At 42.5% G+C, this 57,671-nt stretch carries 44 protein-coding genes (1 of these 44 running past the window's edge); 19 read left to right on the top strand and 25 right to left on the bottom strand.

Going from position 1 to position 57,671, the window contains the following annotated elements:
• Nucleotides 1-500, top strand: partial view of a pentapeptide repeat-containing protein gene (locus AABK37_RS07285; RefSeq protein ID WP_432550918.1) — the 3' portion only. The gene continues 2,413 nt to the left of window position 1, outside the view; the window shows 500 of its 2,913 coding nt (coding positions 2,414-2,913); the start codon falls outside the window, past its left edge; its stop codon occupies nt 498-500.
• Here AABK37_RS07285 and AABK37_RS07280 read toward each other — a convergent pair.
• The 9 genes from AABK37_RS07280 to AABK37_RS07240 all read right to left on the bottom strand — a co-directional run bounded on the left by AABK37_RS07280 (nt 478) and on the right by AABK37_RS07240 (nt 11,603).
• Nucleotides 478-1,230, bottom strand: coding sequence for a sterol desaturase family protein (locus AABK37_RS07280; protein ID WP_432550917.1), 753 nt, complete (start codon nt 1,228-1,230; stop codon nt 478-480). The two genes, AABK37_RS07285 and AABK37_RS07280, sit on opposite strands and share 23 nt — an antisense overlap.
• A gap of 215 nt (nt 1,231-1,445) precedes the next feature.
• Nucleotides 1,446-2,468 carry a Rieske 2Fe-2S domain-containing protein gene (locus AABK37_RS07275; protein WP_432550916.1) on the bottom strand — a complete coding sequence of 341 codons (1,023 nt, stop codon included), beginning with the start codon at nt 2,466-2,468 and terminating at the stop codon, nt 1,446-1,448.
• A 2-nt stretch (nt 2,469-2,470) separates the two neighbouring features.
• Nucleotides 2,471-2,758, bottom strand: coding sequence for a 2Fe-2S iron-sulfur cluster-binding protein (locus AABK37_RS07270; protein ID WP_432550951.1), 288 nt, complete (start codon nt 2,756-2,758; stop codon nt 2,471-2,473).
• A gap of 159 nt (nt 2,759-2,917) precedes the next feature.
• Complete coding sequence (locus AABK37_RS07265) at nt 2,918-3,973, bottom strand: Rieske 2Fe-2S domain-containing protein (protein WP_432550915.1); 1,056 nt, start codon at nt 3,971-3,973, stop codon at nt 2,918-2,920.
• A complete protein-coding gene (locus AABK37_RS07260; protein ID WP_432550914.1) occupies nt 3,970-5,163 on the bottom strand; it encodes a P-aminobenzoate N-oxygenase AurF in 1,194 nt (397 codons plus the stop codon). Before AABK37_RS07260 ends, AABK37_RS07265 begins: the two co-directional genes overlap by 4 nt.
• 290 nt (nt 5,164-5,453) lie before the next feature.
• On the bottom strand, nt 5,454-6,455 hold the full coding sequence (locus AABK37_RS07255) for a ferritin-like domain-containing protein (RefSeq protein ID WP_432550913.1): 1,002 nt from the start codon (nt 6,453-6,455) through the stop codon (nt 5,454-5,456).
• A gap of 65 nt (nt 6,456-6,520) precedes the next feature.
• On the bottom strand, nt 6,521-7,606 hold the full coding sequence (locus AABK37_RS07250) for a Rieske 2Fe-2S domain-containing protein (RefSeq protein WP_432550912.1): 1,086 nt from the start codon (nt 7,604-7,606) through the stop codon (nt 6,521-6,523).
• Nucleotides 7,607-7,690: 84 nt separating this feature from the next.
• Complete coding sequence (locus AABK37_RS07245; RefSeq protein ID WP_432550911.1) at nt 7,691-8,479, bottom strand: hypothetical protein; 789 nt, start codon at nt 8,477-8,479, stop codon at nt 7,691-7,693.
• A 652-nt stretch (nt 8,480-9,131) separates the two neighbouring features.
• Nucleotides 9,132-11,603, bottom strand: a complete 2,472-nt coding sequence (locus AABK37_RS07240; RefSeq protein WP_432550910.1) for a heavy metal translocating P-type ATPase — start codon at nt 11,601-11,603, stop codon at nt 9,132-9,134.
• A 230-nt stretch (nt 11,604-11,833) separates the two neighbouring features.
• On the opposite strand from AABK37_RS07240, the gene AABK37_RS07235 reads away from it, so the two are divergent.
• Nucleotides 11,834-12,247 carry a heavy metal-responsive transcriptional regulator gene (locus tag AABK37_RS07235; RefSeq protein WP_432550909.1) on the top strand — a complete coding sequence of 138 codons (414 nt, stop codon included), beginning with the start codon at nt 11,834-11,836 and terminating at the stop codon, nt 12,245-12,247.
• A gap of 133 nt (nt 12,248-12,380) precedes the next feature.
• On the opposite strand, the gene AABK37_RS07230 is transcribed toward AABK37_RS07235, so the two are convergent.
• The gene (locus AABK37_RS07230; protein WP_432550908.1) at nt 12,381-13,133 is read right to left on the bottom strand and encodes a hypothetical protein; all 753 of its coding nucleotides are present in this window, start codon (nt 13,131-13,133) and stop codon (nt 12,381-12,383) included.
• A gap of 61 nt (nt 13,134-13,194) precedes the next feature.
• Complete coding sequence (locus tag AABK37_RS07225) at nt 13,195-13,953, bottom strand: hypothetical protein (protein ID WP_432550907.1); 759 nt, start codon at nt 13,951-13,953, stop codon at nt 13,195-13,197.
• Between the two features lie 490 nt (nt 13,954-14,443).
• Between AABK37_RS07225 and AABK37_RS07220 the strand changes: the two genes are divergently transcribed.
• Nucleotides 14,444-15,811, top strand: coding sequence for a DUF6745 domain-containing protein (locus AABK37_RS07220; protein ID WP_432550906.1), 1,368 nt, complete (start codon nt 14,444-14,446; stop codon nt 15,809-15,811).
• A 389-nt stretch (nt 15,812-16,200) separates the two neighbouring features.
• Here AABK37_RS07220 and AABK37_RS07215 read toward each other — a convergent pair whose 3' ends face one another.
• A complete protein-coding gene (locus tag AABK37_RS07215) occupies nt 16,201-17,367 on the bottom strand; it encodes a patatin-like phospholipase family protein (protein ID WP_432550905.1) in 1,167 nt (388 codons plus the stop codon).
• A 409-nt stretch (nt 17,368-17,776) separates the two neighbouring features.
• Here AABK37_RS07215 and dnaN point away from each other — a divergent pair, with 409 nt between their 5' ends.
• A complete protein-coding gene (gene dnaN / locus AABK37_RS07210) occupies nt 17,777-18,943 on the top strand; it encodes a DNA polymerase III subunit beta (RefSeq protein ID WP_432550950.1) in 1,167 nt (388 codons plus the stop codon).
• Here dnaN and AABK37_RS07205 read toward each other — a convergent pair.
• From AABK37_RS07205 to AABK37_RS07180, 6 genes are all read right to left on the bottom strand, one after another.
• Nucleotides 18,940-22,242 carry a GAF domain-containing protein gene (locus AABK37_RS07205; protein ID WP_432550904.1) on the bottom strand — a complete coding sequence of 1,101 codons (3,303 nt, stop codon included), beginning with the start codon at nt 22,240-22,242 and terminating at the stop codon, nt 18,940-18,942. The genes dnaN and AABK37_RS07205 overlap by 4 nt on opposite strands.
• A gap of 576 nt (nt 22,243-22,818) precedes the next feature.
• Nucleotides 22,819-24,009 (bottom strand): TRC40/GET3/ArsA family transport-energizing ATPase, encoded by a 1,191-nt coding sequence (locus tag AABK37_RS07200; protein ID WP_432550903.1) that lies wholly within the window; start codon nt 24,007-24,009, stop codon nt 22,819-22,821.
• A 42-nt stretch (nt 24,010-24,051) separates the two neighbouring features.
• Nucleotides 24,052-24,441: a DUF2358 domain-containing protein gene (locus AABK37_RS07195; protein ID WP_432550902.1), complete on the bottom strand. Its 390-nt coding sequence runs from the start codon at nt 24,439-24,441 to the stop codon at nt 24,052-24,054.
• A 53-nt stretch (nt 24,442-24,494) separates the two neighbouring features.
• Complete coding sequence (locus AABK37_RS07190) at nt 24,495-25,064, bottom strand: hypothetical protein (RefSeq protein ID WP_432550901.1); 570 nt, start codon at nt 25,062-25,064, stop codon at nt 24,495-24,497.
• A gap of 92 nt (nt 25,065-25,156) precedes the next feature.
• Entirely contained in the window at nt 25,157-25,345 is a 189-nt protein-coding gene (locus AABK37_RS07185; protein WP_432550900.1) for a hypothetical protein, read from the bottom strand.
• 83 nt (nt 25,346-25,428) lie between these two features.
• Complete coding sequence (locus AABK37_RS07180) at nt 25,429-25,812, bottom strand: Rpn family recombination-promoting nuclease/putative transposase (RefSeq protein ID WP_432550949.1); 384 nt, start codon at nt 25,810-25,812, stop codon at nt 25,429-25,431.
• Between the two features lie 96 nt (nt 25,813-25,908).
• On the opposite strand from AABK37_RS07180, the gene AABK37_RS07175 reads away from it, so the two are divergent.
• The 3 genes from AABK37_RS07175 to leuS all read left to right on the top strand — a co-directional run bounded on the left by AABK37_RS07175 (nt 25,909) and on the right by leuS (nt 29,275).
• Nucleotides 25,909-26,124 (top strand): hypothetical protein, encoded by a 216-nt coding sequence (locus AABK37_RS07175; protein ID WP_432550899.1) that lies wholly within the window; start codon nt 25,909-25,911, stop codon nt 26,122-26,124.
• Nucleotides 26,121-26,555: a type II toxin-antitoxin system VapC family toxin gene (locus AABK37_RS07170; protein WP_432550898.1), complete on the top strand. Its 435-nt coding sequence runs from the start codon at nt 26,121-26,123 to the stop codon at nt 26,553-26,555. Before AABK37_RS07175 ends, AABK37_RS07170 begins: the two co-directional genes overlap by 4 nt.
• Nucleotides 26,556-26,719: 164 nt before the next feature.
• On the top strand, nt 26,720-29,275 hold the full coding sequence (gene leuS / locus AABK37_RS07165) for a leucine--tRNA ligase (RefSeq protein WP_432550897.1): 2,556 nt from the start codon (nt 26,720-26,722) through the stop codon (nt 29,273-29,275).
• 543 nt (nt 29,276-29,818) lie between these two features.
• Here leuS and AABK37_RS07160 read toward each other — a convergent pair.
• Complete coding sequence (locus tag AABK37_RS07160; protein ID WP_432550896.1) at nt 29,819-30,694, bottom strand: GNAT family N-acetyltransferase; 876 nt, start codon at nt 30,692-30,694, stop codon at nt 29,819-29,821.
• Nucleotides 30,695-30,760: 66 nt separating this feature from the next.
• On the opposite strand from AABK37_RS07160, the gene AABK37_RS07155 reads away from it, so the two are divergent.
• On the top strand, nt 30,761-31,801 hold the full coding sequence (locus AABK37_RS07155; RefSeq protein ID WP_432550895.1) for a mevalonate kinase family protein: 1,041 nt from the start codon (nt 30,761-30,763) through the stop codon (nt 31,799-31,801).
• On the top strand, nt 31,782-32,666 hold the full coding sequence (locus AABK37_RS07150) for a sugar phosphate nucleotidyltransferase (protein ID WP_432550894.1): 885 nt from the start codon (nt 31,782-31,784) through the stop codon (nt 32,664-32,666). Before AABK37_RS07155 ends, AABK37_RS07150 begins: the two co-directional genes overlap by 20 nt.
• A 42-nt stretch (nt 32,667-32,708) precedes the next feature.
• Here AABK37_RS07150 and AABK37_RS07145 read toward each other — a convergent pair whose 3' ends face one another.
• The 3 genes from AABK37_RS07145 to AABK37_RS07135 form a co-directional block, all read right to left on the bottom strand.
• Entirely contained in the window at nt 32,709-33,395 is a 687-nt protein-coding gene (locus AABK37_RS07145) for a DevA family ABC transporter ATP-binding protein (RefSeq protein ID WP_432550893.1), read from the bottom strand.
• Between the two features lie 16 nt (nt 33,396-33,411).
• On the bottom strand, nt 33,412-34,581 hold the full coding sequence (gene devC, locus AABK37_RS07140) for an ABC transporter permease DevC (protein ID WP_432550892.1): 1,170 nt from the start codon (nt 34,579-34,581) through the stop codon (nt 33,412-33,414).
• Between the two features lie 190 nt (nt 34,582-34,771).
• A complete protein-coding gene (locus AABK37_RS07135; RefSeq protein WP_432550891.1) occupies nt 34,772-36,064 on the bottom strand; it encodes an HlyD family efflux transporter periplasmic adaptor subunit in 1,293 nt (430 codons plus the stop codon).
• A 618-nt stretch (nt 36,065-36,682) separates the two neighbouring features.
• On the opposite strand from AABK37_RS07135, the gene AABK37_RS07130 reads away from it, so the two are divergent.
• From AABK37_RS07130 to AABK37_RS07110, 5 genes are all read left to right on the top strand, one after another.
• Nucleotides 36,683-37,204: a hypothetical protein gene (locus AABK37_RS07130; RefSeq protein ID WP_432550890.1), complete on the top strand. Its 522-nt coding sequence runs from the start codon at nt 36,683-36,685 to the stop codon at nt 37,202-37,204.
• Between the two features lie 390 nt (nt 37,205-37,594).
• Nucleotides 37,595-39,376, top strand: coding sequence for an NAD(P)/FAD-dependent oxidoreductase (locus tag AABK37_RS07125; protein ID WP_432550889.1), 1,782 nt, complete (start codon nt 37,595-37,597; stop codon nt 39,374-39,376).
• Between the two features lie 75 nt (nt 39,377-39,451).
• Nucleotides 39,452-46,987, top strand: coding sequence for an SDR family NAD(P)-dependent oxidoreductase (locus AABK37_RS07120; protein ID WP_432550888.1), 7,536 nt, complete (start codon nt 39,452-39,454; stop codon nt 46,985-46,987).
• A gap of 185 nt (nt 46,988-47,172) precedes the next feature.
• Nucleotides 47,173-49,017 (top strand): NAD(P)/FAD-dependent oxidoreductase, encoded by a 1,845-nt coding sequence (locus tag AABK37_RS07115; RefSeq protein WP_432550887.1) that lies wholly within the window; start codon nt 47,173-47,175, stop codon nt 49,015-49,017.
• A 436-nt stretch (nt 49,018-49,453) separates the two neighbouring features.
• Nucleotides 49,454-50,386 (top strand): PEP-CTERM sorting domain-containing protein, encoded by a 933-nt coding sequence (locus AABK37_RS07110; protein WP_432550886.1) that lies wholly within the window; start codon nt 49,454-49,456, stop codon nt 50,384-50,386.
• Between the two features lie 110 nt (nt 50,387-50,496).
• Here AABK37_RS07110 and AABK37_RS07105 read toward each other — a convergent pair whose 3' ends face one another.
• Together AABK37_RS07105 and AABK37_RS07100 are read right to left on the bottom strand one after the other, a co-directional pair.
• Entirely contained in the window at nt 50,497-51,291 is a 795-nt protein-coding gene (locus AABK37_RS07105; RefSeq protein WP_432550885.1) for a metallophosphoesterase family protein, read from the bottom strand.
• A gap of 145 nt (nt 51,292-51,436) precedes the next feature.
• The gene (locus AABK37_RS07100) at nt 51,437-52,459 is read right to left on the bottom strand and encodes a S66 peptidase family protein (protein WP_432550948.1); all 1,023 of its coding nucleotides are present in this window, start codon (nt 52,457-52,459) and stop codon (nt 51,437-51,439) included.
• Nucleotides 52,460-52,744: 285 nt separating this feature from the next.
• On the opposite strand from AABK37_RS07100, the gene AABK37_RS07095 reads away from it, so the two are divergent.
• The 4 genes from AABK37_RS07095 to AABK37_RS07080 all read left to right on the top strand — a co-directional run bounded on the left by AABK37_RS07095 (nt 52,745) and on the right by AABK37_RS07080 (nt 55,632).
• A complete protein-coding gene (locus tag AABK37_RS07095) occupies nt 52,745-53,116 on the top strand; it encodes a Lin0512 family protein (protein ID WP_432550884.1) in 372 nt (123 codons plus the stop codon).
• Nucleotides 53,117-53,195: 79 nt separating this feature from the next.
• Entirely contained in the window at nt 53,196-53,954 is a 759-nt protein-coding gene (locus AABK37_RS07090; protein ID WP_432550883.1) for a DUF3598 family protein, read from the top strand.
• Between the two features lie 135 nt (nt 53,955-54,089).
• The gene (locus AABK37_RS07085) at nt 54,090-54,905 is read left to right on the top strand and encodes a DUF3598 family protein (protein WP_432550882.1); all 816 of its coding nucleotides are present in this window, start codon (nt 54,090-54,092) and stop codon (nt 54,903-54,905) included.
• Between the two features lie 388 nt (nt 54,906-55,293).
• A complete protein-coding gene (locus AABK37_RS07080) occupies nt 55,294-55,632 on the top strand; it encodes a hypothetical protein (protein WP_432550881.1) in 339 nt (112 codons plus the stop codon).
• Between the two features lie 266 nt (nt 55,633-55,898).
• On the opposite strand, the gene bcp is transcribed toward AABK37_RS07080, so the two are convergent.
• Nucleotides 55,899-56,405: a thioredoxin-dependent thiol peroxidase gene (gene bcp / locus AABK37_RS07075; RefSeq protein ID WP_432550880.1), complete on the bottom strand. Its 507-nt coding sequence runs from the start codon at nt 56,403-56,405 to the stop codon at nt 55,899-55,901.
• Between the two features lie 80 nt (nt 56,406-56,485).
• Here bcp and AABK37_RS07070 point away from each other — a divergent pair, with 80 nt between their 5' ends.
• On the top strand, nt 56,486-57,532 hold the full coding sequence (locus AABK37_RS07070) for a zinc-dependent dehydrogenase (protein WP_432550879.1): 1,047 nt from the start codon (nt 56,486-56,488) through the stop codon (nt 57,530-57,532).
• The last annotated feature ends 139 nt before the right edge of the window (nt 57,533-57,671 follow it).

Here is a 57,671-nt window from a genome sequence, read left to right as displayed (position 1 = left end):
GACAAGCCAAAATTAACGGTACGCGCTGGTTTGGTGCAAAGCGACTTAACCGCGCTTGCAGTGATAGTTATTTGCAGTCTCCTTTAGTACAACGGCTATTAGTTACTGGTAATGGACAAAATCAGAAGTTTGATAATTTAGATTTGCGGGGAATTAATTTGCGAGGAGCAAACCTTGTTGATGCTAGTTTTATAAATACAGATTTGAGTGAAGCAGACTTGCAAGGTGCTAACCTCTCACGCGCCAAACTGTTGCATACTAAATTGAAAGAAACAAATTTAGCGATCGCTCAACTCACAGGTGCTTACATTTATAACTGTGAACTGACACCAGAAACAAAATTAGTCGGAGTAGATTGTGATTATATCTACACGCAAATACCCACCAAGAACAACCCCGATCCAGGTCGCAAACCAGAGTTAAACGGTAGGATATTTAAACCAGGTGAATTAGCTAAGGTTTTGATAAGTTTGTATTCTACAACGACAAATCCCCCTTAGAATAATTAAAGGGTAAAAATAGCTTTTGATGTAAAGTTAATTTCGTTTCTACACCCAACGAATCCGGTGGTTTGTCACATTCAAAATAAGTATTGTGCATTTTATCCCAAAGCTTGAAATTTGCTCCATAATTTCCAACAATACCGCTGCTGGCGTGATGCCAAGCATGATCCTGGGGTAGAATTAGCCAAGGTGACAAACAGCGGTAAAATAAGGATGTTGGTTTGGGTGTAAAAACACTATGTCTCCACAAATCTAAAGCCGAACTTAAGCTGACACCCACCATATACCAGCTAGAATCTTGCAGCAAATAGATAAATAAAGCGTGAACCCACAAGTAAATAATTAGAAAACTTGTCCACAAAGTATTGCGAGAAGTTCCTAAAACATCCATTTGCGTAACTGTGTGATGCACCTGATGCACATACCACAACCAACGGGTATGAAATAGACGATGATTCCAGTAATATAGATAATCTACAAACACGAAGCTGAAGCAAAATGCAACGATAGGGTGGAGATTTAGAGAAGATTGAAAGTTAGGAAGCAAATGCTGATAAAGTTGATATATAACAGTTATTTGCAGGATGGGAATCAAAATTCCCTGAAAAAATAGATTAATTCCATCCACAAACCAGTCTTCACGCTTCTTTAAGCGAAATAAAGTAAGTTTGTTGTCATTAGCCACAGTCAGCGTCAGCAAAATCACGAAGGCAAAAAAAACTAACATTTCAAAAAACAGTGTCTCTTTACACCATTTGTAAGTTGAATTTTATTTATAATTTTTCTCAGGTTCTACCTGGGAATTATGAAGTGGCTTTATTTTGCCACTTCTTTTTATGAATAGGACTTAGGCAAAATTATGAAAAACGAACCACGAAGAGACGAAGGACACGAAGGAAGAAGGATGAGAGAGATTTTTGCGTAAGTCCTAATGAATATAGTTCATACCCAAAACTTGATTTCTACAGATTTTTCTGGTAAGTTTCTTGGATCTTCCCCTTGAGCGATTTTGTTGCGGATAGACTCGACAAAAACGTGGATGGTATCTGCGGGGGTGTTGGCAAAATTGCTGCCGTATTTTTCAATTACTTGCCATTGGATGTTTAAAGCTGCGACATCTTGGCGGATAATATATTGAGCAGTCCATTTGACAAAAGGTCGTGCTAACTTGTTCCAAATGCCGTAGTTGAAGGTTACGTCAGTGTAAACTAAAGTTGAATCCGCAGCTTCGGGAATCGATTGGCTGGTGATGAAAAGTTTTCTGTGCGTTCCCATATCATACTCAACGCTGGTGATATTCGGCATATGAAAGCTGTCGATATGACGAATTTCGTAACCTTGAGAGTTGAGGAAGCGTGTAAACCAACCGAGATTTGTTGTCTCGTTACGGTAGGATGCGAATACTGAACCGTTGCGTCTTTGGACTGTCATTTCTAGCTGTGAAGCGCAAGGTTTGCGGAAGACTCCCGGATGAACTGATGCGGTGTGGGGAATGTCGATGAAGTTTTCTGCACAGTTGGTGACGTTGTTGCGAAAGCGGTTGATGACACGTACTGTTTCCCATCCTGGTTGTTGGTAGCAAGGCATTTTGAAAGGCGCAAATTCTTGACTTGGATTTTGCGTCAGTCGCACGTAAACATATCCATCTTGCTCTTGTGTGTCATAAGATAACACGCGACGAGCATCGGTAACTTGAAAATTTTCACCTTCCGCAGGTACAGCTACAACTTTGCCGGTTTTATCGTAAACCCAACCGTGATAAGGACACTGGATTTTGCCTGCACAGATTTTACCATGAGACAGACGGCTGTTTCTGTGCATACAGCGATCGCGCAATACAACCGCTTTCCCATCATCCCCACGAAACACCACCAGCCATTCATCTAAAACTGTGCGTTGCAGTATCGTCTTCAATTTTAATTGCTTGCTTTCACAAACAACATACCAAAAATCCTCAAATCTCACTTTTACCCCGCATAACTTTTTATTTCTATATCGTTTGTTAAATCTATCTGACAAGCAAGTCTTGCTTGTTCATTTCCCGGTGCAAATATCTCTAAAATTTCCTTTTCTTCCTCGCTGGGTGGAGGAATATCCCCTTCTACAACTACCAGACAAGTTCCACAAATTCCCGTCCGACAGCCAAATAACACCGGAGAGTTTTGTACTGTCAGATGTTCGGAAAGTTTTTGATGTTTTTTTAGACTAATTGGTTGATAATGAGTTTGGGGAAAGTCGATAATATGTTCATTCATGAGAAATAAAACCGCAGATGAACGCAGATGAACGCAGATATTTTTATTTAACTTCAACTTTGACTTTCTTCGGAGTCTAAAACTATCTATCTTCTTTCCCCTCTTCCTTCTCCTTACGGAGACGCTGCGCGAACGTGTACTTCGCGTCTTTGCGGTTCGTTATTCTTTTGGCGTTAAAAAATTATTTTTTGACCATACAGACGCTTCAAGTTTATTTACATACTGCATATATTTAACTAACGGCATATCTATATTAAGAATTGCATTAGGATTATAACGAATATTGTCATAAATCATGCCATCTTCACCACGCAATAAATAGTAAGCTAATTTGGTTAGCAAAAGCAACATTCGAGTAATAACCCAACCAAATACACATTTTCTTTCTTTTGCAACATAAATAGGTTGAATCAGGGTTCTACCCGTTTCTAGAGGGGTGTAAGCGTAAATTATGTGTAATGGTGGCACAAAACGAACTTTTTTCATAATAGTTAAAAGCCCGATACACCCATCAGCATATCTCATAGTATATTCATAATTTTCGCAGAGAATTTTTCGCCCAATTCGCTCTCTGATTGTCGTTTGAGGAAATTCACCGTTCAGTGTAAAATCAACAATTGTACCGGATTCATTTTCTTGTAAAGATAAATCCATTTTAATATTTAATTTATGTACAGTTTGCAGATGTTGAACATCAATGCCATTCATCATGCAAATGTGGTGATGACAGCTTCTCTCGAAAGCTTTGTCATGTATTGTCACGAGAGATTTACCTTTAAGTTCATCAAATTCAACTACTTTATTTGGTGCTGACTTATCTGGATAAACCCAAATAAAATCATATTTTTCATCTGTAGCATAAGATTGCAGTTTCGCTTTGTCGGGAATTGTTGATTGACAAGGAATGTCTTGACAGTTTCCCTCACCATCAAATGCCCAATGATGAAAAAAACAGCGAATGAAATTACCATCAACTCGTCCAATTCCTAAATCAGTTCCTAAATGTGGGCAATAAGCATCTAATGCGCGAATATTTCCATCTTGTCCGCGAAAGATAACGATTTGTTGTCCGCAAAGATTTAAAGATTTTGCTTGACCTTTTGGTATTTCTTTGCTTCGACAAGCTATATACCAGCCTTTGGCGATAATATCCCAATTATTGAAGATTTTCATCTTCAGAATCGGTTGTGTGTTTTGATTTTGAAATTGATTCATTTTCTCTGTGAGTGTAAAAACGAGGAAAATGACTTTTGTTGCGTTTCTAAATATTTAGCAATAGAATTTGATGCCATAAGGGACATTTGTTTATTACTTTGCCAAATGTAGTTGAGTTTATCGAGGTAAACTTTATAAGATTCTATCGCTTCGGTGTGAGTTTGATAGCTGCGATGCAGTCCTTCAGATTCTTGGGTGAAGCTAAGACGCATCATTTCTTTTGCTTCAATATCGGTCATACTAAAAATAGGCGATCGCAAGACTTGATAAATCGCTGCATACAATGCCGGATCGTACCAAAAAATGCCGTTGATTGCTGCACTAAAGTGATAATGGTCTTTTTGACAACCACGCAAACCCAAGTTAGCTACTAACTTCTCAAATGCTGTCGGTGGTTTCAAACACGAAATCACATCATGGGAGATAATTGTCGAACTGTTAAAATGAAAGCTTTCATCCATGAAGTGATAGTAAGATATCTTTGCAGGGATGGGAGCGTTTTCTTGGTCGGGATGTTTCTGATAATAATTGCTTAATTTGTGCTGTACTAATTTACCGTTGAGTGTTCGCACACCCCGCACGGTGAAGTATTGGCAAGCCAAGAAGGTATTATCTGATGATAAAAGTCCAAAGGTTTGTAATTGCAGCTTTTTCCAGAATCTTTTGAAGGTGTTGGTATCAGCGAAAATCATCGTTTCCGCAAATGGTCCGCGCATCGGATAGGAGAAAATTCGCTTGCCAAATAATGCGGCTTCTACTTGGTAGGAAATTGTTTGAAAAGCGTGAATATGTGCGCGTTCTTGGGCAGATTCCAAGTCGAGCATATCACAAACTAAACGAAAATCTTCTTGGGCATAAAGTCCGGCTGCGCTAGTTTGATTAAAGAAGATTGTCGCAATTTCGGCGGAGATAATTTGCGAATAATAAGCTACCCAATAAAGTTGATTTAAGATAACTTTTTGACTTTGGCTTGCTTGTGACCATACAGGTGTACCGTAAAGTAAAGAAAATTCTTCTGGGTTCCAATAGACATCTTTGCAATCTTCATATTTAAATGCGGCGGCAGCTTCGTCAAGCAGTTGCGTGTGGTCTTGTTGTTTGTTGCGTGTGTGGTTAATTTGTAGTTTGCGGTAGACTTGAGGATTTTCTAGAAGTGTGTTTTGTTTAAGTTCGTTGAATGTTGTGTTCATGTTAAATATTTAATATATTTCTGTCATGCTTGAAGATTACCTATTAACGAACCGCAAAGACACGAAGTACACAAAGGAAGAAAAGAAAGAAAAAGATAGGTAATCTTTTAGTGGCAAGGGAGTAAGAAAAACTTAACCCCCTACTTCCTTTTCTATAAGGGAAGGGGGAATTGTTTCTCCCCTCTTTGCTTCAAAGAGGGGTTGGGGGAGCGGAAAGTTTGAGCGGAGGTTTCCTCCGTTCGCCCTTGGCGTTGCCGCAGGCATCAAAGCTTTCCAAGACAGAGGTTCTTTTATACACATTTTTCTGGTGGGAAAGGGTGAAATGATTTTTGCTGGTCGAGTTGTTGAAGTATTATTTCTGCATGGGAGTGACTCATAAGCGATCGCAACAATTTCAAACGACTACCGCTGTGAGTTTCTGTATCCAATTCGGTAAAAATCTTTACTTTCTGTTGCCGCGATAAATCACCTTTGACTTTCTCAATTGCAGTTACAACGCTTTGCGGTCCCACTTGCACCATCTGCAAAAATGATGCTAGTGTCTCGATTATTGTTCGTTGGCTTGATTGGGTAACACAGATTCGGTCAAATAGCGTTACTCCTGTAGCATGGTGACGGCTTTCATCTTGCAAAAACGAATGTAACATTAAACTCAAATCTCTATTTACACAGTCTTTAGCGAGACTGCGATAATGGCTTAAACCCCAACCCTCAAGCACCACTTGTAGCACGAACAGCAGCACGGTTTTATCTTGACTTTCTATCAAATCTCCTAAAAAGCGTAAAAACAGATTATCTGTTCCCACAGGTTCGGGAGTTGGTAAGAAACGGCTAATTTGGGCAAAGTGTCTAGCTTCATCACCACAAAAAAGAGCATAAAGCATTCTTTCTTCTGTCGTTTCCGCAAGCAGCACCATTTTTGCCATGTAACCCATACCCGCTTTCTCGATAAAGTAGGATTCTTCTAGCAGTCCGCAGCTACAAAGTTGTAAAATCTCAACTTGCTCGTTTGCAGTAGCATCGGTAAAGATTTTTACATTATGCAGGTTGAAGTGTGTGGCGTCCCAAGGAGGGGATGAGGGGGATGAGGAGAGGGGGGGAGGGGGGGATGGGGGGAAAGAAGAATTATTCTCCTTGTCTTCAAGGAGTCCCCTTGTCCCCTTGTCTCCTTGTCCCCTTGTCTCCCCCTCTCCCCCTCTCTTCAAAAGAGCTGAGGACAATAAGCGATGCAGTTTGTCTTGCTGTTGCAGGTGGGGTAGGTCGAATCCAGCGGTTTTGTGTTCAATATTCATTAATTTGTAGTAAGGGCTTCAGCCCTTAAAACAGAAGTTATGACGGCTTAAGCCGTCACTACATATTAATCGCTAGTCATTTCGTCTCGCCATTTTGAGCGATCGCTACTTTCTATGTCACGCGATCGCGCATCTAGCCAAGTTTCCCAAGATAAAGCTTTCTGTCTTTCCACATGATTGATAAACTGCATAATGGATTGATCTGCCTTAATCGGGGTTCTCATGTCAAACTTAATTGTTTGGAAAATCTTAGTATCACCTTTAGCAAAGTAGTTGCCCACCATTTTCGTAAGTGATAGCACAACTGAGTTAAATAACCAACCGAAAATACCTTTGCGTTTTTTGGTAATTAGCAAAGTTTGACCTTCGGCTTTTCCTTGTTCCGTCATACGCAGGGTAAACATGATGTGGAAGTGCAAAAAGTCGGGTCCAACTGTAACTGTACCGGTGCTACCGTACCAATAACACATGCTGTAGGTGACGGCGTTTTTGTAGAAAGGACGAATCAACTTAATAAAAAACGAATCCTCACCCCCGCGTGTAGTATTGCTGAAGGTAATTGCATTTTCATTCAGTTCGTCTTTCTCGAAGACAATTTCTAATGGTAGATTGTGAACTGTATTGAAGTGTTGAGCGTCAATTGCATTAATCATCACCACGTTGGGATGACAATTTTTGATGAACCGAGAACCTAAAGCGCTGTAACATTCTTCGTCTTCCAATTCCGGGACAAAGGGTAGCGGTTGGTGTGGAGTTTCCCCAGTCCAAACCCAAATCATCCCGTATTTCTCAGCCGTGTGCCAAGATTTCAACTTCATCGGCAGCGGTTCCCCCAAACAGGGGATATCAACACAAATCCCATCCGCATCAAACTTCCAGTTGTGGAAAAAACAGCGCAATTCATTACCCTCAACTTTACCTTCCGCTAAATGGGCACCCATATGCGGACAGTAAGCGTCAAAGGTAATTACTCTTTTGTCTTGACCTCGGTAAATAACTAGTTCGCGTCCGAGAACTGTGACAGCTTTTACCTCGCCCTTCCTTAATTTGCGCGAGGGTAGTACCCAATACCACCCCTCGATAAAACGCTGTGGGTTATTGAAAGTCTTTTTTTGGCTTCTTGCGCTAAAAATCTGCGAGTTGACGTTCATGTTGAGGTTTTCACTTCTGGCGAAGCAGCTGATATATAATTCTTAATTTAATAGCCCTCAAAATGTTGCGATCGCCAAGCGACTCTAAAAGAGTATCGCAGGTTTTGCTTGAGGAGTATTTTTTTCTATCCCCCATTCTGCCGAAAACTGTTGCTGCTGCTTCATAGGAGAATTAGCGAACCACATTCGCTTACCCGCCGAAGTCAGGTTTTCTTCACAAATTTCCGTCAAGCAGACGAGTTCGGCGCCTTGGAGATGACCTGGGTTACATTCCTCAAAAAAGCGGATGTGAGGATCTTGCAGTCTTTCTTGAGGAATTCCCCGCAGACAGTCTCGCAGCACATGGGGATGAGGAAAGCGGACAACTCCCGCTTTTGTGTCATAATATTCGCCAAAGCGATCGCCTGCCAAAAACTCAATCAACGAGGAAACACAAGCCGGCGTTACTGCATCATATCGCGGATAAAACTCCCGCCAAAAAATCGGCAGAAAACGATAGGTACGATATCCCCCAGAAATCAGCAGCCAATATAGTCTACCTTGAGCATAATCGCGGCGAAGCTGGTTTACCGAAGTTATCCAACAGCGAGAAAGCGCAGAACTCGACCACCCGCTAGGGTCCATTATCGTGTCCCCAGAATAGACTACACTTAATTTTTCCCCTTCAAACTCGGTGTTATACATCAACAGAGTGGAAAAACCTTGCAGCCGATCTGTTTTTTCATTTTTGAGCAGAATTACCCAGTTTTTCTGACTTAAGTCTGTCTCAAAAACATCTCGCTTTACACCTTCAAAATAAGTGCTAAGTAGCGAGTACATAGCTTCCTTATCTTCTGGTGATAAATCCTCCGTGTGAACCAGTCGGCTTTTCATTGCTTTATCAAAACAAATTTTGTCGTTCCATTATATGAACTGTAATCATTTGTTTGATGTGATTATAAAGTTCTGTGTCAGAAACTCATCTGTCTTTCTTTCTCAATCCTCGATCCGCAGTCCCCAGTTGCCGGTCTGTAGTGTTAAAACAGATGTCAAGTTTTGGAAAAAGGCTGGTGAATCAAGTCTCATGAGGCTTTTATACTCTTTAATGAGGCTTTTATATAGATGAATGAGGCTTTTATACTCTTTAATGAGGCTTTTATATAGATGAATGAGGCTTTTATACTCATTAATGAGGCTTTGATACTCATTAATGAGGCTTTTATACTCATTAATGAGGCTTTGATACTCATTAATGAGGCTTTTATACTCATTAATGAGGCTTTTATATAGATGAATGAGGCTTTTATATAGATGAATGAGGCTTTGATACGTCGCCTACAGGCTAGAAGCCTGAGGCTACACGAACAAAGGCTGCCTCCGCAGCCTAAGAGATTGATTTAAAGCTTACGCAGGTAGGCTTTGTTCGTTTAGCCCACCTTTCTAGGGTGAGGGCTGGAAACCTTCAAGTTAAAAAGCCTACGCAGGTAGGCTTTGTTCGTTTAGCCCTACCCTTCCAGGGTGAGGGCGCATTTTTTCACTTCTAGGGTTAATTACGAAAATTCCGCAAGCGTAAAGCGTTAGTCACCACAAACACAGAACTAAACGCCATAGCGCCCCCAGCAATCATTGGGTTAAGTAACCATCCAAAGATAGGATAGAAAACCCCAGCAGCGATAGGAATACCCGCGACGTTGTAGATAAAAGCAAAGAAGAGATTTTGCCGGATGTTACGGATGGTAGCACGACTGAGTTTAATCGCCGTGACAATGCCTTGCAAATCTCCGGAAATTAAAGTAATGTCACTAGCAGCGATCGCTATATCTGTTCCCGTCCCAATCGCAAACCCCACATCAGCTTGTGCAAGCGCCGGCGCATCATTAATACCATCACCCACCATTGCGACAAGAGAGTGGGGAGTGGAGGAGTGGGGAAGTGGGGGAGTGGGGGGAGATGAGGGAGATGAGGGAGATGGGGGAGATGAGGGAGAAATTCCCCCTCGTCCCCCTTGTCCCCCTTGTCCCCCTTGTCCCCCTTGTCCCCCTTGTCCCCCCCTCCCCCCCTCTCCCCCTCCCCCCCTCTCTCCTTGCAACGACTTAATCACCGCTGCTTTTTCATCAGGTCGGACTTCTGCAAAGACACGTTCAATACCAACTTTATAAGCAATTTCTTTTGCAGTTCTCTGGTTATCTCCTGTAAGCATTACTACATCCAAACCTAACCTCTGTAATGCTTTTACAGCCTCTGCTGAAGAGGGTTTGAGGTCATCGGCAATGCCTATTAATCCTTGTAGTACTCTATCTACCGCAATCCAGACGACGGTTTTACCAACTGCTTCCCTACCGTATTGTTGAAGATCGAAAATAGTCTCTTTCCCCTTTGGTATAGATATTTCTAATTCTTTCATCCAACGTTGAGTACCGATTTGTACTAGCTTATCAGAGACAATGCCTTGCACACCGCAACCTGCGATCGCTTGAAAATTTCTGACATCAGCTAAATGCAAATCTGCCTTTTCTACATACGGGGGAAGATGCCTAGAGAAATTCAGTTGCGATCGCGTATAATTCATAATAGCCTCAGCCAAAGGATGTTCAGAATTACGTTCCACCGCTGCGACTAACTGCAAAAGCTTCATTTCATTATTATTCGCAGTACCATTAACAGTTACAAAGTCGGTAACAGTCGGTTTCCCCTCAGTCAAAGTCCCGGTTTTATCCAGCACAATCGTTTTAATTTTGTGCGCCATTTCTAAACTTGCCGCATCCTTAATTAAAATGCCATTTTCAGCACCTTTCCCAGTTCCCACCATCACAGAAGTTGGTGTCGCTAAACCCAAAGCACAAGGACAAGCGATAATCAACACACCAACGGTGGTAATTAAAGATAAACTCAGATTGCGTGTGACACTAAACCAAATAATGAAAGTAACAACAGCAATAATAATCACTGCTGGTACAAACCATCCAGTTACTTGATCTGCTAATCTTTGAATTGGTGCGCTGCTTCCTTGCGCTTGTTGTACCAGTTGAACAATTTGCGCCAAAAACGTATCTTTCCCGATTCGTGTCGCCCGGAATTTAAAGCTACCTGTTTTATTAATTGTCGCTCCAATTACCTCATCACCTGGTACTTTTTTCGTCGGCAAACTTTCGCCAGTCACCATCGATTCATCAACTGTAGAATTGCCTTCAATCACTTCGCCATCAACCGGGATTTTCTCACCCGGACGTACCAAAATGACATCATCAATTCTTACTTCTTGAATGGGAATATCAATTTCCTTGCCACCGCGAATTACTCTCGCATCTCTAGCTTGCAAGCCGATAAGTTGGCGAATTGCCTCAGAAGTTTGCCCCCTAGCGCGACTTTCCAACAACTTTCCTAAAGATATTAAGGTAATAACTACTGCTGCTGTTTCATAGTAAACCTCTGGCATCAAGCCTTGATTCACAAAAAAGGCAGGAAAAATAGTCGCAAACAAAGAATAGAAATAAGCTGCACTTGTACCCAAAACAATCAGCGTGTCCATCGTCGCCGAACGATTTTTTAAAGCTTTCCAGCTATTTATATAGAACTTGTAACCGCACCAAAACTGTACAGGTGTAGTTAAAATTAATTGCAGCCAAGGATTATGTAACCACGCAGGAATAAAAGCTAAATGTACGCCAATCATCATTGGCAGTGAACCAACTACCAGTAAAATACTAATTACTGCTGCAACTGCTAGTTTAATTTTCAAGTTGCGTAATTCGGCAAGACGAACGGCTTTTTCGGCGTCATCTTCCCCAGTCATCATGCCTTCATCTTCTAGAGAATAAGCCGAATATCCCGCTGATTCCACAGCTGATTGAATTTGCTTGAGATTAGTTTTGCGGGGATTATATTTAACTACAGCTTGTTCTGCACCAAAGTTGACGCTACATTCACTTACACCTGTAACAGAGAGAATCGTTTTTTCGATTCTTTTAGCGCAAGAAGCACAACTCATGCCTCTAAGTTTCAGTGTGAGAATATCCATATTCAACAATTCCAAATTCCAAATGCCTAAGTCGTAGGATATAAAGGCATTTACGCATGTATCATGATTCCGATTATTTCAGTACGTTAAACTAGATTAAAGTACCACTCTTCATGTCAGCTTGACTAAAACTATTCTAAAATCTCTAGTAAGGTGGAGAGTCAAGCAATTCTGAAAAATAAGATCCCCGACTTTTTAGAGAAGTCGGGGATCTGAGGAAGGTCAATACCGTGCTAACTAAAGATAATCAACTGCTGTTAATTGGTCAGGTAACAGCCAAAAGCCAAGTCCCGATTAGGACGATTCGCTATTACGAAAGTCTTGGTCTACTCAAGTCATCAGGACGAACCGAGGGAAACTTTCGCCAATTTTCCGCAGATGTACTTACTCGGTTGTCATTTATTAAACGCGCTCAAAAACTGGGGCTGAGTCTGGAAGAAATTGGCGAAATCTTGGAAGTATATGATGGTGGTAAACCAGCGTGCGATCGCATTCAAGAAAAGCTAGAAAATAAAATATCAGAGATTGACCACCAGATAGAACAATTGTTAACTTTGCGAGGCGAATTAAAAGGAGTACTATCAGGATGGGAAAGTTTACCAATCAAGCCAGAAGATACAATTTGTCCGTTGATTGGCAAGTGAAAACCTCAAATATTAACTAAGTAGATGGGCATAAATAAACGCTCCTTAACGTAGTAACGGCTTAAGCCGTTAAAACCTTTATATTTGAGCGGTAAACCGCTCACTACGATATTTTACGTTTAATTTCGCCCACTTACTTAATTGTGTTTAATTTGCGCTTTAGCGTCACTGCACCGAAAGCGCCAAAAGCTATTAACCCAAAAGTGAAACTAGGTTCAGGAACAGCCGCAAAACTTAATTTATTAATTCCAAAAGGACGATTTGACACAGAACTACTAAAAACCAGCCGCTTAATATTAGCAATGTCGCTGCTAACACCAAGAAACACAGCAGAATTATCCAACGCTAAAGACGAAACCGCATCTAAAGAAAAAGTCCCCAATTCTTGATTTGCATCATCAAAAGCAGAAACAAATGCTTTATATGGATTTAGATCAAAAGCTACAGCTAGTTGAGTACCAGCGCTTTTCACAGGTTTATCAAAGGTAATACTTAAAGGTCCCGGATTACCATCTAGGGGAGGATTGGGTTTAGCGCCTGTTAACAAGATATAATCGCCACTCGCAAAATCAGTTGCTATACCGGGTGCAGGTAAAGTTTGAAAAACAAATGGTGCGCTAACACCCGCTTTAGGAAGCGGAATATCTACATTTAAACTTAAACCGCGTTGAGATGTAGCTGAAAAAGAATTGAGCAGAAAGTTGAAAGGATTCGTTTCACCTAAACTAGACCAATCTACTTGATCGTTACTTTTTAAAGCAGTCCTGTCAGTAACAAATGTGATGGCTTTAACTGGTAAAGGAAAAACTGCAACTAAAGTTGTTAATGCTGCAACTATAGTCGCAGACAAACCTTTATTTGAAAACTTGATTAATTTGGTTTCCATATTAAAGTCTTTGGCAGATACTTCAGTTAATTAGTGGGCATCATCCGTAACAACGGTAACTTTATACAGTCTTGTTTGTTTTGTCCTTCTTTATCAAACTGCCACCTAAAACACCAAAAACTAATAGACCACAAATGAAAGTTGGTTCAGGAACAGCAGCAATACTCAGGGTATTGATTGCCAAACCACGGTTTGCTACAGAAGTGCTAAAAACTAGCCGCGAAATGTTTGGGGTGTCGCTGAGAACACCAAGGAAAAGAGCCGAATTATCCAAAGCTAAAGAGGAAGTTCCGGGTGCTGAGAATGTTCCCAGCAAATTATTAGCGTTATCAAAAGCGGAAATAGATGCTGTGAATTCTAATGTGTCGTCTACTGCTATCTGAGTTCCAACACTTTTTACAGGCTTATCGAAATTAATAGTTATAGGTCCCGGATTGCCAGGTGCAGGAAAAGAACCTAGTATAAGCCCTCCGAACAGAACAAAATCCCCTTTGGCAAAGTTAGTCGCAATCCCTGGACTTGGTAAGGTTTGAAAGACAAATGGGGGAGTAAGACCCGGTAAATTAAGTTTCGGTATATCTACACTCAGCCCTAAACCCCGTTCAGATTTTGCAGAAAACGAATTGGGCAGAAAGTTGAAAGGATTCGCTGCACCGAGACTAGACCAATCTACTTGGTCGTTACTTTTTAAAGCAGTTCTATCAGTAATAAATGTGATGGCTTTAACTGGTAGGGGAAAAACTGCAACTAAACTTGTGAATGCTGCAATTATAGTCGCAGACAAAGGTTTATTTGAAAAGTGGATTAATTTGGTTTCCATATTAAAGTTTTTGGTAAATCCTTCTTCGCAAGTAAAAGAGGTATAAAGAACATTACTACACTTGCCACTTGAGATAAATATGTGTTAAAAAGATTATTGATAACTTTACTAAAACTTCATCTATAATTCGTCTTTCCCAAAACTCCGGGAACCGAATTACATTACTTGAGACGCGGTTGCTGAACCCAAGTCTCCCCAATCTCTTCACAACCAAAAGTCTTTTATAAGACTTGCATTGGAGTATTCATGCAGCCCAAAAATCTCAAGCGTCTCCTGCGTGCTTTAGCGCGACAGGGTTTAGATCAAGTTACAACAACAAAACTTATTCAAGTCGCCTACGCGATAATTCGGATATGCCTGTAGCTTAAGTGCTGCTGCCATCAGGCTTACCCGTAGAAGCTAAGGCATTGAAGCAAGATTTATCTCAAATATATTACTACGGTTTACAATTGTACTACAACAAGAATTTTAGGCATTTGTAGGATCGCAGATGTTAACGGATGAACAACGCTTGCGGATACTGAGTTATAGTTCGCATTGGCAACAAGTGGCACGTTCAACTACAAGAGTTGAGCAAATCGAGGCGATCGCCGTAGTTCGTCATCTTTATCAACGCTTTGGGTTGCCGTCACCACAAGTAATTGTAATGCCGAGTCCGGAGGCAGCTAAAGTCTGGATGATGTCACAGATGCGTTCCACATGGTTGCGGCGATCGCCTTGGCGCTGGTTATCTTTATTGCCAATACTTAGCTTATCGTGTGTGGCGTTTTATATTGGCTTTTTTGTTGGAGTAGTTCTGTTTAAATTAATTTTTCCACCTGTTATTAAGTGGCTAAAACCATTACCTGATTGGTTAACTTTTATTCCTGAGTACATACTCGCAGTGACTTTGATATGTATAATGCTTAGTCTGCCATTTTACGCAATGGGGAAATCCATACAATGGTTAATGCGTGTACGAGCGGTATTGAAAAATATCTCGGTACGCCGTCGTTTTGGAGAAGCGATCGCTCCTAAAATCACCCAAGATTTATTCGATTCTTTGATTGCAAAAGTGCGATCGTCCTTAGATGAAACGTTACTCACTCAAGTCGATGATTTGCTTTTGGAATCGCCCAAACAAGTTTACAATCAAGTTTGGGATAAGGCAAACAGAGTTTTATGCCAGTATTGGAATCGCCAAACCGAAGGATTTTTTTCAACTTTACAGGTTGAGCAAATGCTGTTACCTCTGCCGACCTACCTACAGTTTTGCAGTCAGTTAGATTTTTATCTGGATGAGTTGGGGTGTAAAACTAATCAACAAGACTGGCAATTGATTTGTCAGATTGCACGTCATTGTGGTTGGATAATTCCCATGAAGAAAATATGTATTTTATGCGATCGACCTGTGCAGTTGAAATTTGATGAGCAAGGGCAACTACATTCCGATGGTACAGCTGCAATTGAATGGTCGGATGGAGAACGTTACTTTTTTCACCACGGGTTAGAAATTTATGAGTTTTACGGACGAATTCCCTCAAGCGAGTGGAAACCAGAATGGACAATTACAGAGCGAAATGAAGAAATGCGACGAATATTGACCCGTAAGATTGGGTATCGACGCATGTGTGAAGAATTACCGACAATTCAAATCGACGAATGGTATGAATACACTCTGTTAGAAATTGACAGCGAAACAATTTTCTTATCAAATTCAGGAATTAATGCATTACCGCCAATCGATCTTGAACCAATTATGCTGTTAAAAATGACTTGCCCTTGCACCGGACAAGTTGATGTAATGCGAGTACCGAGCTATATAGAGTCTGCTATTGAAGCCGTTACTTGGGTTGAACGCGCCGAAGAACAGCTATAGTATTAAGTTGTACTTGCCGGATGATTGAAATTTATTATCTATATCTGTAAAGAGCGATCGCACCCATTCAAAGCAAACCTGTGATTAGCTACATAGCGCGATGTGCAACTTTATCATAATTTCCATACCCTTTTTATGGTGACGCGTACTTAGACCCCAAGATTTACTACAGCCCATCACCATTCAACCACAGACAGGTGATGAGGATTCGGTATTATTCTGCCGTGTTTATTTGGGCGTGGAGCAGGTAAGAGGGATTTATGATGAACAGACTTTAGGCATTTTACAAATCAACTATTGTGTGCATAACGAGCTAGTGCCAATTTCCGTGCGGTTCTACAATATCATGTAGGAAATTAGCTTTACAAACGTTTATTTTCTATCCCACATCAATTCAAAGTGAGTGGCTTGTCAAGCTTGTTAGAAGAAGTGTCACAAAAGTGATTATTTGCTACCATTAGGCTGTTATCTAATACTTTATCTTCTACCTTATTGCTAGTATTCAATACTTCTTTTAACTCGTTAATTGTGTCTTTGCATATAGTTGTTTCAAAATAGGAATTGGCAAAAGCTTGTAAAGCATTGAGATTTTCTTCTGATACATCATCTAAGCTATCTCTTTCTAATTTTCCTTGAAAACGAAAATATCTGTTCTTTTCAAGCATACTAGTGGCAATATGATCCACTGCCTGAGATACTCCGTCAAAAAGTATATTGGTAATATTAGTAGTCCAATTAAAAATTCCCCACTTTTGTGCCTGTTCTATAGAAATGGGACGGTTAGCATCACCTGTACCTAAAGAGACAATTACAAATTGCTCTTTTATTAGATCTGTTCTAGCTTTCATACCTTCTGCTAATGCACAAGCTGTAGGATTACTGGCAACTACACCACCATCAATCATAGGAACTTTGTAGGATACGTCGCCATTTTTCATTTCCATAATATGTGCAGGAAAAAAGATAGGTGCAGATGATGAGGCTTTACAAATTTCCCAGACAGGAATTTTAGCGTATCGAGGTTGGCTACTGTTGAAGGGAATAGCTCTTCGATTCAAAGTATCATAACTCATAACTAAAGTAGTAAGCTTTCTTTCATTTAAACACCATAAATCTTCAAATAATAAATCTTTACATTTCTTATTAGAGTCAATTTGAGAATTATATTTTAAGAATTTTTCAGATTTAAACTCATCTTTAAGAACGTTTTGTAATCCCTTGTCACAGTAAAATTGTTGATCTATACCCTGCGTAGGTAAATGTTTTATAAATTTAAGAGCGCGTGAAAAAGGTGAATGGGGGAAAATTTCTTTACCACGTTCTTTATAAATCTTAATTAACTCACTAGCTGGTTTACCCAATGAAATGCCACAAGCTAAGATGCTGCCAGTTGAAGTTCCTGCTATTAGATTAAAATGATCCCGAATAGGTGCCCCTAGCTCTTGTTCTAAACGGTGTAACCAAACAGCTGTAATTAATCCACGTATTCCTCCCCCATCTAAAGAAAGAATACGATAAGTTGGCTGATTATTTTGCTTGGTTTCGCAAGTATTCATACTTTTGATGACTCTCTTTATTTATAGATGACAGGTGCTTCAAAGTAATGCAGTAACAACATGATCTACTGACTTAGGTTGCACTATTACGGATTTTCTCTAAGTTTTTTTGTGAAACAGGAATACGTTTTTTATTACGCTCGCTCGATTTCTCGGTTTCCGAACTATCCCCCAAGCCCAACGTGCTGTCTTCCAATCAACTCGATAAAGTTTTTTCTCTTTTTGTATGAAACTACCCTGCCCTTAAGAAAGGGGGGTAGTGGGGGGATCTTCAGGTGATGTAATCCAGATTTTAGATCCCCCAATAGAGTTAAAAAGGGGGCTTAAGAAAAAGTCGCACACGGCGTTACATAGTCGCATTCTTCGCAACAATGATGCTAGCATATTTCTTCACCAGCCAGACTTGACCATGAAATTAGTTTGCGCCCAAAGCGACCTCAGTACCAACCTCTCACTCGTTAGCCGTGCAGTTCCATCACGTCCAACTCATCCGGTACTTGCTAACGTGCTACTGCAAGCGGATGCTCAAACTAACTCGGTAAGTTTAACAGCCTTCGATCTCAGCTTGGGTATCCGCACCAGCTTTAGCGCTGAAGTTATCCAAGGAGGAGCGATCGCACTTCCTGCTAGACTACTCGTAGATATTACCTCTCGTCTTCCCGAAGGAGAAATCACCTTAGAAGATGAATCCGCAAGTACCGCTGAAACCCCAGGCGGTGAAGGTATAATTGTTACACTCACACCCAAAAGCGGGCGTTATCAGCTGCGAGCAATGGGAGCGGAAGAGTATCCCGAACTACCCGTAATCGAAAATATCGAAGCAATTTATCTTACCACCGCTGCATTAATTGAAGGATTGCGCGGTTGTTTATTTGCAACCAGTAGCGATGAAACTAAGCAAGTGCTTACCGGCGTGCATTTAACACTTAAAGAAGACACGCTAGAATTTGCAGCTACAGATGGACATCGTTTAGCAGTTGTAGAAACACTCAACGAAAGTCCTATAGCTAGCAGTGAAAATCAACTAGAAGTAACTGTACCAAACAGAGCCATGCGGGAACTAGAGCGGATGTTGGCTCATAGTTCCTCCGAAGAAGAAACTGTAGCCTTATACTTCGATCAAGGTCAAATTGTCTTTCAATGGCAAAATCAACGCCTGACTAGCCGAATTTTAGAAGGACAATATCCCGCTTATCGGTTACTTATTCCCCGCCAATTTGAGCGACAATTAACGCTCGATCGCAAACAATTAGTTAGCACCTTAGAGCGAATTGCTGTGTTAGCCGATCAAAAAAATAATATCGTGAAAATCAGCATGGACGGCGATGCAGGGGAAATTACCTTATCTGTAGAATCTCAAGATGTGGGTAGCGCTATTGAATCGATGCCGGCACAAATATCAGGAGAAGATATAGATATTGCCTTTAACGTCAAATATTTAATGGAAGGCTTAAAAGCTTTGCCATCTCAAGAAATTCAAATGCAGGTAAATGGAAATCTCACTCCAGTGATTTTTACACCACTAAGCGGTTTAAAGATGACTTATTTAGCAATGCCGGTGCAATTAAGAAGTTAAAAGTGGTGAATATGTGTAATCGGAATTTGAATTGAAAATTCCGTACCATCAGGTAGCGAATTACATTTAAAGACACCACCGTGTTTATCTACCACAATTTGGTAACTAATTGATAAACCTAAGCCAGTACCCTTTCCTACTGGCTTGGTGGTAAAAAACGGGTCAAATATTCGCGTTTTGATGTCTTCGGGCATTCCAGAACCATTATCGGCGATGCGAATCACCACTTGATGATTGTTTATAACTTCGGTACTAATCCGAATTTGGGGACGATCGCTTATTTGTCCAGAGTTTTTTCCTAATGACTCTTCTAAAGCATCAATCGCATTGCTCAAAACATTCATAAACACCTGATTTAATTGTCCGGCATAGCATTCTACTAAAGGTAGGTTGCCGTACTCTTTAACTACCTCAATAGCGCGACTGTTTGGCGTTGCTTTCAAACGATGCTGTAAAATCAGTAACGTGCTATCAATACCTTGGTGAATGTCAACTTCCTTCATCTGGGCTTCGTCAAGCCTGGAGAAATTCCGTAAAGACAAAACAATCTGACGGATGCGATCGCTTCCTAGTTTCAACGACGACAGTATTTTAGGCAAATCTTCGGCAATAAATTCTAAGTCTATATTTTCCGCTAAATCGCAAATCTCACGGCTGGGGTTCGGATACTGCTGCTGATAAAGAGCTAGCATACTAAGTAAATCGTTAGCGTATTCACAGACAGGGCTAAGGTTGCCATAAATAAAGTTTATGGGGTTGTTAATTTCGTGTGCCACACCAGCCACCAATTGTCCTAAACTGGACATTTTCTCGGTTTGGATTAATTGGGTTTGAGTTTGTTGTAATTCTTCTAGCGCTTGAGCGAGTTGTTCTGCTTGATGCTTGGTTTGGGCAAGCAACTCAGCTTGCTGGAGCGCTACCCCAAGCTGCACCGCAATCTGAGCCAAAAATTTGATTTCCGAAGCTTCCCAGTGCCTGGGTGCAGAATTTTGATAAGCTGCCAGCAAACCCCAGAGTTGTTGCCCTACAAAAATGGGAGCGATCGCGTATGCTTTGACCTGAAATTGTTCCAAAACAGCAATATGACACTCAGAGTGACCAGCCTGATAGATGTCGTTTACTGCAAATGTTTGATTCTGGCGATACCTTCCACCTTTTGTTTCTTGCAAATAAGTATCTTCCCACACCATGTTTATCTGGGAACTGATTAATTTGACCCAATTCTCACCAACAAACTCCGCAAGAAACTGACCACTCCAATCAGCGTTAAAGCGATAGACTGCAACTCGATTTGTTTGTAGTGATTGACAAACTACTTGGGTAGTCGTTTGAAATATCGCATCCAAGCTGAGAGATTCCCGAATCTTGGCAACTACTTCAAATAATACCTGTTGTTGTTCTGCTGCTTGTTGCAAATTCAATGTCTGCTGTTGTGTTTGCTTGAGTAATTCAGCTTGCTGGAGTGCTACCCCGATTTGGGCAGCAATTTGACTGAAGAAATCAACTTCAATGTCCTGCCATTTGCGAGATCCTGAGTGTTGATAAGTTGCTAGCAAACCCCAAAGTTTTTGTCCGACAAAGATCGGAGCAAGCACAAAAGCGTGAATCTGAAACTGCTCTAGATTGTCGATATGACACTGAGCAAAACCCATCTTGTAGATATCATCTACTGCAAATGTTTCATTGTTGCGGTAGCGTCCTCCCTGTGTGTCTTGTAAGTAAGTGTCGTTCCAAACAGTATTAATACCTAGTTTGTACTCATCATTCAACCAGTTGGGACTAGCAGCTTCAAAATCACCGACAAATTCACCACCCCAATCAGAATCAAAGCGATAAACAGAAACACGATCAACTTTTAAGAGTTGACAAACCTCTTTAGTAGTTGTTTGAAAAATAATATCGGTGTCAAGAGACTCACGAATTTTGGCAATGACTTTGAACACAGCTTGTTGCTGTTGACTTGTCCTTCGCAGTTCAACGGTGCGCTTTTTAACTTGATTTTCTAAGTCGGTATTAAAGGCTTGTACTTGTTGGTATAATTCATACTGCTGACATGCTGAGGCAAAGTGTTTGCCGATTTCTTCAGCCAATTCAATCTCTGCAAACGTCCATTTCCGAGCCTGTGCCTGTTTAAATTCACGCCAAATATCAAATGATACACGCGGGTAAAGTTGCCGCTTGTCGCCATCACATTGACCAGCCCACAAAGTTTCTGTGTCTATTTCATCTCGGAAAATACTTAAATAGCCAAGTAATTGCTGACGATAAGAAAGCGGAATCATCAAGATGCTGCGAATTTTGGTTGATTGAAAAGCAGCTTGTAAACTTCGTAAATTTGGAGTTTGATATATATCTGAAATAGCCCAAATATCATAGTTACCATTGTAGTGTTCTTGCCAAACGTTATATTGCTCCATCAATGGATATATTGTTTGTTCTGGTATTGCAGGTTGCTTTCCACTAATATAAAGTTTGACAGCATCGCTTCCAGGTATCAAACATTCCGCGAAACTTCTGAAGCTGCGATTTTGATAATTAAAAGCTTCATTTCTAATACAAAGTCTGCCACCAGAACCGCCAAAAGCAGCAATGGCTGCTTCTAAAGCTGGCTGTAATACAATTGTCGGCAATGAATGCAATAAAGTAGCAATGCGGCTAACGATCGCTTCTCGTTCAGCTTTTTCACGCGCTTGAGTCAAAAGAGTACTATGAGCGATCGCTATCTCTAGCTGATCTACCACAATCTGTAGCCCTTCCAGTTCATTTTCGCCAACACAAAGCGGTTGCGAGTGGTGAGATACCAACAGTCCCCAGAGTTTTTCCGATTCTAGAATCGGCACTACCAGAGATGACTGTACACCCATTGCCGTCAAATATTCAATATGACAGCGGTCTACAGGACGATAACGAAAATCTTCAGATATAATTTCTTTGGTTTGGGCATCACACACAGGACTTTGACCAATTTTGCCCTCGTCCACATTTACAAGCGATCGCACTCGTGATTTAATAAATAATTCCCGCGCATCAGGCGGAATGTCCGAAGCGGGAAAATTAAGCCCTAACAAAGATGGTAAGGAGCGATCGTTTATCGATTCAGCAATCACCTGACCGCTACTATCGACATGAAATTTATAAATCATCACTCGATCTGTGCCGAGAAACGAACGCACCTCCCCCACTGTCGCTATGAGAATATCTTGCAGTTCTAGCGTCGAACGGATACGGTTTGTTATGCGACGCAGCAAATTTTCTTTATTTCGACTTACCTGCAAGTCTTGTTCTGTGCTATAGGTCATTGCTTTTAGTAAAATTATTAAGATAATTTCTATAAAATATAATTATTGTCTTCTTTTATAACTGATTTAGTCCTCAGCAAAATCACTGATTATATTTACATAAATATTGAAAATTGCTAAGATAAAATTACTAATATCCACAGTACAAATATTAGATATACTTTGAACGAAAGAGCGTAAAAAGTTAGATTCCCGACTTTTTAAAGAAGTCGTGAATCAGTTCCACCGCAAATTTTCACAAATCATCTAGAATTCCTATAGCGGTTCTCACTTGCGTCAAATACCCAAACGCAGTAGGGACAATTCATGAATTGTCCCTACTGCGTAATGATTAATGACACAACATTGTTGTGTCACTACAAAAAACCTATATCTGATTTAAAGCTTACCTATTTTAATTGCCTTATAATCATCTATTCGTTAGTGGAGTTAGAAGTTATAAGAAAGCAAAAAAATCAGTAATTCTAACTCCTAACTCCTGTACGGGCGGGGTAACCCCGCCCCTCCTAACTCCTGTACGGGCGGGGTAACCCCGCCCCTCCTAACTCCTGTACGGCCGGGGTAACCCCGCCCCTCCTAACTAATTCTCGCAGCGTCAGCAAAGCGAATTTTCAGATAATCATCTTCCATCTTTGCGCCAGATGGTTGCAATGCTGCCAAAGCTTGCGGTAATACTAAGTTACGGCGATGATTGCCAATTGTAATATTTAATTCGTCTCCACTTTTACTAAGTTGAACTTGGTTTTTAGGAATCCCAGGTAAATAAAGTTCCAAACTGTATTGGTTTTTATCTTGCACTACTCTGATTGTCGTTTCTTTGTAATAAACTTGAGTTGGGTCTTCATCTTTGTAGAGCGTTTCCTTCAATCTTTCTAACGCTGCTAAACCGCAAAGTTCCTCAGAAAAAAGCGGTGCTTCTTTCACAGGCAGAGGAAGAAAGTTCTCATGAATTTCTTGGCGATATTGCTGCTGATTTTCTTTCCAACGTTGGAAAAATGGATCTTGTACTTCGTTGGGAATGATGCGATTAGCTATAATTAAATCCGTTGCCACATTATACAAACTCAAATAAGCATGAGCGCGGAGAGACTCTTTAATCACCATCTTTTCTGGATTGGTAATCAGCCGCACTGAGGTTTGAGTATTATCAGTTAATACTTTTTCTAGAGCTTCAATTTGCTCATAAAATTCATAAGGTGCGTCCATCACCTCTTTATCTGGCAAAGAAAAACCTGCGATCGGTCTAAAAAGAGGTTCAACTAAAGGTCTAAGTGCGACAGAGATGTTTTGAAACGGTTTATAAAATCGGCGCATATACCAGCCGCTGATTTCTGGTAAACTCAACAGTCGTAATGCTGTACCGGTGGGGGCTGAGTCAATAATCAAAACATCATACTCCCCTTCATCATAATGGCGTTTCATCCTTACCAAGCCAAAAATCTCATCCATGCCTGGTAAAATTGCTAATTCTTCGGCTTGTACCCCCTCCAAACCCCGCGCTTGCAAAACTTGGGTAATGTAGCGTTTGACAGCACCCCAGTTTGACTCTAATTCTATCAGCGCGTCGAGTTCCGCACCCCACAAATTTGGGCGAATTTGTCGCGGTGCGTGTTCGAGTTCTAAATCAAAACTGTCTGCTAAGGAATGTGCCGGATCTGTACTCAAAACAAGTGTGCGATAGCCTAGTTCCGCACAACGCAGTCCAGTAGCTGCGGCAACGGAGGTTTTGCCTACACCACCTTTGCCTGTCATCAAAATTACACGCATGGATGATTTTTCCTAGCTGAGGATTTTTTACATTTATTTACATTATCGACTTTTTAACGGAAATAAATGCTGCTTTAGCACGTCTAAACGCGAACAATTCCAGTAATCGATGTGAGAAACAATCAGATTATCAGAGTTGAGGCGTAACTCACTCCAGCCAGGGATAGAGATGTATGGTTTCCACGGTAGAGGTGTATTCCAGTTGAGTGTCCACTTAGTTTTAATTGTGTCTCCTTCTTTTTGAATATCGTGTAAATCCATTTTCGGATTTAAAAAGAAAGTCTCCATGAATTTAATCATCAATTTGTAAAACTTAACCCCACTAAATTTGTTCAGCGGATCTTGAAAATAAACATCTTCAGCGTAGATGCTGTAAGTTTGATTTGCCGGAAATCTTTGATAGTCTTCTTTGAGGATTTGAATAATATCCATGAGGAATTGTTGGTTGTTGGTGGTTAGTTGCCCCGTTGTTCAACTATCAACTATTATGGTTTTACTTCATTCCATAGACGTTCTAACTGACGTTGCCAAGCAGCTATAACTTCTGCTTGCGCTTCTGGAGTTTGTTCTATTTCACCTAACAATCCTTCAGCGTAAAAGCGTTCTAAAGTTTGCATAGTAGCTTGTAGAGATTGTCCTTGCTGTTTTGCTGCTAGGATAATTTGTCGAATGCGATTTTCAATTAGCCGATTGAAGACATCATCTAAACCAGCTTCATATAAAGATACTAGTCGGGCGATCGCACTCTTTAAATCCGCACTCACCAAAGTGTCGCTATTATGCTGAAATACTCCCCACACTACGCCATCATACACTGCGTAGCGTACTTCTTGAGTCTCGTCAAAATTCGCTTCTAACAACTGTTCTAATAAAGGTTGAGCTTCTTGTATTGGCACAATTGGCAGCAACACTCGCACCCATGTATTATCTTCGCTAACTAGCACCAATAGCCGAAAACCAGAAGTTTCTACTTGCCAAGAACCTGGTGCGATCGCGCTTATAGCTGCTTCACCAAATAAGTCTGCCAGCGTTACCGCTATTTCATCAGATTTCATAGTTTTTTCTTCTCTTTAGCCTCTAGGGTAGCGTTTTACGGTTCCAGGCGATAACGAACTATGTACTTAGAGGCAAAAATAACTATAAAAATCTATCTATCAGTCTGCTGTACTGCCTGCTGAACTACTTCTAAAGGTAAATCTAACAATTGAGCGATCGCATCCAAACTCAACCCAAACTCTACCATTCGCGGTATTGTTTCTAACTTGTTTTGCTGCTTACCTTCTTCTAAGGCTTCTTGATAAACTTTGGTTTGTTTTAACTCACTTAAACCTAACATTGCTTCAATCTCCTCGCGGCTCTTTTTTGGTAATTTCTAGACAACGATCGTCTCAATTAAGAGGCAAAAATAACTATAAAAATCTATCCATCAGTCTGCTGTACTGCCTGCTGAACTACTTCTAAAGGTAAATCTAACAATTGGGCGATCGCATCCAAACTCAACCCAAACTCTACCATTCGCGGTATTGTTTCTAACTTGCTTTGCTGCTTACCTTGTTCTAAGCCTTGCTGTTTACCTTGTATTAAACCTTCTTCTAAGGCTTCTTGATAAACTTTGGTTTGTTTTAACTCACTTAAACCTAACATTGCTTCAATCTCCTCGCGGCTCTTTTTTGGTAATTTATAGACAATGATTGTCTCAATTAAGTTGATGAGGTCGCGCTTACTAACTTCATCAGTTAACTGTTGTTTTGCTTGGTCGATTAAACGTCTTGCTAATTGTGGTGCTGTTTCTTCAGCCTCAATAACAAGTTTAACAACACCAACACCAAGGGAGTTGCCACCCCTTCCTCTGTTTCGTTATTCTTCAGATAGGCGTAATGCAGTTAGGGAGAACCTCAAATGTCAACTAATACTTCTCTGGAAGAACGTCTCGCAGCTGTCGAAGCTGCGGTGACAAAGTTGCAAAAACAAGTGGCAGTTTCTCAACCAACAAATTGGCTCCAACAAATTACAGGTTCTTTCAAAGACGAGCCTGCGTTTGAAGAGGTACTCGCTTATGGACGTGCGATTCGTCAAAGCGATGAGCCAATAATCGAAATTCAGGATGAGCGATGAAATATTTGTTGGATACAGATCATCTGAGCATTATCCAACGACAGACGGGTCAAGATTACGTCAATCTTTCAACCCGCATGGCTCAATATCCGCTATCAGATTTTGCAATTTCAATTGTGACCTTTCACGAACAACTTCTTGGTAGCCATACGTATATTAGTCGCGCTCGTAACGAGAGTGAAGTCGTGAAGGGTTATGAAATGATGCTACGCCTTGTTAATGATTTCAAAATGATACCGTTTGTGTCATTTAATACTGACGCTGCTACGACATTGAGTCAATTACAAGCTCAACGCATTCAACTTGCAAGAATGGATTCGCGGATTGCGGCGATTGCCTTATCTGGTAGATTAATTTTGTTAACGCGCAATCATCGGGATTTTAGCAAGATACCCGGATTGTTAATTGAGGATTGGACGTTATCACTTTGATAGGTGCTTTTATAGTGCCGATCGATCGTGTACTCCACCACCACTCTTTGACACACAAAGAAAACGCTTTATTTTTATGGATCGCTCTTAAGCCGTCAGGCATACTCTAGAGTATGCCACAATAGCGTCAAACAAGCTCGCGCATACTTTTAGGAGTTTTCATTGTGGAGTTCCGATATAACCCAGCAGAAATTGAGGAAAAATGGCAAAAAACATGGACTGAATCAGGCTTAGACAAAACACCTACAAACAGCGACAAGCCCAAATTCTACGCTTTATCCATGTTCCCCTATCCATCGGGCAGCCTGCACATGGGTCACGTCCGTAATTATACGATTACTGATGTGATTGCCCGCCTCAAACGGATGCAAGGTTATCGGGTACTGCATCCGATGGGATGGGATGCATTCGGCTTGCCAGCAGAAAATGCCGCCATTGATAGAGGTGTGCCACCGGCAAAGTGGACGTATCAAAATATCGCTCAGATGCGGCAGCAATTGCAGCGTTTGGGTTTGTCAATCGACTGGGAACGCGAATTAGCTACATGTTCCCCTGATTATTATAAGTGGACGCAGTGGATTTTCTTGCAGTTTTTGCAAGCGGGGTTAGCTTACCAAAAAGAAGCTGCTGTTAACTGGGACCCGATAGACCAAACTGTATTGGCAAACGAGCAAGTTGATAGCGAAGGAAATTCTTGGCGTAGCGGTGCCAAAGTCGAACGCAAGTTGTTGCGGCAATGGTTTTTGAAGATTACCGACTACGCCGAAGAATTGTTGAATGACTTAGATAAATTACCAGGCTGGCCCGATCGCGTCAAGTTGATGCAGGCAAACTGGATTGGTAAATCCACAGGTGCGTACTTAGAATTTCCCATCGTCGGGATAAATGAAAAAATCGGTGTATACACCACCCGTCCAGATACGATTTATGGCGTTACTTACGTAGTTTTGGCACCAGAACATCCTTTAACCAAGCGCGTTACCACACCCGAACAGCAAGCAGCGGTGGATGCGTTTGTCAAAGAAGTTACTAACCAAAGCGAGTTGGAACGCACCGCAGAAGATAAACCGAAACGGGGTATCCCCACTGGTGGTAAGGCAATTAACCCCTTTACCAACGAAGAAATTCCCATCTGGATTGCCGATTATGTATTGTATGAATATGGTACTGGGGCAGTGATGGGTGTACCTGCACACGATGTCCGGGATTTCAAGTTTGCCAAAGAACAGAATTTACCTATCAAGGTGGTGATTATACCAGAAAATGGCGAACAAGAAACGTCACAAGCATATACAGAACCGGGAATTATGATTAATTCTGGTGACTTCGATGGTATGGCATCTGGTGAAGGCAAGAGTGCGATCGTTGAATACGCCGAAATACAAAATTTTGGCAAAGCGCGGGTACAATATCGCTTGCGGGATTGGTTGATTTCCCGGCAGCGTTACTGGGGGGCACCGATACCAGTAATTCACTGTCCTAATTGTGGGACGGTGCCAGTACCAGATGAAGATTTACCAGTACAGTTGCCGGAAGATGTAGAATTTAGTGGGCGCGGCGGTTCTCCCCTATCACAGTTGGAATCTTTTGTCAATGTGCCTTGTCCGAGTTGCGGCACTCCTGCAAAGCGCGAAACTGACACGATGGATACTTTTATTGATTCCTCGTGGTATTTCTTGCGGTATCCTGATGCGAAGAATGAACAGCAGGTTTTTGATCCAGCGAAGACGAATGACTGGATGTCGGTGGATCAATATGTGGGTGGAATTGAACACGCGATTTTGCATTTGTTGTATTCGCGCTTCTTTACTAAAGTGTTGCGGGACAGAGGTTTGTTGAATTTTGATGAACCCTTTCAACGTTTGTTGACTCAAGGTATGGTGCAAGGTTTAACTTACAAAAATCCTGTCACCGGGAAGTATATCCCATCAGCACAAGTTGACCCGGCAAATCCGAGAGATCCAGAAACGGGGGAAACACTACAAATCTTCTATGAAAAGATGTCCAAATCGAAATATAATGGCATCGATCCTGAGGAAGTTTTGGCGAAGTATGGTGCGGATACTGCACGCATGTTTATTTTGTTTAAAGCACCCCCAGAAAAGGATTTGGAATGGGAAGATGCTGATGTTGAAGGTCAATTTCGGTTTTTGAATCGAGTTTGGCGTTTGGTTGTATCTGTTGATAATAAAGACGCGATTCATCGCGTCACGACGACGGGGGAATTAAGTAAGGCAGAGAAGGAGTTGCGACGGGCAATTCATACTGCTATTAAGGAAGTTACGGAAGATTTGCAGGGGGATTATCAATTTAATACTGCTATTTCCGAATTGATGAAGTTGAGTAATGCTTTAGCTGATGCTAGCTGTAAAGATTCACCAATTTATGCTGAAGGTATTCAAACTTTGGTGATGTTGCTGGCACCTTTCGCACCACATATTACTGAGGAATTGTGGCATTTGTTGGGCAACAGTGATTCAGTTCACACTCAACCTTGGCTGAAATTTGACCCTACTGCTTTGGTTGCTGATGAAATTACTTTAGTGATTCAAATTATGGGCAAAAAGCGCGGAGATATTCAAGTGCCGGCGCAAGCTGATAAAGCAGCTTTGGAAAAGTATGCGCGTGAATCGGAAATTGCCCAGCGTTACATCGAGGGTAAGGAAATTAAAAAGGTGATTGTCGTGCCTGGGAAGTTGGTAAACTTCGTCATTGGGTAAATGACCTAGAAGCTGGGTTTTTTGAAATCCCCACAGGCTATAAGCCTGGGGCTACACGTACAAAGCCCACCTGCGTGGGCTGAAATCTTTATAGCCCACGCAGGTGGGCTTTGTTTGTATAGCCACACCCTTCTAGGGTGAGGGTGAAAAGAAACCGGGCTTTAATTATTTTATACAAACACGAACAAGCGCTTGAGAGTTTTGCTCACTCAAGCGCTTTACCGTATAACTGTATACCAACCCACTTTTTTTATGCAACATTTGGAACCAGCAATACTCCCTAAGTCAAGAGGATTGCGAAGATAACATGTAGCAAACATATTATGAAGTGGTATCACTCCTTGCACTATTAAGAATATCTCTTCTGCGGTCAAGACGGTATTCTGGTGAGTGACAGTTTCTTAACTGACACTTGTTTATCTCAAATGACTTATCATTTAGGGTGATAAACAAGACGAAGCAAAACTGTAGATGATTTAGGGTATAAGTATAAAAACATAGCCAGTATTTTTTTTGATGGTTGGCGATCGCACATCAACAATATCAACAACGTGCAGAACGTGGTAGCATGAATTTCTCATTCTCTGCGGCAAAGTTACCGCGAACCATCAGCAAAGAATCTCCATCAAAGATGTGAGATAATGCTTGCACATTCGCATTGAGGCGATCTGGGCTGAAGTAGATCGCAACTTCTTGAATGCGTTGAGGTATTCTTTCAAGAATCTCAGCTAAAGTACAGATTCTCGTGCCAACCACATCGAAAAGCTGAAGTTGTGTATCTTTTATTTCCATACAAACGATAACATCCAAGTCTTCGGCATAGTATAGGGGGTTTCTTCCCTCATTGACGCAGAATACAGCCTTCTCGTTTACTATGCCGACGATGTTAGACACAGGTTCGCGTGTTTCCAACAGTCGGTGTAGCAATTTCACGTCATTAGTATCGGAAGTATCAATTAATCGAAAACCTTGACTACCTGCTGAGTCACATTTGGCGATGAAAATGTGTTCTTTAACAACGCGAAAGCCGAAAGGTTGATATAACTCTGGTTGTGCTGTTGTGAGGACAAGCGTATCGTAACGACTGTTACAATAATCAAGCACTTCTTTGATAATTTGTCGGTAATAACCGCGGCGGCGATATTCCGGATGGGTACATACTGCGTGGATTCCCCCAGCGATGATATTTTGTCCCATCAGTTGCATGGGGATTTCTAGCACTCCGACATGGCTAATTGCAACGTCATCATGCAAGCGGATGAAGGGAGTAGAAGCAGATTCCCACGATGCACCAAGCATTCTACCAACTTGCGCGGCGTCGCTAATTTGAATTTCTGGGAAGACAATTTCTAATAAGTTGAAAAGGCGATCGCTTAATTTATCTTCAGCAAATGACCTTTGAAAGCGATACTGATTCATAAGAAACTTGCCTAATGTACTACATACACTACACAGCAAATTTTGCATATTCCAGGGTGAAAAGCAATGAAAATTTTTGTTCCGGGACGCTTGTGTTTATTCGGTGAACACAGTGATTGGGCTGGAGGTTATCGCCGTATGAATCCGCAACTGAAAGCAGGCTGTACGCTGCTTGTAGGCACGAATCAGGGAATTTATGCCGAAGTGAAGCCTCACCCAGATTCGCTAATGCTACGCACATCTACTGAGAAAACGTTAATGCCGATGTCCAAGCAGGTTTTGCTGACTGAAGCGAAAAACGGCGGTTTTTTCAGTTATGCTGCTGGGGTTGCCTACCAATTGCTGACACACTTTCATGTGGGTGGAATAGAAATTGATAATTATTTTACAGATTTGCCGATTAAAAAAGGATTATCTTCAAGTGCGGCAATTTGCGTATTGGTGGCGAGGGCGTTTAATCAAGTGTATAACTTAAAAATGACGCAGCGGGGTGAGATGGAGTTTGCTTATCTGGGGGAAATTACGACACCTTCGCGTTGTGGACGGATGGATCAGGCTTGTGCTTATGGCGATCGCCCAATTACGATGATATTTGATGGCACTGATACTGATATCATTGAGCTTAATACTCCGCAGGATTTATTTTTTGTCATTGTAGACCTCGGTGCGGCTAAAAATACCCAAGAAATTCTTCGCAAGCTGAATGAGTGTTATCCCTTCGCCACGACCGAAGTAAGCGCGAATGTGCAAAAATATCTAGGTGAAATTAGTTATAAAATTACCCAAGCGGCAATTGATGCTTTGCAAAAAGGCGATGCTGAACAAATTGGTCTTTTGATGAAACAAGCACAAGCTGAATTTGACAAGCATCTCATACCCGCTTGTCCCCAACAGTTAACGGCTATTGTTTTGCACCAACTTCTTAATTATGAAGCAATTCAACCTTACATTTTTGGTGGTAAGGGCGTTGGTTCGCAAGGCGATGGTACTGCACAATTTATTGTCAAAGACAAGGAAAGTCAACAAAAAGTTATGGAAATAATTGAGCGTGACTTTCCGCAAATGCAATGTTTGCCACTGACTATTTATGCCAAAAAACAAAGTTAGAAAAGCTGTGATTCCGGCAGCTGGTTTCGGTACTCGTTTATTTCCGGCTACCAAAGTTGTGAAAAAAGAACTTTTCCCGATTATTGATAAAGATGGTAGGGCAAAGCCTGTAATTTTAGCGATTATTGAAGAAGCGATTAACGCTGGGATTGAAGAAGTTGCAATTGTGGTGCAACCAGAGGATAAGAAAACTTTTAAAACTTTATTTAAAAGACCACCAAAAGTAGAGCTTTTTGAAAAGCTTTCACCGCAAAATCAGAAATACAGCAAATATTTGGTAGATTTGGGTGATAGAATTACTATTTTAATCCAAGATAAACAAGAAGGCTACGGTCATGCAGTATATTCTGCAAAAGATTGGGTTAAAGATGAGCCGTTTCTGTTGATGTTAGGCGACCACATTTATGCATCTGATATTGGCAAATCGTGTGCGCGTCAAGTTTTAGATGTTTACGAACAAGTCAATCATAATGTGGTAGGATTGACGGCAATGCCAGCAGAGTTATTGCATAAACTTGGCTGTGTTACAGGCGTTTGGCAAGAGGATACGATACTTTCAGTTACACAAATATCTGAAAAACCTAGTATTGAATATGCACGTCAGCATCTGCATGTGGAAGGGATGGCAGATGATGAGTTTTTATGTATATTTGGGTTGTATGCACTCACACCAACAATTTTTGATTGTTTGGCGGAAGATATTAAAAATAATGTGCGCTTAAAGGGTGAGTTTCAGTTAACAACTTGCTTAGATAAGTTGCGGCAAAAAGAGAGGATGTCGGGTTATGTTGTTAAGGGTAGGTGTTTTGATACTGGGTTGCCAGATGCTTATTTGCAGACGATGATTGATTTTCGTAATTTATAAATTAAAAATTATATCTATAGTACAATAGCAGTAATAACAAACTTAATCGGCTGTTATGATGCTCAGGCGACCATCTTCCAAATGGATGATGCGATCGGCAATATCCAAAATGCGATTGTCGTGAGTCACTAGCAAGATAGTACATCCTTGTTCCTTAGCTAGACGCTGCATTAAGTCTACAATGTTTCGACCGGTCTTACTGTCTAATGCAGCAGTTGGCTCATCTGCTAAAATCAACTTAGGACGACTAACTAAGGCACGAGCGATCGCTACACGTTGTTTTTGTCCTCCCGAAAGGTTCTTCGGGTAATAGTTGACTCGTTCACCTAAACCAACTGTTTGGAGAATAACTTCAGATTTAGCACAGGCCTCTTGCTTACTAATATTTTCATGTAGCTCAATTGACATCTGCACATTCTGCCGAGCTGTCATAAATGGTAATAAATTATGAGCTTGAAAAATATAGCCAATCTCACGACGTACCTGTACTAGTTTCTCTTCATCGGCTCCATTCAGTTCTCTATCTAAACATCTAAGACTTCCATCTTGAACTGAGCGCAACCCACCAATCAACGAAAGTAAAGTAGTTTTCCCCGAACCAGATGGTCCTGTCATAATTACAATTTCACCAGAATTTATTTTCAAGTTAATGTCAAATAAAACCTGCTTTTTCAGTGATTCTTTGCCAAAGTGATGATTTAAATTACAAACAACTATAATAGGCTTCATAATAAGTACATGTAACCTAGAAAATATCAGCTGGATCTGCTGCTTTCAGCTTTCCTACTGCAATGACACCAGAAATAGAACACATGATGATTGTTGCTGTCAATACAAACACTGCTCTATTAACCGTCATAGCAATAGGTAGAAGCGTTGCTTGTTTAGTAAATTCATACTGGATGCAAGAGATAATAAACCCAGGTGTATAGCCTAAAATAGCAATCAACAAAGCTTGTTGTAAAACTACAAATAAGAGATATTTATGCCGATACCCCATTGCTTTAAGCATGGCGTACTCAGACAGATGTTCGGAAACATTGGTATAAAGAATTTGATAAACAACTACAATTCCGACAACAAGACCGAGAAAAACACCTAGATTGAAAATAAAACCAATTGCTGTACTGCTCTGCCAGTAATTATTTTCAAAGTCTATTAGTCCTTGCTTTGAGAGAACTTTAACATCTTTTGGTAAATATTCCTTGAGTTGATTGAGAAAATTATCAACATTTTTTCCTGGTTTTAATTTAATTAAACCGATATCGACAAATCCTTGTTGGCGATTACTGAATATTCGTAAAAAGTTGAGATGACTAGTTAGTAAATTTCCATCAGCACCAAAAGATGTTCCTAACTCAAATAACCCCATCACCTTGATTCTTCGATTTGAAGTCTGGTTACTAACTTCTACAGTTAAATTCCCTTGCTTTTTAAATTCTGAAACAATCGATCCAAATTCAGCTCTGGAATTTTGGTCAAACAAGACTACATCAGCAAGTTTGAGTTTATCTAAATTTTCAGTAACTCCGGGAAAATCAAAGACTTGATGCCTTAAATCGAATCCGATTACAAAAATATTGCGCCAATAATTTCTAGTTTGAGGATTTTTCCATTGAGCAAAATCTAAGTAAATTGGGCTAACAAAATCTACTTCTGGAAAGGCTAAAGCTTGTAACAAGCGACGCTCAGGCAAGCTTTGCATCGCAATTAAAGCTGTTGAGCGAGGACTAATTAAAAAGCAATCTCCTTTCAACCCTTGATGCAGGCGAACAGCACTATCAAATAAAGCATCTCTGAGACCTAGCTGCATAAAAATAATCACTACAGCAAAAATTACTCCTGATAAAGCTACAATTAAGCGAACTTTTTGGTATCTAAGTTGTAACCAAGCTGTAGGGAGTTTTTCAAACATAACAGTTATTTAAATGATTGCAAGCTATTACTTAATTAGGACTTACGCAAAAACTCTCTGCAACTCTTATTCCTTCGTGTCCTTTGCGTCCTTCGCGGTTCGTTTTTTCATGATTTTGCGTAAGTCCTGTTAATTTTGGATTAAGTGCGTTAGTAAGCATCTTCTATCGTCACCAAGAACGCTTGTATAGTTAACTCAAATCTGTTGTAATGACCACATCCACCTGTAAATTAGTTAAACCGGCTACTTGCTGAGTGTCTTTTGCATCTAGACGAATTTTAACCTCCACTACCCTGACATCAGCATCTGCGGTGGGGTCAGTACCTAAGACATCTTTTTTTCCAATCTGCAAACCAATCTCATCTACTGTTCCTTGCAATTCTCTAATTACTCCATCAGTTTTGATGGTCGCTCGTTGACCGATCCTGACGCGACTGATATCTGTTTCATAAACTTCTGCTCTTACATACATCTGATCTGTCTGACCTAGATCGGCAATTCCTTGATTGCTAACAAGTTCACCTGGTCGGGTATGAATTTTCAGAATTTGACCGACTGTAGGCGATCGCACATAAGCCAAAGCTAACTCTGCCTCAGCCCGTTTGACACCGGCTTGGGCATTTCCGAGGTCTGTTTGAGCAACTTGTACATCCACAGGACGGACCTCTGCAACTGCCTTAAGCGTCGCTCCCTCGGATTGGATCTGTCTTTCTTGGGTAGCGATTGTCCGGTTGAGGTTTGCTTTTGCCTCTTGGATCTGTTTGCCTCTACTGGTAACAATTCGGTTAAGATTAGCTTGAGCTTCAAGAAGCAGTTCTCGATTGGTTTCTTGTTTGAGGCAGCTGCTATCACGAGTTTGAGTGGAAACGGCTCCGTTTTGATACAACGACTGATAGCGCTGACAGTCAGCTTGGGCATTGCGTAATTCAGCATAGCTCCGGGCAACGGTCGCTTTTTGGGCACTTTTTTCTCCTTGTAACTGAGCCTCTAAGTTAGCAATAGTTGCTCGTTGAGTATTAATTTGCCCTTCTAACTCAGCTTTGGTGCCTTGGAATTTGGCATCCTGAGCCAAAATCGAAGCCGCTTTAGCTCCGGCTTTGACTTGCTCTAAACGCGCTTGAGATGCTCTAACTTGCTGTTGAGCTTGTTGGAGGGCAGCGACTAGGCGATCGCGACTATCCAGAATCGCCACGACTTGCCCTTTTTTAACTCTGTCTCCTCGTTTCACAAGCAGTTGGTCAACTCTTGCACCTTCAAGGAAAGCAGGGGCAGATAGATGAATTACTTCTCCTTTCGGTTCCAAGTACCCTAAAGCCGCAACAGCGTCAACAGGAGTTTGACTAACTGAGGATGTTGTTGCGGTGCGAGTAGTGGCTCGGAAATTTAACATAACATAAGTTGTAATTGCACCTGTTGCTACCGCAGCAACTAATAAAACAATCGCCCCCTGTCGTTTTGGTTTGAATAATAGCTGATATTTCATGTTTGCTTCTTCCGTAAATATTACGCTTTATTTATACGGGGTAAATCCTCAAGCAATCAGTAAACTATAATTTTTCATACTTGTTTATCAGAAAAAACCTACCTTATAGTTACTCTTTGAAAATCAAAATTTCGGTGTGGTCAAAACTCTCCGAAAGCCAGTCCCAAAGCTCAATTTATCACATGCATTCTCTACCCTCCTTGACAAACGTGCAGTTTTCTTAACTTATCACTGATGGGTACTTGGAAGTAATGCCCGTCAGTGCATTCGTATTTTTTAACACTTACCCAGAGCGTTTGCGTACTCGAATTCCGTACTTTTTTGAGCGATGTTGCAATATTTATTATAAAACGAGCAGGAAATCGGCACTTATGGAACTAGGTGCAGACAATCCAGGCTCATGAATTGATGACATTTCCGCTTCATCAATAACTTGATCGTGGATTGTAGGATTCCCTTTATCAAGCTGCCTGGGAGGTTAAGGTTTTTCTCTCAAGCACAGAACAAACAGTGAATTATGTTGTCAATCACCTACTGATAGTTGTTATTGATTTGACTTAGTTATAAAGTTAACTTTCCAGTTAATATATTTATGTACTTTTAAACGGGTATTTGAGAATGAAAACTCGTAATACTTTTGTTACGTTAACTATTTGTGTACTGTTGGCACTCACAACTACTTTCTTCGTGAATCTGCACAAAGTCTCAGCTCGACCCATAACCGATTGTCGCAAATTTGTGACAGGCACGTACCTCACGACAAACTCTGGTGACCTCGGTCCGTTTCGTGCGATTACAACATACACCCAAGATGGCAACTTTTTTTTCAGTGCTTCAAATCAAGTTGTCCCGATCCAAGGCAGCGATTCGCTCAGACCACTCTATGGTCTTGTACACGGTAGTTGGAAGTGTAGCTCAGATAGAGAGGTTACTGGCACGACACTTAACTTCAATTACCCAACAGCGACGGTACCCAGCACCATTAGTAAAACTGATTTTCGTGCGACGTTTGATCCGAAAGCTCAAACAGTGCAAGGAACAGTAACAATTAAAAATTTCGATCTAGACGCAAATCCCCTCGTAGATGATGCCCCGGAAGTGGGGACATTCACTTTCACGGGGCAGCGTGTAAAACCCTGACAATAATACATTTCACCGCCACTACCACCGCTAAAAGATGGCATGCTAGTCTTTAAAGCTGCCAGGTGTGCCATCACAACGATCGCAAAACTTGTTGTTACTAGCTAAAAGTCACCTTTTTTACTTAATTTATAAATATTTATTTGTGCTTTTACTTCAATAAATTTTTCAAAAAAAGTAATTTTGGAAACACGAAATCATTTAATACTTAAGTACTCAATTAAACTTAGAGTCCTGTGGCGCTATGCGTGTTGTATGCGATCGCCAAATTGCGATAAATATCAACTTCATAACCCGCAACTTAAGTTAAGATATATGTAGTATTAAAAAATCTTGTTTAATCTGTGGAAGCTCTTAACTCTAATTAAATGAAGTAACTAAGAGAAGCTAATGTATAGCACAAACCTGCAAGATTATGATGTCGTCATCATGGGCGCGGGATTTGCAGGCAACTGCCAAGCCCGACACCTCATGCTCAACATCCCAAATATTAAGGTCGCTTTAATCGACCCCCGTTCTGAAGATCGGACGGAGAAAGACATGAAACTTGGCGAGTCAATGGTCGAAGTTGCTGCTCTTTTTCTCTGCAAAGAGTTGGGCCTCCATGATTACTTAATTGAAAACCACCCACCTAAGTCTGGGCTAAACTTCCACTGGTCTAAAAATCCAGCCATAACCGAAACTCTCGACGATTACTATCACGTCTGGTCTAATCGACAGACCCCCATTGCTTCGTTTCACCTCAATCGAGCCAAACTAGAGCAGGATCTGCTCAAGATGAATAAGGAGATGGGGGCAGTTTTTTATAAAGGTCGTGTAGTCGATGTCGCTCTAACCCCAAAGGACGCTCTCAAGACTGTCAAAATCAAAATTGGTAGTGAAGATATAGAGCTGACGGCTAAACATGTCGTTGATGCATCTGGCAGTAAGTTCATCATTGGGCGCAAGACTGACAATCTCCTCTTTGGTTCAGAAAACCTCCTCGGGCTAAACAACGGTACAGCATGGGTGTGGGTGAAAAACGTCGATCGCAACATCTTTCACGAAGGGTACGATCCGACCGGAGCATCCAGCAGCCACTACTACGCCACTAATCATTGGTTTGGGCAAGGTCACTGGTTGTGGATGATTCCCACCGATCAAGAATCAATGGAACTCTCAGTAGGCATAATGCACCATCATGATGTTATCCCCTCTGAGCGCATCAATACCTTAGACAAGTTTTATGAGTTCTTGAAGGCTAATCACAAACTTCTCTATAAGCTTGTCACTAGTGGAGAGAACATAGACTTTCATTATCGATCGCGAGTCGCCCACACCAGTAAAACCATGTTCTCCCCCGATAATTGGTACGTGATTGGCGATGCAGCCTACATCTTCGATGCCTTTTACTCCTATGGGACGACCACGATCGCGTTTGCCGTTGAGAGTGTAACAGAAATTATCCGAGCCAAGCTGGCAGGCGAGGCAGACGTCGAGAAGAAGCGGTCTGCGTATAACAACTTCAACCTTACATACGCACGAACTGTCAACTGCCTTTACCGTGGTCATGACAAGCAACTGGGTCATGCAAGCGTCATGAGCTGGCGCATCTACTTTGAGTATATGTGGTGGTTCAGCGTGCATGTGCCCATGTTCATTGGCAAATGGCATTTAGACCCAACATTTATCCGCAGGTACGTAAAAATTGCCAACAGCAATGTAGATGGAATCTTCGCTGATTTGTGCAAACAATTCAACCAACTGGTAGATCGTGGTGCCAACATTGGGCTAATGGACTGCTACCGAGCGGATCAGTTGATTGGAGGTTATTACACGCTCAAACACTTCGATAACTTTTTGGAGAACTCAAAATTTGAGCCGAAGCGTTGCAATGTCTTTGCAGGGATGAAGCACGGCTACTTTTACATTGCCTTGTGGTATGTGATGTTCCAGTGGAAAGGCTTTGGTCTTGCTGGCGTGCTGGCTTTGCAACATCTCTACTACTTTTTGAGAATGTTGACACTATCGGTTTTAGCTGCTGTGGGCGAGTTGATCTACTGGTACAAAACCAGAGGTGTTCCTGCGAACAGTCAAGTAAAAAATATGCATCAAGAGTTCAAAAGCTATCAATACCAGGCTAAATTGCAGCCGTGGATCGAGAACGTAACTGAGCTACCTTTAGAATCCTAGAGTTCTCACTGCGAGCGAATTTAAGAGCTATTTAATACCGGGCTAAACCGCAGTACCAGATTAAAGGTGTCGAAAATGACTATCAATGAGCAACCTGCTGACAATATTTCGCAAAGTTCGCAGCGCCAGATGGTAAGTGAGTTACATGACCCAATTGCAGTCGTTGGTATAGGTTGTTGGTATCCAGGATCTCAAGGACCTCAACAGCTTTGGGAAAATATTTTGGCACGGCGTCGCGAGTTTCGCCGGATACCAAATGTCCGGTTCCCACTTGAGGATTACTATGACTCAGATCCAGAAGCAGTGGACAAGACATACGGCCAGCGTGCAGCTCTGATTGATGGTTTTGTGTTTGACTGGGCTAAGAAGCGTATTCCGCAACGTACATACATGTGTACAGATATCGCCCAATGGCTGGCACTGGACGTAGCTGCTGCGGCGCTGGAGGACGCGGGTTACACGCGATCGGGGGGGCACGATCGCACAGGGGTTATTCTGGGCAATACCCTTACCGGCGAGTGGACCCGTTCCAACTCGATGCGGTTGCGCTGGCCCTTCGTGCGGCGATCGCTTCTTGCCGCTGCCAGTGTTAGGGGACTCTCAGCAAGTCAGAAGGAAGAACTTGTGACAACGATGGAGGAATTCTATAAGTCAGTCTTCCCACCAACTACTGAAGATACACTTGCTGGTGGTCTGTCCAACACCATTGCTGGTCGAATTTGCAACTACTTTGACTTTCACGGTGGTGGCTACACTGTGGATGGAGCCTGCTCCTCATCGCTAATAGCAATATCTACCGCAGCAAACTACCTGGCTAACAAAGATTTGGACATGGCCCTGGCAGGAGGTGTCGATATCAGTTTAGACACCTTTGAACTGATTGGTTTTGCCAAGACTGGCGCTCTGACTAAAGGCGACATGCATGTTTACGATCGCCGCGCCAGTGGCTTCTTGCCCGGTGAGGGTTGTGGGTTTGTAGTGCTGAAAAGACTATCAGATGCACGTATCGCAGGCAACACCGTCTACGCAGTCATCCGGGGCTGGGGAATTTCCTCAGATGGTAAGGGAGGAATCACCGCACCCAGCGCTCAAGGGCAGACCATTGCCATTCGACGTGCCTATATCCGGGCTGGGTACAGTCCCCACACACTGGATTTTGTCGAAGGTCATGGAACTGGCACCCCAGTGGGCGACAAGACCGAGTTGGAGGCACTGGCAGCGGCGCTCCAGACAGACACAGCAGCTGAGAAAACCTGCGGAATTACCTCATTAAAATCCATTATCGGGCATACTAAAGCAGCTGCTGGTGTCGGGGCTTTTATTAAAGCGGCGATCGCAGCTAATCGGCGCGTTTTGCCTCCCACTGCTGGCTGCACGCAGCCGAACCAGAGCTTTGATACTACTGCACGAGTTTTATACCCAATTCTGCTGGGAAAAATTGAGGAACCGACCAAAACACTGCGCGTCGGGGTATCCGCTATGGGATTTGGCGGTATCAATTGCCACGTCACTATAGAATCTGGCGATGCGCCTTCGCGATCGCTAGCACCAGCTTTGGAGGAACGTGCGCTTCTCGTCTCCAATCAAGCGAGTGAAGTTTTCGTGTTTGGTGCAGTATCTGTCTTGGAGCTTTTGAACAAAGTACAAGCACTCATAGAAATAGCCGAGCAGTTGAGCTTGGGCGACCTCGTAGACCTGGCAGCACATTTAGGTCAGGAAATTTCTGATGCACCTGTACGCGCGGCAGTGGTGGCTGGTACACCGGATACACTTAGCGATCGCCTTGTGGCACTAGCAGCACTTCTACAAAAGAATCCTCCCACAGAGGGAGAAGTGAGGACGAATCAACAGCGAGACATCTGGGTTGGCAACCGCGTTCAGAAGAACCGCCTGGGATTCTTGATGCCCGGTCAAGGCTCCCAGCAACTCTTAATGGCAAGAGTGTTGGTCGAGCGGTACGCTTGGGCAAGGGAAATCGTGGCTCAAGCAGACCAGTGGATTTCACTCTCAGGTGGAGAACCTATTTCCTCTACAATCTTCCGCCCACTAGACCAGGCATCTGATTCAGAGGTTGACAGGTGGCAGCGCACACTCGCCGAGACTCAGGTAGCACAACCAGCCATTTGTTTAGCATCAATACTCTACGCACGCTACCTTGCAAATCTAGGTATTCAACCCTCAGTGGTGGGAGGGCATAGCCTGGGCGAACTAACTGCGTTTCACTTGGCTGGAGCCTTCGATGAAGCCAACCTTTTGAAGTTAGCTACACAAAGAGGGCGGGCAATGATGGCATCAGCCGCACAGCCTGGGGCTATGGTGAGTCTCGCCTGTACAAGACAACAAGCAGAGACGCTGGTTAATCGCGCGTCCGGTTACGTAGTAGTTGCTAACATTAATAGCCCACGTCAGATTGTTGTCTCTGGGGAAGAGCAGGCAGTTCTGGAAGTGATGAAGTTGGCAACTGAGCAGGGAATGACTGCGAAGCGGCTACGGGTTTCCAACGCTTTCCATTCTCGGCAAATGACGGCAGCAGCAGAGCAGATTAGTCAGAGCGAGTACGTGCCCCAAGTGCTGGGTAAAACTGATTTACAAATCATCTCTAGTATGCATGGTGCTGCCGTTGTGAGTGGAATCAACTTGCGGCAGCATTTCTCTTCTCAAATGCTTGCCCAGGTAGACTTTGTTCGCCTTGTAGAGCAAATGCAGCAAGCGTGCGATCTGATGATTGAGGTCGGTCCAGGCAGTGTGCTCTCCGGGTTGGTAAAGGACATACTCGGTCAGGAGAATGCTTGCCTTCCTATTGCCTCGCAGCCAAACTGCGATCGCGATCTGAACGCGGTACTTGCATCTACTTTCGTTCATGGAGTAGAGGTCAACTGGACTGCACTTTATAATGGTCGGCTCGTCCGTCCTTTCCTGCCAGCAACAAAGCGTTTGTTCATAGAGAATCCCTGCGAACGCCCTTTTATTTCGACCACTGGTTTAACCCTAGACCCCGCCTTATTCCGAGCAGTAGCGCCAGCCAAACCAAATCCTGCTCCTACGTTACTGACTTCTACAATGATGCCGTCAATGAACGGCAAAACAGTCACCCAGGTGGAACTACTATCGGAGCTAGTGGCAAAACGCACTGGATATCCATTAGATACAGTCTCCCCGGATTCTAGACTGCTGGACGATTTGAACCTCGACTCGATTAAAGCAGCAGATTTAGTAGCCACCGCCGCCAAGCAGGTTGGAGTGGAAGGTAAGCTTGATTCTTCCCAGTTTGCGAATGCAACAATTGCAGATATAGCTACAGCAATCAACGAAGCCCAAGAGGTATATTCGGAATCTTCTATATCTACACCCACTTCTGGTAGCAAGATTGACAGCACTTCCAACTGGGTGCGTAACTTTTCTATCGAGTACGTACCCAAAGAGGCTCCGCAACGCAAGCAAGAAGATTGGCAAAGTGCGAATGTTCTGATTGTAGCGGATAGCGAACAGGATGAAGTGGTGAAAGCATTACGCGAGCAGCTATTATCAGTTGGTGCAGACGTTAAGACAGTTAGTTACAGTACGCTACTGCAACGCGGGTTTACAGATAGTTTCTCCCACAAAATTGCTGTACTACCACAAACGATTTCTGCAAATACAAATGCGCCCATACCTCTATCCCAGATAGTGGCACGGCTTTTGAGCATAGCTACCCTACCAAAGACAGAGGCTGGATCTAATCGGAAATCTTGTGTGGCATACGTGCAGTTTGGCGGTGGTGACTTCGGTCAAACTAGAAAAATAGTGCCAGAAATGTGTTGTGCAGCTGCTTTTGCACGCAGCCTGCACCACGAGCAACCAGATATTCGTGTCCGCGTTATCGATCTCTGTGATACGATTGAGCCTGTTCGTGCTGCATCTGTGATTGTTTGCGAGTTATCAGGAACGAAGCCATGTACTACAGTTGGCTACAGTGCTGAAGGAGTGCGCTTGGAGCCTCAAGCTCGCCTTCAACAGCCGATCGCATATCGGCGGCGATCGCTAACCTGGTCAGCACAGGATGTGATTTTAGTCATCGGCGGTGCCAAAGGAATTACCGCTGAGTGTGCGCTGGCTGTTGCCCGCACTACGGGGGCACAACTCGCCTTAGTTGGTAGTTCGCCTTGTGGCAACGACAACGAGGTAGCACGCACCCTTGAGCGTTTCCAAAATGCAGGTCTGACCTGTCGCTATTACTCTTGCAACATTACTGACTCTTGTGCAGTTGCAGAGCTAGTCGCCACAGTCACGGCTGAACTTGGGTCAATCACCGCCGTGGTGCATGGTGCAGGAATCAACAAGCCACGTCGCATTGAACAAGTGAGTGTTGAAGATGCCGTGGCTGAGGTGTCGCCGAAGCTACTGGGAGCATACAATCTCTTCCAAGCTTTGGCACCGGCTCCCCCACGGCTGTTTATTGGGTTTACTTCAATCATTGGCGTAACTGGAATGCCTGGAAATGCCTGGTACGCATTTTCTAACGAGTTACTAGACCTGATGCTTCGCCGTTTTGCCAGCGATCGCCCAGAAATGGCTGTGCAAGCGATCGCTTACAGTGTGTGGGACGACGTTGGCATGGCAGCCCGTATGGGCAGTGTAAAAAACTTGGCTCAGATGGGAATTAAAGCTATCCCGGTCGAAGAAGGTGTCCGTCGCTTCCTACAACTGTTTTCAGGCGATCCGGGCGCAAAGCAAGTGGTGGTAGCCGCGCGGTTGGGAGGATTAGATACTTGGTCGCCCATCACCCTACCATCGGCTACTGGATTGCGTTTCGTACAACAGGTGTGCTACTGTGAGCCGGGAGTGGAACTCCAGGTTCGTACTCGTGTGACTTTGGCAGCAGACCTCTACGTGCAGGAACATGTGTATCGCGGCTCTTACCTATTCCCAACAGTTTTTGGTCTAGAGGCAATGGCACAAGCCACTGCCTATGTTACTGGCGAGCAACAGCCGTCTATTGTGCGGATTGAGGATATATCTTTAGATCGCCCAGTAGTCGTCGATCCGATCAAAGGAGTGGAAATCGAGATACATGCCGAAGTGATGGAGATGAATGCCCAAGGAGAAAGACGAGTTAAAGTCGGCATTCGCACTGAACAAACTGGTTTTGCCGCTGACCACTTTGCAGCGACTATAGTTTTAGGTGAGTTAGTGGTGGGAGAAGTAGCAGCACCTGAACTGGGTGAAGCGCTTGATATAGATCCCAAGACGGATCTCTACGGAAATCTGCTCTTCCAAGGTCCGCGCTTTCAAAGGATCGAGTCACTTTTCACACTTGCTGAAAATAAGTGTGTATTCCAATCCTACGCACAAGCAGCTACTGAATTAAGTTCGGACTTTGCGTCCGGGCTTGGCAGCGACCTCGTGCTAGGAGATCCTTACTTTAGAGATGTTCTGCTCCAGTCGATGCAACTGACCGTTCCGCAAGATACCTGCTTGCCGATATACATCGAAAAGATTGAATTGTTCCGCAGCCCAAGTTCGGATTGTGGCTCTAGGGTGGTCACCGCACTGCTCCAACAGCGAGAAGATCGCGAGTATATTGGTGAGGCGATCGCCACTTCAAAGCAGGGATACGTGGTGGAGCGGTTGACCGGCTATCGGCTACGCATTCTCGAAGAACATCCGGAGAACCCGACGGCAGTCGAGCTGGCAAAACCAGAAGCACGCGATGAGAGTTACCTCCGCCATGTTTTGCAGACCACCTGCAAGGCTTTGGGGTTGAGCCAGCCAGCCGTCGCTCTGGGAATACCTAACCTGCAAGGCAAGAATCGGGAGCAACGGCGCCAGCAGCAGCGCCCGATCGTTGCCCGTGCATTACAGGCGCAGCTAGCGTTACCCTCACAAGAGGATCTCGTGTTTGAAATTGAGACTCTACCATCGGGAAAACCGATGTTTTCAGGAGCTATAGCAGCTGAACTCAACTTATCGTTGTCCCACGACGATCGCTACTGCCTGTGTGTCGTCGGCTCAACTCCCCAAGGGTGTGACATCGAACCGATTGCCCATCGCCCTGCGGATAACTGGAGTGCGCTTCTTAGTATGTCTCGTAACTCAGTAGTAGAAGATTTGGTACGAGGAGGCGAACCACGCGATCGCGCTGCGACTCGTATCTGGTCGGCATTGGAAGCCGTCAGGAAGGCATTCAATGACTCAGATCCACAGTTTGTGGTTGAAAAGCAACAATCAGATGCAGTGCTTTTGCGGACACAGACATTACCAGGTACTTACTTCGTTCTTACCCTACCTATCAAGCTGACACGCGGTTCAGAGCGGATGGTGGCTGTGATCGTATCCGAGCAGCCGAAGAACGTACTATTGGAGCGTCAGACCTCTATTGAAGAAAGAGACAAGGGGACAAGGGGACAAGGAGACAAGGGGAGAAATCAGGTGGGGTTTGAATCGCCATCTGATTTAAGTCCACCAAAAGGTGGTGGGGGTGTTAAACCTTTGGGCGTTGCCGCACGACTTGGAAATGGGGAGACAATTCCCCAAGTCTCCTTGTCTCCCCATCCCCTTGTCCTCTTCGATAACGAGGTCGCTCAAAGTCTCGCACACAACCACAGAGTACGCTACACCGACGATGGACCGCAAGGGCAACCAGTTTACGAACAGCGTTTTCAAGTTTCTTTCAAGGACAGTGCCAGCATCAGTCGTCGCGTGTCCTTTTCTCAATACATCTCCTGGATAGGAAAGATTCGCGAACTCCCGATGGAGAGTATTGCCCCACACTTGCTATCGGATTTCCGCAACGAATGGGGAATGGTGACTAATGCAGTTAGTCTCCGGGTTTTGGGAGAAGCCACATCCTACGACATCATTCAGGCTCGATGCTGGATGGGAAATGTTGTTGGCTCCTCCTTTGACACTTATATTGAGTTTTGCAAAGTGCTGCCAGACAATTCTCTGGAGCGGTTAGCGCTAGGCGAGGTAAAAGCAACTTGGGTGCGTCTGGTTAGCTATGGCGTTCCCTCTCCCAGGTCATTTCCGCAATACCTTGAAGAGTACCTTAATCAATTTTCTGCCAAGAAACCAGCTACCCTCGACCTTAAGAACCCTGCCACGCTTAACCTATCACCGCTACCCGCCAGCCTTTCACAACTAGAATTAGGTCAGGTAGTATACGATACTCCTCCAGGACCTAGTGGTGGCAAGGTACTGCGAACCGAGACCTTTCAGACTACGCTTGAAGAATCGAACTTAGTGGGCAACGTCTACTACGGAAACTACTTTATTTGGCAGGGGCGAGTTCGAGACCTTTTCTTGTACTCCATAGCACCTGAATACTTGCGAGTTTCTGAGCCGCAGGGCGAAATGATTTGCTTGTACAGCCGAATGGACTATTTACGAGAGGCAATGCCTTTCGATCGCATTCGTGTTATTCTCTCTGTACAATCGGTATTTACGTGTGGAGCTATATTCAGCTTCGAGTTCTTCCGAGAGCAGCCAGATGGTCAGATGCAGAAGTTGCAGGTAGGGCAACAAGAAGTGGTGTGGGTTCAGCGACTCGCCGATCAAACTCCTATCGCTCATTCATGGCCAGAGGTAGTGATGAATTCTCTTTTAGAAAGGCGATCGCAAGTTAGCACATGACTACTTTCTTCCCGCTACAAGATTACCTATCTTCTTTCTCTTCTTCCTTTGTGTACTTCGTGTCTTTGCGGTTCGTTAAATAGGTATTTTTCGAGCAGGAAGGGACTAATTAATAGATAAGTTGGTGTCTGGAAAAATCAAACGTGATGCCCCAAAAATTTAGTTAATTTATAACGGAGCTAGCTATGTACACTACCCAGTTGCAATATGATGTGGTCATTATGGGTGCCGGATTTGCAGGTAACTGCCAAGCCCGACACCTCCTGCTCAACATCCCTAATATTAAAGTTGCCCTAATTGATCCGCGATCGGAAGAACGAACAGACAAGGACTTAAAACTTGGTGAGTCAACTATCGAAGTCGCCGCTCTTTTCCTGACTAAGGAGTTAGGACTTAGCGAGTACATGATTGAAAATCATCCACCCAAGTCTGGGCTAAACTTCCATTGGGCTAAAAACCCAGCTAAAACGGAAACTACTGACGACTACTATCATGTGTGGTCCAATCGGCAAGTACCTATACCCTCTTTTCAGTTTAACCGAGCCAAGCTGGAGCGGGATTTGCTCAAGATGAACAAGAAAATGGGGGTTGCTTTCTACAACGGTCGTGTAGTGGATGTAGATTTAACCGCAGGCGACGCTATTAAGACGGTTAAAGTTAAACTAGGCAGCGAGGAAATAGAACTTAAGGCTAAACATGTCATTGATGCTGCGGGACGTAGATTTATAATTGGGCATAAGACCGACAATGTAATTTTCGGTTCAGAAAATCTCTTTGGACTCAACAACGGCTCGGCATGGGTACGTGTTAAAAATGTTGACCGTACTATCTTCCATAGCGGTTATGACCCAACAGGTGCTTCGACCAGCCATTACTATGCCACCAATCACTGGTTTGGTCAAGGTCACTGGTTGTGGATGATTCCAACTGACAAAAAATCGATGGAGTTGTCAATTGGAGTGATGCACCATCATGACGTTATACCTGCTAACCAGATTAATACTCAGAAAAAGTTCTACTCATTCTTAAAGGCTAACCACAACATTCTCTACAAAATTGTCAGCAGTAGTGATAACGTTGACTTCCACTACTTGCCGAGAACAGCACATACCAGTAAGGTCATGTTTTCCCCAGATAACTGGTATGTGATTGGAGATGCAGCTTACATCTTTGACGCTTTCTATTCCTATGGAACAACGACCGTTGCCTTTGCGATTGAAAGTGTAACTGAAATTATTCGTGCCCAACTAGCGGGTGAAGCAGAAGTTGAGAAAAAACGGGCTGCCTACAACGATTTTAACCTTGCCTTAGCACGAAGTGTCAACTGCCTATACCGCAATCACTCCAAACAACTTGGTCACGCAAGCGTTATGAGCTGGCGCATCTACTTTGAATATATGTGGTGGTTTGGAGTACAGGTGCCGATGTATATAGGCAAATGGCATTTAGATTTAACATTTATCCCTATATACTTGAAGACCCTAAATAGCAATACAGATGGGCTATTCGCTGAATTGTACGAACAGTTTAACCAGCTAGTTGAGCGGGGTGCAAACATCGGGCTTATGGATTGCTACCGGGCGGATCAGCTAATTGGAGGCTACCATACGCTGAAGCACTTTGATAACTTCTTGGAAAACACCAAATTTGAACCAAGGCGGTGTAATGTCTTTGCAGGCTTGAAACATACCTGCTTCTACGCTGCCTTGTGGTATGCCATGTTCCAGTGGAAGGGTTTTGGTCTTGCTGGACTACTAGCTCCACGACACCTTTACCACTTTTTCCGACTACTGGCGTTATCGAGCCAAGGTGCAGTGGGCGAACTAGTCTATCGCTACAAGACCAAAGGTCTTCCGGACAACAGTCAAGTTGAGAAGATGCGACAAGAGTTCAAGAGCTATAAATATCAGGCTGAGTTGCAACCTTGGGTTCAGGGTGGAGTTGAGCTATCAGTACAAGACCAGTCTTCCCAACAACAGTTAGATCGCGAAGATGCGCCAAAACCTCAAGAGCTATCAATATCAAGCTAGATATATAGCAGTCCTATTTGATAGGTAAAACTTATTAACCGCGAACGCGAGTGCGTGTCCATAAGGACATAGACGCTCATAGCAAGGAAGAAACACAGAAGAGAGAATTTTACAAATGATGCGCGGATTGCTATAGTAGCCTTGAAAAAATTGGGGGTGAGGGCAGAATGGTACAAATGCACTCATTGGGATACTCCCACTGACCGTAGTCTCAGGATATAACGGCTCGTGACATCAATGGTAAAATTCAACACCACATATGATATTGTGTAGACAAGTATGACGAAGTAACGTAGATTTTAAATCGTGCATTGAAGTAATGCATATAGCAGAAGATAAAGATTTCTGACTTGATTTAACATCTTTGTTGCGATCTAATGTATTTTCAGATCGCTGCTTGCAATCAAATAGAGATTCGTTGTTGAGGATAATAGTTATGGTTTTCAGTTTTCTTCTTAGTCCGCTCCTTGGCTTTCAGATTTTGCCGCCCCCACCAAACGATTATTCGCATAGAGTTGATTTTTCTGGCTCCATTTTAAATAATCAGGGGCTTGTTGCTTATCAGGGCTTAGACCCCTCTGCCGTAAATTTTGGTCATTCCGGAGGTGCCAAAAATGCTGTAAATATAGGCTCTCCCTACTATGTAACTGGTCGAGAGGGAAGTCCGGAAATACCTTCACCTGGTGCTACTAGATCGGCGGATGTAACTGGACTTAATAATTTTCCTTTCCTTAGTCAATACCTGGAGAATAACAATATTCCGCTAAATAGTATTGGTTTTGGTCTCAAACAAAAAGAAGGTCGCAGTTTTGAGCAAACTTGGAATTTAGGTAATAATATTTTGGGTGAAGATTGGTATGCTAGTCCAGATTCAACTATTGAGGAAAATATTTATAAAGCAAATCCTGATGACGTAGAGTGGGGGCTTTATTACAACCAAACCAAAATCGTTGATTTTGGTTATACTGATATCTACGTAGCTGTTGACTTCGGTCCTACAACGTCTTTTTTGGATGATACTAGTTTTAACTTTACTAACCCAGTTCCAGCAACAAAGTCGGTTGGTTTAGACCAATTACAAGGGGGGTTAGCCGATGCTTTTTTGCAAGATGTCAAAAATGCTGGTGGAAAGGTTAGAGTATCATCTAGCGCCCCTGTCACTTTGGAAACAGTTAGACTAGCAATTAGCGATAAATACGCAATGCGAGTTTTTTCATTTGCAGGATCTATTCAAGCAGTTAAAGCAGTACCTGAACCATCTTCACAATTAGGAATTTTTGCTTTTGGGGTTTTAGGTGCCGCTTTTTGGCTCAGAAAAAAACACAAAATAGCCAGTTGCAAAAAGAGAACACTCACTCTTAAAAACTAAGGTACTGATAGCCATTGCTTTAGTAATCGCTAATTTTTAAAGTTTCAAAGAATGATTTGTAGTCAGCACATAACGTGCTTTTAAGCGAGTACAGCGCTTACTACGAAGGATTAATTAACTCTGAGAACTACTGCGCGAGTGTCTACGTTTAAAACTTGTACTCTTTTGGGTAAGGTGGTCATGGGGATTTTCCAATGAGAATGACCGCATATTACTAGTAAGTCTCTTGCTGTTGCTAGTTCGGCACGTATGGATTCGTTCCCCATCAATTTCGCTTCTGCATCATTGGGTCCTTCATGGAGAATTAAAATATTTGGTAATTCTTTGACGATATCTTTGATGGCTTTTCTAAAGTCTTTTTCTAAACGTCGAAAAGGCTTATTGCTTTTGCCAATAATGCCGGAAATGCCAGCGATGCGAATATCATCTATAGAAATAGTATTGCCATCTAAGTAGTGTATCCCACGCTGGTTTTGAAATTCGATGATGTTTTCTGGGTTTTTGCCGAAACTGTCGTGATTTCCTCCTACTCCAGCTACCCAACGAAAACGACTGCTGAAAGCTTGCCAAACTTCACGCACATCTCCTACACCACCGCGCTTGTCTATTTTGGCGTAAAAGTCGCCTGCTAAAATAATTCCTGTTGTTTTTGGCGGTGGAATTTTTCCCTGTTCAGCTAATATTTCTAGTTCTTCGGCGACAAGATGACCAAGAAGGCGTTGGTTATTTGGATCTCTTCCTTGTAAATCGCTTGTGGCAATTATTGCTTCTAAACCCGGTGGTAATGAGTCAACTTGTGCTGGTAAAATGGGCAGAACTTTATCAACCATCCCGGCACCACTGGATGCGGCGGTTATGAATGGTATTTGATGAATAGGATGGTTGGAAATATAGTTGATCCGCATTTTTTTGATTGATTAAGCTGTCAGCAGTCGAAAGGAAAAATGCAAATAGTGCGGGACTGGGGACTAGGGACTGGGCATTAGAAACTAGGTAAGAGGGTTATTTATAATAACTAATCGCCAATACATCATTTTTGTTTTTATATTTCTATGTGACAGCAGACTCTAACATTTTTATTGTCCCAGCATTGGCATCTATTTCAACTTCTGTGCCTACTGGCAAGGTAAATTTATCCTTAATATGACCAATCATTGAACCGTACCAAGCAGGAATGCCTAAAGGAAGTATATGCTGTTGCAATACTTGCATTAAAGTAAATGAAGGTTCATCCCCTAGATTACAATTAGTGCATTGCCCAAAGATAAAGCCAGCTATTTGATTAAGAATTCCCGCGTTTTTTAATTGAGTTAGCATTCGATCTACACGATAAACATCCTCGCCTACTTCTTCCACAAATAAAATACTTTTATAACATGAAGGTAAGTAAGGCGACCCAACCATTGCGGATATTACTGACAAGTTCCCACCAACTAGTTTACCTCTAGCCTTTCCTGGGGCTATGACCTGCATTTTTCCTTCTTCAGTGTGCAAATTTTTCATTGTCACAGCTTCAGCGTTAAATAGGATGCGCTTGACGTAATTTACCGCAAACTCGTTCCAGGTAGATGTAGCAACAGGACCGTGAAATGTCACAATTTTACTGCGGGCGTTTATTGCTAACAACAGCGATGTAATATCACTGTACCCCATTAAGATTTTCGGATTGGAGCCGATGCGGATGTAGTCAAGTAGAGGTAAAATCCGATTGCAACCCCAACCACCGCGCATGGCAATAATCGCTTTGACAGATTTATCTGCAAACATGGTGTTGACATCAAAAGCGCGATCGCTATCTTTTCCTGCCAAATAGCCATAACGATCTAAAATATGCTTTCCTAACTTGACTTTTAACCCTAACTGTGTATTTATCGCTTGCTTCGCTGATTCGACATCTTTAAGCTCAACGATACCCGCAGGGCTAATCAATCCTACCGTATCACCCACTTGCAGGCGCGGTGGTTTGAGTATGGTGTTTGGCGATCGCTTACCTTGGGCTATAAGCGGTTGCATCTGGGTAGCTAAGGCAGCTAACCCAAAGGTGGTGAGAAATTGGCGGCGATTTATGCTCATGATGGCAGTTATAGTAACATTTGCCACCAATATTCCCCAAGCGCAAATTAAGAATTACGCTTTGTTATGAGAAAGTTATGGCATTTATTAAGGAAAGAACGTTACCAATATTTAATAAGATTATTAAAGCATTATGTTCAATTTCTATTTGAAAACTGCATAAGTTTATTTTGTGACGGGAACAATTCCTGAAAGCTTTGGAGAGTGAAAAATTCATTTTTTTCAATTTGTAGAAATTGACCATCATCGCGATCGCTATTAAATTTTGAATAATTTGAGGTAACTGTGGCACGCAAACGCTTGATTATTGAGATGGGGATGGGGATAGATCAGCACGGACAAGAACCGACAATAGCAGCGGCGAGGGCTGTCAGGAATGCGATCGCTCACAATGCTTTGCCTGGTGTTTGGGAAATCGCTGGTTTAAGCGATCCAGATGAAATGATTGTGGAAGTACAAGTAGCAGTCCCTTACCCCGAACAAGTGCGAGAAGAAAAAGTACTAGCTGTACTGCCCTTTGGTCGCAAAACTCTCACCGTGGAATCTGGGGGTATGATTGTGCAAGGACGGGCAATTCCCTCACTCAATGATAAAAATGACGAAATGTTGATCGCTGTGGCATCTGTGACAGTTTTAATTGACACTGAACAGGGCTGACGCACTCTTTAATCTGTGAAAAGTGCATAATTTGATGTTGTTGACACCCATGAATAATGTAAAAGAATGTAAAACGATAATGGATAATATAAATACCGATACAATACCACAACTACAAAATTGGAATAATTTCTGTCACTATCATGCCAACAGCGACTGGCATGGTATTTGGACTATATATACTCCTAATGGACAAGAAATTGAATCTTTTCAATGTGTCAGAAGTTTTCACGTTAGTGAAGATGGAAGTGAAATAAATCACCAAAATCACTATATTTACCCAGATGGGACAAAGGAGACGAAAACTTTTGGACCCTATAAAAAACCGATTACCAGAGCATTATTTTTAGACAACAGCTTTTCTTGGGGATCTACAAAAATAGAATCAAGCTCAAATTTTGGTTTTGAGACAGGTTTTAGGTATAAAGATAGGCGTGTCAGTGTCGCTATTATCTATGGCGATCGCGCCAGTTTAGAAAATATTACAGTCATTAGCGAACATTTATCAACTTTCGCATCGGCGATTAGTGATATTGCAAAAGAGTTAAACGGTAGCTGGGAAGGAACAGGTAAAACAATGACACCAGATTGGATAGTATCATCCCCCGTAGCAACCTCATTTAATAAACTAGAAAATTTCCGTGATGACTACCAAATTTTACATTTATTAAATGGTATTTCTATCGCTTGCCCTCACAAAATAGAAACTGGAAAAGAGTTTGTTGCAATAATTGATTGGCTGGTGAATCCTGATTTATTACAACGCGGCATCCGCAAGTATGACGCATCTGGTTTTATAAGTTTCACTCTGGAAACATTTAATATCACCGCTTGCTAAGGCAGTGTTTAATCTGTCAAAAGTGCATAATTTGATGTTGCTGACATCTATCAAAAATGTATAAGGAAAGCTCTACCAGTTTAACTTACTTATACACAATTTAATGCTTTTGTCAATATTTTGGGTTGAAAAAATATGAATTTACAAGATAAAAACTGGGAAAATTTATTTGGAGATATCACGACTGAAGGTATTTCTTGGCACGGAATATGGACTAGGTATTCCCCAGACAAAGAAATCATTACATCCTTTAAAGCCGTGAGAAGATTTCAGGCTAATGAAGATCAAACCGTTATTACTCACACCAATAAATATACAAACTCCGACGGCACAGAGGAAGAAATAATCTGGCATATTGAAAAGCAAACTTGTAGCCAGCCTGATGGAGTAATTCATCCAGCACTTTTATCTACGAGGGTAGTGTCCTTTGGTAAGGATAAGAATGCCCTGGTATCAAAAAAACTGGAAGCTGGAAAAAAAATTGCTGCGGAATTATTTTTTAGATATCAAGATTGGCGAACTGGTGTAGCTATTATCTATGCTGAGAGTGGCGAGTTGGAGAGAATTACGATAATTCGCGAGCATCTAAATAGCTTTCCTAATACACCAGCCAAAGCAGAAATAGAAAAGTTGCCTAGATGGAGCGGACGAAAAGAGTATCTAAATAGTGATTTACAAATATCGGCTTCAGCAGAAAATCAAGAGCTTGTGTTAGATCCAACCGAAGGAAAAAATAAGACGATATCTCTACCAGATGGTATTGTTGTGAATGTGCCTGAAATGGTAAATATTGGTGAAGAATTTGAATTAGTAGCGGCAAAATTAGTTGCAAAAAACGAGTATCAAAGGCTGACTGCTAAATATGATAATTCGGGAGCATTCGCGATGTTGATTTCCGAAGTTTTTAGCCTAGAAGATGAAGCAGAAGGTAAAATTAAAAATCCACTGTAAGTAATACCAAGACGATCAGAACGCATGTCTGAAAACACCTAAAAGTTGCGATTATCGGTGCTGGACTGGGGGGTTTAGCAGTGGCGATCGCACTCCACAAACAAAATATCAATTTGCGACCGATTCGAGCCAGTCTGACTCTTTTGCCCAACGGTTTGAAGAAGGATGGAGGCGATTGCACCCGGTATCGTCGAAACTTTGATCAAAGCAGGTAGCCCAACTCACATGGTGAACTTGCAAAAAAGCATCGGCAGTTAAGCAGAGTTTGAAGATTGGCTTTATAATTACAAATTATTCTAACAGCTTTGGGTTAAAATATTAAGTATTGAGGTAAGAATCTCTGGCAGTAAGTTTTATCAACGACTAATCACCATTACGCAGAGTGAGTATGTCTCAAAACAATGATGAATTACTCCAGATCCAGAAGCTAGCTGAACTTAAACCGAAGCATTTCGCTGATTTAGTTAGAGCTGCACAATTAATTTACGATCCGACAGCGGGACTTTCTGGTAGACATTTAAAAGTTAACTGGCAAGATTTCGGTATTCCTTTGGATGTCGTGGACAATCTGAAATCACTTGGTCAACAGTATCAATATGCATCTCCCCATGTACCAGTTGAAATTGTTTGGAGTCAATTAACTCCAGAAACTCGTATTTGGTTTGTGGAAAATAAAGATAGATTGTGGCAGTTTGAGGAAGCTTTTCCGGCACTTGATGAAGATTAGGTGTAGGGTGCGCTCTTGACATTCGTTAAGAGCGCACCTGACAATGATTTTATGTTTAATTTGGTTAAACTACTTATATCAAATTCGTTGGGGTCAGGATTATATTTTTTTAACGCAAAGGTGCGCGGAGGGTAACGCGGAGGTGAATCAGTCGGCGGGGTCGGTTTCCGTCCCGTCGAACTGATGAACCCGAAGGGTACGCGGAGTTTTAAGAGGAGGATATTTATTTATTCAATTGAAACCAAAATTGATATTACAATTTAAGTTTAAGGTGCTGACAATTCTCGCAATTTAGTTAAGACTTGTTCAGCATGATTTTTTGGTTTAACAATTGACCACGTATAGGCAATGATTCTATCAGGTGAAATTAAAAAAGTTGACCGCGCTACACCCATATATTCTTTGCCCATAAATTTCTTCAATCGCCAAGCGCCATAAAGTTCTGCTAAATGATGTTCTTGGTCGCTTAATAAGGTGATTGACAAGTTATGTTTGTTAATAAATCGACAATGAGATTTACCAGAATCTGTGCTAACTCCTAATATTTTGGCTTTCAGTTGATTGAATTGTTGGTTATACTCAGTAAAGTCTTTCGCTTCAACAGTACAACCAGGTGTGTCATCTTTGGGGTAAAAGTAAAGCACAACCCATCGATCGGAGAAATCAGTGAGGCTAAGTTGATTGTCGTCTTGGTCTAGTGCGGTGAATAATGGTGCTAGTTGTCCGGGTTGGGGAATGTTGTTCTGTGAATTGGGCGATCGCAGTGGTTCCATAAATTAAAAATATCGCAACTTCTGGCTCAAAGAACGCTTCTAATGTTAAATCTAGTATCGTTGAGCGATAAAAAATCAACGTGAAAGCACAGGTATTTAGAGGCGTTAATCAACTCTCTTACGAAGATATCCCAGTTCCAGAACTCTCACCGGATGAAGTTTTGGTACAAGTGCGGGTAGTCGGGTTGTGTCAGTCGGATATCAAAAAGATTCGCTATCCGCTATATGAACCACCGCGCATCTTTGGACATGAAACGGCAGGAACGATCGCCGCAGTCGGTAATGAAGTGAAAAATTGGCAAGTAGGACAACGGGTGGCAGTAATGCACCACATCCCTTGTATGCGTTGTGCGTACTGCCTCAATGATAATTTCTCAATGTGCGATGTTTACAAAAACATTTCCACCACAGCCGGGTTTAACGCTAGTGGGGGTGGTTTTGCGGAGTATGTCAAGGTTCCCGGTCATATTGTGCGATCGGGTGGATTGATTTTGATTCCTGATAATATAAGCTTTGAAGAAGCAAGTTTTGTAGAACCGACTAACTGCTGTTTGAAAGCGGTAAAAAAAGCTCAGATTATTCCCGGTCAAACAGTTTTGGTTACTGGTGCAGGACCTATTGGGCTAATGTTTGTTATGTTGGTGAAGTATTTCGGAGCAAAAGCGATCGCCACTGACTTACTGCCCTCTAGAATTGAAAAAGCTTTAAATGTCGGTGCAGAAGCCGCATTTGATGCCCGCGATCCCGATTTACCTGCTAAAATTCAAGCACTAACCGATGGTATGGGTGTTGATGTCACCTTGCTAGCGGTTCCCAGTGATAAAGCTTTCTTTCAAGCTCTTGATTGTACCCGCAAAGGTGGAAAAATCGTCTTTTTCGCCGAGTTTCCCGATGAAATGGAAATTCCCATTAACCCGAACATTCTCTATCGCCGCGAGATTGACTTGATGGGCAGTTATAGTTCATCATATCGCCTGCAAAGCCTAGCAACTGATATAGTGTTTAATCGACGCATCGACGTATCCGCATTAATTAGCGATCGCTATCCCCTACAAAAATTATCTCAAGCTGTAGAAATTGCGATCGCACCCACCCCGGAAACGTACAAGATTTTGATTTATCCCTAGTTTTGGAAGGAGACAAGGAGACAGGGAAGACAGGGAGACAAGGGGACAAGGAGACAAGGAGACAAGGAGAATTCAAAATTTAATACTCTCCCCCTCCCCCCCCTCTCCTTGCCCCCCCCTCTCCCCCCCCCCCCCCCCC

It is taken from the genome of Tolypothrix sp. VBCCA 56010, assembly GCF_050875635.1.
GTDB lineage: Bacteria > Cyanobacteriota > Cyanobacteriia > Cyanobacteriales > Nostocaceae > Hassallia.
This window is presented reverse-complemented; position numbering and strand designations above follow the sequence as displayed.

Excerpts from the sequence above, each read along its gene's own strand:
- dnaN (WP_432550950.1), top strand. The coding sequence starts at position 17,777 with ATGAAATTAGTTTGCGCCCAAAGCGACCTCAGTACCAACCTCTCACTC.
- AABK37_RS07160 (WP_432550896.1), bottom strand. The coding sequence starts at position 30,694 with ATGAATCAGTATCGCTTTCAAAGGTCATTTGCTGAAGATAAATTAAGC.
- AABK37_RS07225 (WP_432550907.1), bottom strand. The coding sequence starts at position 13,953 with ATGGAAACCAAATTAATCCACTTTTCAAATAAACCTTTGTCTGCGACT.
- AABK37_RS07115 (WP_432550887.1), top strand. The coding sequence starts at position 47,173 with ATGTACACTACCCAGTTGCAATATGATGTGGTCATTATGGGTGCCGGA.
- AABK37_RS07085 (WP_432550882.1), top strand. The coding sequence starts at position 54,090 with ATGAATTTACAAGATAAAAACTGGGAAAATTTATTTGGAGATATCACG.
- AABK37_RS07150 (WP_432550894.1), top strand. The coding sequence starts at position 31,782 with ATGCCAAAAAACAAAGTTAGAAAAGCTGTGATTCCGGCAGCTGGTTTC.
- AABK37_RS07220 (WP_432550906.1), top strand. The coding sequence starts at position 14,444 with ATGTTAACGGATGAACAACGCTTGCGGATACTGAGTTATAGTTCGCAT.
- AABK37_RS07270 (WP_432550951.1), bottom strand. The coding sequence starts at position 2,758 with ATGAATGAACATATTATCGACTTTCCCCAAACTCATTATCAACCAATT.
- AABK37_RS07280 (WP_432550917.1), bottom strand. The coding sequence starts at position 1,230 with ATGTTAGTTTTTTTTGCCTTCGTGATTTTGCTGACGCTGACTGTGGCT.
- bcp (WP_432550880.1), bottom strand. The coding sequence starts at position 56,405 with ATGGAACCACTGCGATCGCCCAATTCACAGAACAACATTCCCCAACCC.
- AABK37_RS07105 (WP_432550885.1), bottom strand. The coding sequence starts at position 51,291 with ATGCGGATCAACTATATTTCCAACCATCCTATTCATCAAATACCATTC.
- AABK37_RS07120 (WP_432550888.1), top strand. The coding sequence starts at position 39,452 with ATGACTATCAATGAGCAACCTGCTGACAATATTTCGCAAAGTTCGCAG.
- AABK37_RS07175 (WP_432550899.1), top strand. The coding sequence starts at position 25,909 with ATGTCAACTAATACTTCTCTGGAAGAACGTCTCGCAGCTGTCGAAGCT.
- AABK37_RS07230 (WP_432550908.1), bottom strand. The coding sequence starts at position 13,133 with ATGGAAACCAAATTAATCAAGTTTTCAAATAAAGGTTTGTCTGCGACT.
- AABK37_RS07125 (WP_432550889.1), top strand. The coding sequence starts at position 37,595 with ATGTATAGCACAAACCTGCAAGATTATGATGTCGTCATCATGGGCGCG.
- AABK37_RS07170 (WP_432550898.1), top strand. The coding sequence starts at position 26,121 with ATGAAATATTTGTTGGATACAGATCATCTGAGCATTATCCAACGACAG.
- AABK37_RS07255 (WP_432550913.1), bottom strand. The coding sequence starts at position 6,455 with ATGAATATTGAACACAAAACCGCTGGATTCGACCTACCCCACCTGCAA.
- AABK37_RS07265 (WP_432550915.1), bottom strand. The coding sequence starts at position 3,973 with ATGAATCAATTTCAAAATCAAAACACACAACCGATTCTGAAGATGAAA.
- AABK37_RS07245 (WP_432550911.1), bottom strand. The coding sequence starts at position 8,479 with ATGAAAAGCCGACTGGTTCACACGGAGGATTTATCACCAGAAGATAAG.
- AABK37_RS07250 (WP_432550912.1), bottom strand. The coding sequence starts at position 7,606 with ATGAACGTCAACTCGCAGATTTTTAGCGCAAGAAGCCAAAAAAAGACT.
- AABK37_RS07240 (WP_432550910.1), bottom strand. The coding sequence starts at position 11,603 with ATGGATATTCTCACACTGAAACTTAGAGGCATGAGTTGTGCTTCTTGC.
- AABK37_RS07200 (WP_432550903.1), bottom strand. The coding sequence starts at position 24,009 with ATGCGTGTAATTTTGATGACAGGCAAAGGTGGTGTAGGCAAAACCTCC.
- AABK37_RS07145 (WP_432550893.1), bottom strand. The coding sequence starts at position 33,395 with ATGAAGCCTATTATAGTTGTTTGTAATTTAAATCATCACTTTGGCAAA.
- devC (WP_432550892.1), bottom strand. The coding sequence starts at position 34,581 with ATGTTTGAAAAACTCCCTACAGCTTGGTTACAACTTAGATACCAAAAA.
- AABK37_RS07080 (WP_432550881.1), top strand. The coding sequence starts at position 55,294 with ATGTCTCAAAACAATGATGAATTACTCCAGATCCAGAAGCTAGCTGAA.
- AABK37_RS07110 (WP_432550886.1), top strand. The coding sequence starts at position 49,454 with ATGGTTTTCAGTTTTCTTCTTAGTCCGCTCCTTGGCTTTCAGATTTTG.
- AABK37_RS07215 (WP_432550905.1), bottom strand. The coding sequence starts at position 17,367 with ATGAATACTTGCGAAACCAAGCAAAATAATCAGCCAACTTATCGTATT.
- AABK37_RS07205 (WP_432550904.1), bottom strand. The coding sequence starts at position 22,242 with ATGACCTATAGCACAGAACAAGACTTGCAGGTAAGTCGAAATAAAGAA.
- AABK37_RS07130 (WP_432550890.1), top strand. The coding sequence starts at position 36,683 with ATGAAAACTCGTAATACTTTTGTTACGTTAACTATTTGTGTACTGTTG.
- AABK37_RS07090 (WP_432550883.1), top strand. The coding sequence starts at position 53,196 with ATGGATAATATAAATACCGATACAATACCACAACTACAAAATTGGAAT.
- AABK37_RS07100 (WP_432550948.1), bottom strand. The coding sequence starts at position 52,459 with ATGAGCATAAATCGCCGCCAATTTCTCACCACCTTTGGGTTAGCTGCC.
- AABK37_RS07185 (WP_432550900.1), bottom strand. The coding sequence starts at position 25,345 with ATGTTAGGTTTAAGTGAGTTAAAACAAACCAAAGTTTATCAAGAAGCC.
- AABK37_RS07135 (WP_432550891.1), bottom strand. The coding sequence starts at position 36,064 with ATGAAATATCAGCTATTATTCAAACCAAAACGACAGGGGGCGATTGTT.
- AABK37_RS07195 (WP_432550902.1), bottom strand. The coding sequence starts at position 24,441 with ATGGATATTATTCAAATCCTCAAAGAAGACTATCAAAGATTTCCGGCA.
- AABK37_RS07190 (WP_432550901.1), bottom strand. The coding sequence starts at position 25,064 with ATGAAATCTGATGAAATAGCGGTAACGCTGGCAGACTTATTTGGTGAA.
- AABK37_RS07155 (WP_432550895.1), top strand. The coding sequence starts at position 30,761 with ATGAAAATTTTTGTTCCGGGACGCTTGTGTTTATTCGGTGAACACAGT.
- AABK37_RS07260 (WP_432550914.1), bottom strand. The coding sequence starts at position 5,163 with ATGAACACAACATTCAACGAACTTAAACAAAACACACTTCTAGAAAAT.